This is a genomic window from Microbacterium sp. MYb66, from assembly GCF_002979435.1.
Lineage (GTDB): Bacteria > Actinomycetota > Actinomycetes > Actinomycetales > Microbacteriaceae > Microbacterium.
In genome coordinates, this window is record NZ_PCOV01000004.1 from 1 (window position 1) to 55267 (window position 55267).

The 55267-nt window shown below is 70.2% G+C and carries 56 protein-coding genes and 1 pseudogene (1 of these 57 cut by a window edge); 29 read left to right on the forward strand and 28 right to left on the reverse strand.

Annotated features, from left to right (window positions below):
- The 5 genes from CQ045_RS09945 to CQ045_RS09965 all read left to right on the forward strand — a co-directional run.
- The coding region (locus tag CQ045_RS09945; protein WP_258131025.1) for a gamma-glutamyl-gamma-aminobutyrate hydrolase family protein at nucleotides 1-778 on the forward strand (778 nt) is incomplete at its 5' end.
- Between the two features lie 23 nt (nucleotides 779-801).
- Nucleotides 802-1566, forward strand: coding sequence for an SDR family NAD(P)-dependent oxidoreductase (locus CQ045_RS09950; RefSeq protein ID WP_105723263.1), 765 nt, complete (start codon nucleotides 802-804; stop codon nucleotides 1564-1566).
- Nucleotides 1563-2936, forward strand: coding sequence for a glutamine synthetase family protein (locus tag CQ045_RS09955; protein WP_146115228.1), 1374 nt, complete (start codon nucleotides 1563-1565; stop codon nucleotides 2934-2936). The genes CQ045_RS09950 and CQ045_RS09955 overlap by 4 nt, the downstream gene beginning before the upstream one ends.
- A gap of 1 nt (nucleotide 2937) precedes the next feature.
- On the forward strand, nucleotides 2938-4380 hold the full coding sequence (locus CQ045_RS09960; RefSeq protein WP_105723267.1) for an aldehyde dehydrogenase: 1443 nt from the start codon (nucleotides 2938-2940) through the stop codon (nucleotides 4378-4380).
- Between the two features lie 14 nt (nucleotides 4381-4394).
- Nucleotides 4395-5117 (forward strand): FadR/GntR family transcriptional regulator, encoded by a 723-nt coding sequence (locus CQ045_RS09965; RefSeq protein ID WP_105723269.1) that lies wholly within the window; start codon nucleotides 4395-4397, stop codon nucleotides 5115-5117.
- A gap of 21 nt (nucleotides 5118-5138) precedes the next feature.
- On the opposite strand, the gene CQ045_RS09970 is transcribed toward CQ045_RS09965, so the two are convergent.
- A complete protein-coding gene (locus CQ045_RS09970; protein WP_105723271.1) occupies nucleotides 5139-6206 on the reverse strand; it encodes a low specificity L-threonine aldolase in 1068 nt (355 codons plus the stop codon).
- 83 nt (nucleotides 6207-6289) lie between these two features.
- Between CQ045_RS09970 and CQ045_RS09975 the strand changes: the two genes are divergently transcribed.
- Nucleotides 6290-7759, forward strand: coding sequence for an MFS transporter (locus tag CQ045_RS09975; protein ID WP_105723746.1), 1470 nt, complete (start codon nucleotides 6290-6292; stop codon nucleotides 7757-7759).
- 12 nt (nucleotides 7760-7771) lie between these two features.
- On the opposite strand, the gene CQ045_RS09980 is transcribed toward CQ045_RS09975, so the two are convergent.
- Together CQ045_RS09980 and CQ045_RS09985 are read right to left on the reverse strand one after the other, a co-directional pair.
- The gene (locus CQ045_RS09980) at nucleotides 7772-8428 is read right to left on the reverse strand and encodes an SDR family NAD(P)-dependent oxidoreductase (protein ID WP_105723273.1); all 657 of its coding nucleotides are present in this window, start codon (nucleotides 8426-8428) and stop codon (nucleotides 7772-7774) included.
- A gap of 109 nt (nucleotides 8429-8537) precedes the next feature.
- The gene (locus CQ045_RS09985; protein WP_105723275.1) at nucleotides 8538-9977 is read right to left on the reverse strand and encodes a DUF6421 family protein; all 1440 of its coding nucleotides are present in this window, start codon (nucleotides 9975-9977) and stop codon (nucleotides 8538-8540) included.
- Between the two features lie 72 nt (nucleotides 9978-10049).
- Between CQ045_RS09985 and CQ045_RS09990 the strand changes: the two genes are divergently transcribed.
- The 3 genes from CQ045_RS09990 (at nucleotide 10050) to CQ045_RS10000 (ending at nucleotide 11946) form a co-directional block, all read left to right on the forward strand.
- The gene (locus tag CQ045_RS09990) at nucleotides 10050-10508 is read left to right on the forward strand and encodes an Lrp/AsnC family transcriptional regulator (protein ID WP_105723277.1); all 459 of its coding nucleotides are present in this window, start codon (nucleotides 10050-10052) and stop codon (nucleotides 10506-10508) included.
- Between the two features lie 121 nt (nucleotides 10509-10629).
- Entirely contained in the window at nucleotides 10630-10920 is a 291-nt protein-coding gene (locus tag CQ045_RS09995) for a DUF4287 domain-containing protein (protein ID WP_105723279.1), read from the forward strand.
- A gap of 51 nt (nucleotides 10921-10971) precedes the next feature.
- Nucleotides 10972-11946 (forward strand): 1,4-dihydroxy-2-naphthoate polyprenyltransferase, encoded by a 975-nt coding sequence (locus CQ045_RS10000; protein WP_105723281.1) that lies wholly within the window; start codon nucleotides 10972-10974, stop codon nucleotides 11944-11946.
- 12 nt (nucleotides 11947-11958) lie between these two features.
- Here the strand turns inward: CQ045_RS10000 and CQ045_RS10005 are convergent, their stop codons facing one another.
- Nucleotides 11959-12264, reverse strand: a complete 306-nt coding sequence (locus CQ045_RS10005; RefSeq protein ID WP_105723283.1) for a DUF4229 domain-containing protein — start codon at nucleotides 12262-12264, stop codon at nucleotides 11959-11961.
- Nucleotides 12265-12307: 43 nt separating this feature from the next.
- Nucleotides 12308-13201 (reverse strand): hypothetical protein, encoded by an 894-nt coding sequence (locus CQ045_RS10010; protein WP_105723285.1) that lies wholly within the window; start codon nucleotides 13199-13201, stop codon nucleotides 12308-12310.
- Nucleotides 13202-13449: 248 nt separating this feature from the next.
- Here CQ045_RS10010 and CQ045_RS10015 point away from each other — a divergent pair, with 248 nt between their 5' ends.
- The 5 genes from CQ045_RS10015 to CQ045_RS10035 all read left to right on the forward strand — a co-directional run bounded on the left by CQ045_RS10015 (nucleotide 13450) and on the right by CQ045_RS10035 (nucleotide 19488).
- The gene (locus CQ045_RS10015; RefSeq protein ID WP_258131026.1) at nucleotides 13450-14595 is read left to right on the forward strand and encodes a glycosyltransferase family 2 protein; all 1146 of its coding nucleotides are present in this window, start codon (nucleotides 13450-13452) and stop codon (nucleotides 14593-14595) included.
- The gene (locus CQ045_RS10020) at nucleotides 14592-15950 is read left to right on the forward strand and encodes a polysialyltransferase family glycosyltransferase (protein ID WP_105723287.1); all 1359 of its coding nucleotides are present in this window, start codon (nucleotides 14592-14594) and stop codon (nucleotides 15948-15950) included. Before CQ045_RS10015 ends, CQ045_RS10020 begins: the two co-directional genes overlap by 4 nt.
- Nucleotides 15951-15976: 26 nt before the next feature.
- Entirely contained in the window at nucleotides 15977-17137 is a 1161-nt protein-coding gene (locus CQ045_RS10025) for an acylneuraminate cytidylyltransferase (RefSeq protein ID WP_258131027.1), read from the forward strand.
- 93 nt (nucleotides 17138-17230) lie between these two features.
- Nucleotides 17231-18103 (forward strand): N-acetylneuraminate synthase family protein, encoded by an 873-nt coding sequence (locus CQ045_RS10030; protein ID WP_105723290.1) that lies wholly within the window; start codon nucleotides 17231-17233, stop codon nucleotides 18101-18103.
- Nucleotides 18100-19488: a DUF6716 putative glycosyltransferase gene (locus CQ045_RS10035; RefSeq protein ID WP_105723293.1), complete on the forward strand. Its 1389-nt coding sequence runs from the start codon at nucleotides 18100-18102 to the stop codon at nucleotides 19486-19488. Before CQ045_RS10030 ends, CQ045_RS10035 begins: the two co-directional genes overlap by 4 nt.
- A gap of 10 nt (nucleotides 19489-19498) precedes the next feature.
- Here the strand turns inward: CQ045_RS10035 and CQ045_RS10040 are convergent, their stop codons facing one another.
- Nucleotides 19499-20104 carry a TetR/AcrR family transcriptional regulator gene (locus CQ045_RS10040; RefSeq protein WP_105723295.1) on the reverse strand — a complete coding sequence of 202 codons (606 nt, stop codon included), beginning with the start codon at nucleotides 20102-20104 and terminating at the stop codon, nucleotides 19499-19501.
- Between the two features lie 102 nt (nucleotides 20105-20206).
- On the opposite strand from CQ045_RS10040, the gene CQ045_RS10045 reads away from it, so the two are divergent.
- Together CQ045_RS10045 and CQ045_RS10050 are read left to right on the forward strand one after the other, a co-directional pair.
- Nucleotides 20207-20917 (forward strand): SDR family oxidoreductase, encoded by a 711-nt coding sequence (locus CQ045_RS10045; protein WP_105723297.1) that lies wholly within the window; start codon nucleotides 20207-20209, stop codon nucleotides 20915-20917.
- 32 nt (nucleotides 20918-20949) lie between these two features.
- Complete coding sequence (locus tag CQ045_RS10050) at nucleotides 20950-21945, forward strand: NADP-dependent oxidoreductase (RefSeq protein ID WP_105723299.1); 996 nt, start codon at nucleotides 20950-20952, stop codon at nucleotides 21943-21945.
- A 66-nt stretch (nucleotides 21946-22011) separates the two neighbouring features.
- Here CQ045_RS10050 and CQ045_RS10055 read toward each other — a convergent pair whose 3' ends face one another.
- The gene (locus tag CQ045_RS10055; protein ID WP_105723301.1) at nucleotides 22012-22791 is read right to left on the reverse strand and encodes an ABC transporter permease; all 780 of its coding nucleotides are present in this window, start codon (nucleotides 22789-22791) and stop codon (nucleotides 22012-22014) included.
- Nucleotides 22788-23834: an ATP-binding cassette domain-containing protein gene (locus CQ045_RS10060; RefSeq protein WP_105723303.1), complete on the reverse strand. Its 1047-nt coding sequence runs from the start codon at nucleotides 23832-23834 to the stop codon at nucleotides 22788-22790. The genes CQ045_RS10055 and CQ045_RS10060 overlap by 4 nt, the downstream gene beginning before the upstream one ends.
- A 63-nt stretch (nucleotides 23835-23897) precedes the next feature.
- On the opposite strand from CQ045_RS10060, the gene CQ045_RS10065 reads away from it, so the two are divergent.
- On the forward strand, nucleotides 23898-24884 hold the full coding sequence (locus tag CQ045_RS10065) for a YafY family protein (RefSeq protein ID WP_105723305.1): 987 nt from the start codon (nucleotides 23898-23900) through the stop codon (nucleotides 24882-24884).
- Nucleotides 24885-24971: 87 nt separating this feature from the next.
- A pseudogene (locus CQ045_RS18845) lies at nucleotides 24972-25047 on the forward strand.
- Between the two features lie 71 nt (nucleotides 25048-25118).
- Here the strand turns inward: CQ045_RS18845 and CQ045_RS10070 are convergent.
- The 8 genes from CQ045_RS10070 to CQ045_RS10105 all read right to left on the reverse strand — a co-directional run bounded on the left by CQ045_RS10070 (nucleotide 25119) and on the right by CQ045_RS10105 (nucleotide 34484).
- Nucleotides 25119-26009: a siderophore-interacting protein gene (locus CQ045_RS10070; RefSeq protein ID WP_105723307.1), complete on the reverse strand. Its 891-nt coding sequence runs from the start codon at nucleotides 26007-26009 to the stop codon at nucleotides 25119-25121.
- Nucleotides 26006-27802: an ABC transporter ATP-binding protein gene (locus CQ045_RS10075; RefSeq protein ID WP_181156532.1), complete on the reverse strand. Its 1797-nt coding sequence runs from the start codon at nucleotides 27800-27802 to the stop codon at nucleotides 26006-26008. Before CQ045_RS10075 ends, CQ045_RS10070 begins: the two co-directional genes overlap by 4 nt.
- Nucleotides 27795-29432, reverse strand: coding sequence for an ABC transporter ATP-binding protein (locus tag CQ045_RS10080; protein ID WP_105723311.1), 1638 nt, complete (start codon nucleotides 29430-29432; stop codon nucleotides 27795-27797). The genes CQ045_RS10075 and CQ045_RS10080 overlap by 8 nt, the downstream gene beginning before the upstream one ends.
- Entirely contained in the window at nucleotides 29429-30217 is a 789-nt protein-coding gene (locus tag CQ045_RS10085; protein WP_105723313.1) for an ABC transporter ATP-binding protein, read from the reverse strand. Before CQ045_RS10085 ends, CQ045_RS10080 begins: the two co-directional genes overlap by 4 nt.
- A gap of 11 nt (nucleotides 30218-30228) precedes the next feature.
- The gene (locus CQ045_RS10090) at nucleotides 30229-31332 is read right to left on the reverse strand and encodes an iron chelate uptake ABC transporter family permease subunit (protein WP_105723315.1); all 1104 of its coding nucleotides are present in this window, start codon (nucleotides 31330-31332) and stop codon (nucleotides 30229-30231) included.
- A complete protein-coding gene (locus CQ045_RS10095; RefSeq protein WP_105723317.1) occupies nucleotides 31329-32414 on the reverse strand; it encodes an iron ABC transporter permease in 1086 nt (361 codons plus the stop codon). The genes CQ045_RS10090 and CQ045_RS10095 overlap by 4 nt, the downstream gene beginning before the upstream one ends.
- The gene (locus CQ045_RS10100) at nucleotides 32411-33472 is read right to left on the reverse strand and encodes an ABC transporter substrate-binding protein (RefSeq protein ID WP_105723319.1); all 1062 of its coding nucleotides are present in this window, start codon (nucleotides 33470-33472) and stop codon (nucleotides 32411-32413) included. Before CQ045_RS10100 ends, CQ045_RS10095 begins: the two co-directional genes overlap by 4 nt.
- 169 nt (nucleotides 33473-33641) lie before the next feature.
- Entirely contained in the window at nucleotides 33642-34484 is an 843-nt protein-coding gene (locus tag CQ045_RS10105; protein WP_105723321.1) for an AraC family transcriptional regulator, read from the reverse strand.
- Between the two features lie 118 nt (nucleotides 34485-34602).
- Between CQ045_RS10105 and arfB the strand changes: the two genes are divergently transcribed.
- Entirely contained in the window at nucleotides 34603-35043 is a 441-nt protein-coding gene (gene arfB, locus CQ045_RS10110) for an alternative ribosome rescue aminoacyl-tRNA hydrolase ArfB (RefSeq protein WP_105723323.1), read from the forward strand.
- A 79-nt stretch (nucleotides 35044-35122) separates the two neighbouring features.
- Nucleotides 35123-35701: a hypothetical protein gene (locus tag CQ045_RS10115; protein WP_146115229.1), complete on the forward strand. Its 579-nt coding sequence runs from the start codon at nucleotides 35123-35125 to the stop codon at nucleotides 35699-35701.
- 42 nt (nucleotides 35702-35743) lie between these two features.
- On the opposite strand, the gene CQ045_RS10120 is transcribed toward CQ045_RS10115, so the two are convergent.
- Entirely contained in the window at nucleotides 35744-36556 is an 813-nt protein-coding gene (locus CQ045_RS10120; RefSeq protein WP_105723750.1) for an SDR family oxidoreductase, read from the reverse strand.
- Nucleotides 36557-36681: 125 nt separating this feature from the next.
- A complete protein-coding gene (locus CQ045_RS10125) occupies nucleotides 36682-37296 on the reverse strand; it encodes a TetR/AcrR family transcriptional regulator (RefSeq protein WP_105723327.1) in 615 nt (204 codons plus the stop codon).
- Between the two features lie 71 nt (nucleotides 37297-37367).
- Between CQ045_RS10125 and tet(42) the strand changes: the two genes are divergently transcribed.
- Nucleotides 37368-38654: a tetracycline efflux MFS transporter Tet(42) gene (tet(42), locus tag CQ045_RS10130; RefSeq protein ID WP_258131028.1), complete on the forward strand. Its 1287-nt coding sequence runs from the start codon at nucleotides 37368-37370 to the stop codon at nucleotides 38652-38654.
- A gap of 43 nt (nucleotides 38655-38697) precedes the next feature.
- On the opposite strand, the gene CQ045_RS10135 is transcribed toward tet(42), so the two are convergent.
- The 7 genes from CQ045_RS10135 to CQ045_RS10165 all read right to left on the reverse strand — a co-directional run bounded on the left by CQ045_RS10135 (nucleotide 38698) and on the right by CQ045_RS10165 (nucleotide 44803).
- The gene (locus tag CQ045_RS10135; protein WP_105723329.1) at nucleotides 38698-39546 is read right to left on the reverse strand and encodes a nucleotidyltransferase domain-containing protein; all 849 of its coding nucleotides are present in this window, start codon (nucleotides 39544-39546) and stop codon (nucleotides 38698-38700) included.
- A gap of 99 nt (nucleotides 39547-39645) precedes the next feature.
- Entirely contained in the window at nucleotides 39646-40194 is a 549-nt protein-coding gene (locus CQ045_RS10140) for a hypothetical protein (RefSeq protein WP_105723331.1), read from the reverse strand.
- The gene (locus CQ045_RS10145) at nucleotides 40191-40442 is read right to left on the reverse strand and encodes a hypothetical protein (protein WP_105723334.1); all 252 of its coding nucleotides are present in this window, start codon (nucleotides 40440-40442) and stop codon (nucleotides 40191-40193) included. Before CQ045_RS10145 ends, CQ045_RS10140 begins: the two co-directional genes overlap by 4 nt.
- A 59-nt stretch (nucleotides 40443-40501) precedes the next feature.
- Nucleotides 40502-42580 carry a bifunctional lysylphosphatidylglycerol flippase/synthetase MprF gene (locus CQ045_RS10150; protein ID WP_105723754.1) on the reverse strand — a complete coding sequence of 693 codons (2079 nt, stop codon included), beginning with the start codon at nucleotides 42578-42580 and terminating at the stop codon, nucleotides 40502-40504.
- A 162-nt stretch (nucleotides 42581-42742) separates the two neighbouring features.
- Nucleotides 42743-43549: a tyrosine-protein phosphatase gene (locus CQ045_RS10155; RefSeq protein ID WP_105723336.1), complete on the reverse strand. Its 807-nt coding sequence runs from the start codon at nucleotides 43547-43549 to the stop codon at nucleotides 42743-42745.
- A 106-nt stretch (nucleotides 43550-43655) separates the two neighbouring features.
- A complete protein-coding gene (locus CQ045_RS10160; protein ID WP_105723338.1) occupies nucleotides 43656-44306 on the reverse strand; it encodes a thioredoxin domain-containing protein in 651 nt (216 codons plus the stop codon).
- A gap of 68 nt (nucleotides 44307-44374) precedes the next feature.
- Nucleotides 44375-44803, reverse strand: a complete 429-nt coding sequence (locus CQ045_RS10165) for a hypothetical protein (protein ID WP_146115230.1) — start codon at nucleotides 44801-44803, stop codon at nucleotides 44375-44377.
- Between the two features lie 75 nt (nucleotides 44804-44878).
- Here CQ045_RS10165 and CQ045_RS10170 point away from each other — a divergent pair, with 75 nt between their 5' ends.
- Genes CQ045_RS10170 through CQ045_RS10180 form a run of 3 tightly spaced genes read left to right on the forward strand, consistent with a single transcriptional unit; the run spans nucleotide 44879 to nucleotide 47752 of the window.
- A complete protein-coding gene (locus CQ045_RS10170; protein WP_105723342.1) occupies nucleotides 44879-45229 on the forward strand; it encodes a PLD nuclease N-terminal domain-containing protein in 351 nt (116 codons plus the stop codon).
- Nucleotides 45226-46893 carry a 2-succinyl-5-enolpyruvyl-6-hydroxy-3-cyclohexene-1-carboxylic-acid synthase gene (gene menD, locus CQ045_RS10175; protein WP_105723344.1) on the forward strand — a complete coding sequence of 556 codons (1668 nt, stop codon included), beginning with the start codon at nucleotides 45226-45228 and terminating at the stop codon, nucleotides 46891-46893. Before CQ045_RS10170 ends, menD begins: the two co-directional genes overlap by 4 nt.
- Before the next feature lie 16 nt (nucleotides 46894-46909).
- Nucleotides 46910-47752 carry a PPK2 family polyphosphate kinase gene (locus CQ045_RS10180; protein ID WP_105723346.1) on the forward strand — a complete coding sequence of 281 codons (843 nt, stop codon included), beginning with the start codon at nucleotides 46910-46912 and terminating at the stop codon, nucleotides 47750-47752.
- Nucleotides 47753-47777: 25 nt separating this feature from the next.
- Here CQ045_RS10180 and CQ045_RS10185 read toward each other — a convergent pair whose 3' ends face one another.
- Nucleotides 47778-49031 (reverse strand): isochorismate synthase MenF, encoded by a 1254-nt coding sequence (locus CQ045_RS10185; protein ID WP_105723348.1) that lies wholly within the window; start codon nucleotides 49029-49031, stop codon nucleotides 47778-47780.
- A gap of 56 nt (nucleotides 49032-49087) precedes the next feature.
- Here CQ045_RS10185 and CQ045_RS10190 point away from each other — a divergent pair, with 56 nt between their 5' ends.
- The 5 genes from CQ045_RS10190 (at nucleotide 49088) to CQ045_RS10210 (ending at nucleotide 53989) form a co-directional block, all read left to right on the forward strand.
- Nucleotides 49088-49651 (forward strand): DUF402 domain-containing protein, encoded by a 564-nt coding sequence (locus tag CQ045_RS10190; protein ID WP_105723350.1) that lies wholly within the window; start codon nucleotides 49088-49090, stop codon nucleotides 49649-49651.
- Entirely contained in the window at nucleotides 49648-50367 is a 720-nt protein-coding gene (locus tag CQ045_RS10195; RefSeq protein WP_105723352.1) for a class I SAM-dependent methyltransferase, read from the forward strand. Before CQ045_RS10190 ends, CQ045_RS10195 begins: the two co-directional genes overlap by 4 nt.
- Nucleotides 50368-50413: 46 nt before the next feature.
- Complete coding sequence (locus CQ045_RS10200) at nucleotides 50414-51475, forward strand: polyprenyl synthetase family protein (protein ID WP_105723354.1); 1062 nt, start codon at nucleotides 50414-50416, stop codon at nucleotides 51473-51475.
- Nucleotides 51476-51536: 61 nt separating this feature from the next.
- On the forward strand, nucleotides 51537-52910 hold the full coding sequence (locus tag CQ045_RS10205) for an FAD-dependent oxidoreductase (protein ID WP_105723356.1): 1374 nt from the start codon (nucleotides 51537-51539) through the stop codon (nucleotides 52908-52910).
- Nucleotides 52911-52981: 71 nt separating this feature from the next.
- On the forward strand, nucleotides 52982-53989 hold the full coding sequence (locus CQ045_RS10210) for an alpha/beta hydrolase (RefSeq protein WP_105723358.1): 1008 nt from the start codon (nucleotides 52982-52984) through the stop codon (nucleotides 53987-53989).
- Nucleotides 53990-53995: 6 nt separating this feature from the next.
- Here the strand turns inward: CQ045_RS10210 and CQ045_RS10215 are convergent, their stop codons facing one another.
- On the reverse strand, nucleotides 53996-54628 hold the full coding sequence (locus CQ045_RS10215) for a GntR family transcriptional regulator (protein ID WP_105723756.1): 633 nt from the start codon (nucleotides 54626-54628) through the stop codon (nucleotides 53996-53998).
- A 246-nt stretch (nucleotides 54629-54874) separates the two neighbouring features.
- Nucleotides 54875-55267, reverse strand: partial view of a YajQ family cyclic di-GMP-binding protein gene (locus CQ045_RS10220; protein WP_105723360.1) — the 3' portion only. It continues 96 nt past the right edge of the window; 393 of the gene's 489 nt are visible here — the last part of the coding sequence; its start codon lies beyond the right edge, outside the window; the stop codon is at nucleotides 54875-54877.

The following is a 55267-nucleotide window of genomic DNA, read 5'->3' on the forward strand; positions in this document are numbered from 1 at the left end:
AAGGATGGACATCATCAGCACCCCCGCCCTGCCCCGACCCCTGATCGGCATCTCCGGACGACGCCTGCGCGGCGCCGCGATCGGCGCACCGCACGGCTTCGCCGACGCGCCGCTCGAGGCCTACCTCAGCGAGTACTCGACCTCCGTGCTCCGTGCCGGCGGACTGCCGGTGCACCTGCCGATGGATGCCGTTCCGGCCGAGCTGGCCGAGCGCCTCGATGGTGTCGTGATCGTGGGCGGCGACGACGTCGACCCGCGCCTCTACGGGCAGACACCGGGACCGTTCACCCCTCTGATCGACCCGCAGCGCGACGCGTTCGAGGCCGGCCTGATCGAGGCCGCGATCACCGGCGGCATCCCGCTGCTCGGAGTCTGCCGCGGCGCACAGCTCCTCAACGTCGTCCGCGGCGGCACGCTCCACTCGCACCTGCCGCCCGGCGAGGGGGAGTCGCACGGCTCCTACGCCTATCCGCGCGCTCACCGCGTGCACGAGGTGCGCACGGCGCCGGGCAGTGTCGCGCAGGCGCTCTACGGCGAGACGACCCGCGTCAACTCGTTCCACCATCAGGCGGTCGATGTGCCGGGCCGCGGGATCGTCGTGACCGGGTGGGCGCCGGACGGCGTCGTCGAGGCCATCGAGCTCGAAGGCCTCCCGGTGGTCGGGGTGCAGTGGCATCCCGAGACCTTCGAGGCCGACCCGATCTTCGGCTGGCTGGTCGACCAGGCCGCCGCCCGCGCGACGCTCGACGTCGCGTCCGCAACGCAGAACGTCGCCTAGGCGTCACCGAACAAGGAGAAGAAATGCGACACGCAGACAAGAACGCCTTCCTCACGGGCGCAGGGTCCGGCATCGGGCGGGAGACCGCGCTCCGGCTCGCGAGCGAAGGAGCCCGCATCCTCGTGACCGACGTCTCCGCCGAAGGTGCGGCCGAGACCGTCCGCCTCATCGAGGAGGCCGGCGGCACCGCGCTCGCGGCCGTGGTGGACGTGCGCTCGCGGGAGCAGATCCGCGCGGCGGTCGATGTCGCCCGTGAGGCGTGGGGCTCGCTGCACCTCCTGGTGAACAACGCCGGGGTCGTCACGGAGCACTCGTTCGAGACCCTCACCGAGGAGGCCTGGGACTTCGTGTTCGACATCAACCTCAAGGGACAGTTCCTCGTCGCGCAGGAGGTCGCCCCGCTCATCGCCGAGTCCGGCGGCGGGGCGATCGTGAACCTGTCGACCGTCGAGGCCCTGGTCGTCGTGACGAGCACCGGCACCGCGCAGCCGCACTACAACGCGAGCAAGGGCGGCGTGCCCATGCTCACGAAGGCCCTCGCAGTCGAGCTCGCGGCGAAGAACATCCGCGTCAACTGCGTCGCCCCCGGACCCATCGCGACGGACTTCTTCGACTACGAGAGCGTCACGAGCCCCGAGGCGCTGGAGTTCATGAAGCAGCGCCTCCTGGTGCCGCGGGTGGGCGTGCCCGCCGACATCGCCTCCGCGGTCTCCTGGCTGCTCAGCGACGAGGCGTCGTGGATCGACGGCATCCAGCTCCCCGTCGACGGAGGGTGGCTGACGCGATGATCGACGACGTGCGTCTGGCTCCGGACGAGCTGGAGGCGGCCGGCATCCGCACCGTGATCGTGGCGACTCCCGACCTGCAGGGCCGACTCGTGGGCCGCCGCATCCCGGTCGAGGGCTTCGGCCGCGTCGTGGCGAACGGCGTCGACATCTGCACCTGCGCCTGGGCGTGGGACATCGATCAGGGGCTCGAGCTGATCGATGCGAACAAGTTCGCGCTGTGCGGCATGCACAACGGCGTCCCCGACGTCACGCTGATCCCCGACCTCGAGACGCTCCGCCCCGCGGCCTGGCTCGAGGGAGTGGCGATCTGCCTCGCCGACCCGGTCGACGTGCACACGCACGAGCCGATGCCGCTCTCGCCCCGCGTGCTGCTGAAGCAGGAGCTCGCCCGCATCCGGGAGCTCGGACTCACCCCGCTCGCGGGGACGGAGCTGGAGTTCTACCTGTTCCGCAACGACCCCAGGGAGCTGCGCCGCTCGGGATTCCGCGACCTCGACCCGACGACCCTCACGCCGTCCGACTTCATGATCCACGAGGGCAACCTCTACGAGCCCTTCTTCCAGAAGCTGCGCGCCGACCTCCGCGCCAGCGGCATCCTCGTCGAGGCCGCACAGAGCGAATGGGGTCTCGGGCAGTGGGAGATGACGTTCGAGTACGGCGACCCGCTGGAGATGGCCGACCGGCACGCGCTCTACAAGCTGGCGGTGCGCGACACCGCCGCCCGCGCCGGCATGTCGGCGACGTTCATGGCACGGCCGCTCAACGACCAGCCCGGTTCGTCCTGCCACGTGCACGTCTCGTTCGTGGACGACGAGGGCACGGCGGTGTTCTGGGACGAGTCGGCTTCGGATCGCCTCAGCGGACGGATGCGGTCGGCGATCGCCGGCGCCCTCGAACACGCTCCCGCGCTGATGGCCTGGTACGCGCCGACCGTCAACTCCTACCGACGCAGCAACTCGTCCGATGTGGCGGGGAGCGGGCAGACCTGGGGCTTCGACAACCGCACCACGACGGTGCGCGTGGTGGGGCACTCGCCGCAGGCGCTCCGCTTCGAGTTCCGCCTGCCCGGCGCCGACACGAACCCGTACTTCACCCTCACCGGAGTCCTCGCGTCGGCACGCGACGGCATGGAGAAGGAGACCGTGCTCGGCGATGCCGTGGTCGGGAGCGCCTACGACCTCCCCGCCGACGGCGCCATGCCCGCGGATCCCCGGCAGGCGAGCATCCTGTTCGGGGAGAGCCCGCTCGTGCAGGAGCTGCTCGCCCCCGAGCTCATCTCGCATCAGCAGGTGCTGCTCGACCACGAGTGGACCACGTTCATGGCCCGCGTGACGGACTGGGACCTGCACCGCTACTTCGATCGGATCTGACATGACGTACCCCGCCCTGCGCACCTGGATCGGCGGCGTCGCCGAGGACAGCCCCGAGAGCGACGGCACCTGGCTGCACGACCCGAACACGGGGGCGGCCCTGGTCGCCTCCGCATCGAGCTCGCTCGACCAGGTCGGCCGTGCCGTGACCGCCGCGCAGGAGGCGCACGACGACGCGCGCTGGCGCGGCCTCGCCCCCGAGCGCCGGGCCGAGAAACTGGCCGCCCTCGCCGACTGGCTCGACGAGCGGGCCGAGGAGGTCGCCCGCCTCGACGCGCTCAACAGCGGCGTGCCGATCTCGGTCACCCGGCTCTTCGGCGGGGCGAACGGCGCGACGCTGAGGGATGCCGCACGGCGCGCGGTCGCGGTCGGCGACTCGCGTGCGCTCGCCGCCGAGCACGGACCCGTGCGACTGCACCGCGTGCCCTGGGGCCCCACCGCGCTGATCCTGCCGTGGAACGCCCCGTCGGCCATGGCCGTCAAGAAGACGGCGTTCGCGCTCGCCGCGGGTGCCGCCGTCGTGCTCAAGCCCTCCTCGTTCTCGCCGTGGAGCGCCCAGCTGCTGCTGGAGGGCGTGCACGCGGTCGGCATCCCGGACGGGGTGGTGGGTCTCGTGCAGGGCAGCGGCGGCGTCGGACGCACTCTCGTCGCCGACGAGCGCATCGCCGCGATCTCGATGACCGGTTCCACCCCGACCGGGCGCGCGATCGCCGCGACGGCTGCTCCGCGCTTCGCGAGACTGCAGCTGGAGCTGGGCTCGAACAACGCCGCGATCGTCCGACCGGACGCCGACCTCCCCGCGGCCGCGAAGGCCCTGGCCGACGGCGTGCTGAAGCTGTCGGGGCAGTGGTGCGAGGCGCCGCGCCGGGTGCTCGTCGACCGTGCGCGCCGTGATGAGCTCGCCCGTCTGCTGATCGCCGAGTTCGGCCGCCGGACCATCGGGTCGAGCCTCGACGAGGCGACCGAGGTGGGTCCGGTCGCGTTCGCCGGCCGCCGCGACGAGCTCGCCGAGCAGCGGGAGCGGCTGGCGCAGGCCGGTGCCGAGCTGCTGCGCGTCACGCAAGTGCCCGCACAGGGCTGGTTCTTCGAGCCGACGGTGGCGGTCCTCGACGGGCCGGGCCTCGCGGACGAGGTCTTCGGACCCCTGCTGCTCGTGGGCGGTTATGCCGACGAGGACGAGGCGGTGGCCCTCGCGAACACCGGGCAGGTCGGGCTCGCCGGCTACGTGTTCGGCGCAGACGAGGAGGCCGCGGCCGCACTCGGCACACGGCTCGTCGCCGGCGAGGTCAAGGTCAACGGCACGAGCGTCCTCGACATGTCGCCGGAGTCGGCGCAGAGCTTCTTCGGCGCGAGCGGGCTGGGCGGGCACGGAGACGACGATGTGCTTGACTTCTTCGTGGGGAAGCAGATCGTGGGCTCCGACCGCCCGGGTCTGCCCCTCTGATCGGAGGAGTACGGATGAGCGAGCGTGACGACGCGCCGCACGACTTCTCCCGTGCCGTGCTGCAGCCCGTCTCCGGCTACCAGGCGGTCGCCGGGTTCCTGCGGCGCGAGATGGCGCTCGGCCGCATCCGCCCCGGTGACCGGCTTCCGCCGGAGCGCCGACTCGCCGAGCAGCTCGGCGTCTCGCGCGAGACCCTGCGGCAGGCGCTGCGCATCCTCGAGGGGAGCGGGCAGATCGTGATCTCGCGTGGTGCGTCCGGCGGGGCGATCGTGCAGGATGCCGCCCTCGACCCGCGGCTCATCCGCGAGGAGGTGCGCACGCGCTCGGCCGAGATCGGCGAGCTCACCGAGTTCCGCTCGATCGTCGAGTCCGGTGGGGCGGCGTTGGCCGCGACCCGTCGCAGCGACGCCGACCTGGAGGCGATGACGCTGGCGCAGCGCGACCTCGCCGCCGCCGTCACGAAGGCCGAGTCGCGCATCGCCGACACCGATTTCCACATCGCGCTCGCCGAGGCATCCGGCAACTCGTTCGTCCGCGACGCCGTCGAAGAGGCGAGGGTGCGCATGTTCGAGCCCGTCGACCTGATGAGCTTCGACTTCGTGAAGGAGTCGAGCTGGCACGCGCACGAGCAGATCCTCGATGCGGTGCGTCGTGGCGACGCCGAGGCCGCGGATGCCGCGATGCGCGCGCACCTGCGCACGACGCGCGAGGAGTTCACCCGCGTCGTCGAGTCCTGACGCGCGGGCGGCGTCCGGACGTCAGCCGCGGGTGAGGCGGGAGAGCTCGGCGACGAACGCGTCGACGTCGGCCTCCTCGGTGTCGAAGCCGCACATCCAGCGCACCTCCTTGCGCGCGGCGTCCCAGTCGTAGAACCGGAACGAATCGCGGAGCTGGTCGGCGACTCCGTCGGGCAGCGTGGCGAAGACGCCGTTGGACTGGGTGGGCTGCGTGAAGCCGACGCCCCGGATCGACCCGTCGGCGATACCGGCCTCGATCTCGGAGCGCAGACGCGCCGCCATCGCGTTCGCGTGCTTCGCGTTGCGCAGCCACAGGTCGCCCTCGAGCAGCGCGATCAGCTGCGCCGAGACGAAGCGCATCTTCGAGGAGAGCTGCATGTTGAACTTGCGCGAGTACTTCAGGCCGTCGGCCGCGTCGGGGTTCAACACGACGATGGCCTCACCGAGCATCGCACCGTTCTTGGTGCCGCCGTAGGTCAGCACGTCGACGCCGGCGTCGCGGGTGAACGCGCGCAGCGGCAGGTCGAGGGCTGCGGCGGCGTTCGACAGCCGCGCTCCGTCGAGGTGCAGCTTCATGCCGCGCTCGTGCACGTGGTCGGCGATCGTGCGGATCTCGTCGGCCGTGTACAGCGTGCCGAGCTCGGTCGACTGCGTGATCGAGACCACCAGCGGCTGCGCGCGGTGCTCGTCGCCCCAGCCCCAGGCCTCGCGGTCGATGAGCTCGGTGGTGAGCTTGCCGTCGTCGGTGGGGACGGTGAGCAGCTTGAAGCCGCCGATCTTCTCGGGTGCCGCAGCCTCGTCGACGTTGATGTGGGCGGTGGATGCCGCGATCACCGCGCCCCAGCGTGGCAGCATCGACTGCAGGCCGGTCACGTTCGCTCCGGTGCCGTTGAACACCGGGAAGGCTTCGACGCCCTCACCGAAGTGCGCCTGGAAGACCTCCTGCAGCCGGACGGTGTACGCGTCCTCGCCGTAGGCGCTCTGGTGGCCGCCGTTCGCCGCGGCGATGGCCTCGAGGACCTCGGGGTGGATGCCGGAGTAGTTGTCACTGGCGAAGCCCCGGATCGCGGGGTCATGCTGGATGCTCACCGACCCAGCCTAATCGTCCGATCCGGGTGCGCCGGCGGGGGAGGGGCTTCCAGATGTCGGATGCCGGTCCTACCCTCGACTTCATGGAGCGCACCGCAGCCAAGAGGGCTTTCGGCAACGTCCTCGTCAACACGCTCATCGCGAACGTGACGACGAGCTTCCTCTGGTTCGCCCTCACGTTCTGGGTGTACATCGAGACGCAGTCGGTGCTGGCCACGGGCATCATCGGCGGGGCCTACATGCTGTTCGTCGCGTTCTTCGCGATGGCGTTCGGCACGATCGTCGACCGCAATCGCAAGCACACGGTCATGGTGATCTCGAGCGTCATCTCGGCGGTCGCGTTCCTCGTCGCCGGGGTCTTGTATCTCTGGCAGCCCGAGGCGGCGCTGCTCGATCTCGGCGGCCCCTGGTTCTGGCTGTTCTCCGGCGTCATCCTGTTCGGCGGCGTGATCGAGCAGCTGCGCAACATCGCGCTCTCCACCACGGTCACCCTGCTCATCCCCGAAGAGAAGCGGGCCAACGCCAACGGGCTCGTCGGCACGGTGCAGGGCATCGCCTTCCTCGTCACGAGCGTGTTCTCGGGGCTGTCCATCGGCTTCCTCGGCATGGGGTGGACCCTCGCGATCGCCATCGCCGCCATGGCGCTCACCTTCGTGCACCTCCTCTTCGTGCGCATCCCCGAGGGGACTCCGGAACCCGACCCGAACGCCTCCAGCGCACTCGACTTCCGCGGCAGCGTGCAGGCGATCCGGCTGGCGCCCGGCCTGTTCGCCCTCATCATCTTCTCCACGTTCAACAACCTCATCGGCGGCGTCTACATGGCACTCATGGACCCGTACGGCCTGACCCTCTTCGACGCGCAGACCTGGGGGTTCGCGCTCGCGTTCGCCTCGACGGGCTTCCTGGTGGGCGGCGGTCTGGTGGCGAAGTTCGGCCTCGGGCCCAAGCCCATGCGCACGATGCTGCTCGTGGTCATCGCCATGGGCCTGCTCGGCTCCGTGTTCATGCTGCGCGAGTGGTGGCCGCTCTACGTGATCGGCATGTGGGCGTACATGGCTCTGGTGCCGCCGGTCGAGGCGGCGGAGCAGACCGTGATCCAGAAGGTCGTGCCGTTCGAGCGACAGGGCCGCGTGTTCGGCGTCGCCGCGGCCATGGAGGCGGCTGCGGCTCCGATCACCGCGTTCCTGATCGCCCCGATCGCCGAGTTCCTGATCATCCCGTTCATGAACACCCGCGAGGGTCAGCAGCAGTGGGGCTGGCTGCTCGGCGAAGGCGAAGCCCGCGGCATCGCACTGATCTGCCTGTTCGCGGGCCTGATCATGGTGGTCGCCGCCACGCTGGCATTCTTCACACGTTCCTACCGCAAGCTCACCGAGCTCTACGCCGAGGCGCCGGAGCAGGAGATCGACCACGGCGACGCCGACGGGGAGAACGGCGGCGATGCCGGTGCAGCAGCCGCGGCGGAGGCGGGCGCGCGAGAGGAACGGGCGGGCGAGCGCCGTCATGCCGATGCCCCGCCCATCGTGCCGGGAATGCCGCCCGAATCGCGGTGACCGCGACCCGGGTCAGCCCAGGTCGACGATCCGGTCGTTGAGGTCGATCGCATCCTCGTCCCAGAGCGCGACGACGCGGGCGGCCAGGACCTCGGGATCGAGCGCCTTGGCTCGGAACACGACGGATGCCGCACGCAGCGACTCCCCGGCATCCCGCGCGGCCTTGGCGTAGCCCTGGGCGACCGCCCGGGTCCATGCCTCGCTCGCGGCCTTCACCGCGGCGTAGTTCGCCCCGCCGGCGAGCGGCCGAGCGACCGCCGTCGACGACACGATCGCGAAGCGGCCGGCCGCCGATGCGCGCAGTTCCGCGTCGAACGCCCGGCTCGTCGCGCGCACGGCCTCGAGCGCGGGAAGCAGTGCCGCGAAGTCGTCATCCGACTGCCCCGCGAGCCCACCGCCACCGCGCCAGCCGCCGACCAGCGGGATCACGGCGTCGACGGTGCCATGTGAGGTGCGCAGCCGGTCGGCGAGGTCGCGCATCACCGCGAACTCGGTCGCATCCGCCTCGACCGTCTCCACGCCGGGAACGCTGCTGCGGAGCGTCGCGAGACGGGATGCCGAGCGCCCGGTGACGACGACGCGGTGACCCGCCTCGACGAGCGTCCGCGAGAGCACCTCGCCGGTTGCTCCACTGCCGCCGGCTAGAACGATCACGCGTGCCTGGACCATCGCCGAGCCACCCCTCTCTGTGCGAGCCACCCCTCTATGAACGTACGCAAAGGGGTGGCTCGATCGTACGGGGCCGGCTCGACGAGGGGAGACCCGCCGCGCATGGTCATCAGTCGTCGGTGCCCCGGATGCCGACGGTCGACTCGATGACCGGCTTCATCTTCTTGCCGAGGGTCTCGAAGAACATCGACAGCGGGAACTCGTCGTCCATCACGGCGTCCGTGTAGCCCTTCGGGGCCCCGGCGAGGATCTCGTCCGACAGGCCGCGGGCCCACTGCGAGGCCGGGTGCGGGGTGAGCGTGCCGCGGACGAGCTCGTAGGCGGCGAGCCAGTGCGCGACCTTCGGGCGGTCGATCGAGTGCCAGTACAGGTCGTCGATCGCGTCGCCCAGCGCCACCACGGCATCCGGCACGGCGTCCCAGTCGAAGGCCAGGGCGGTGTCGGTCCAGTGCAGCACGCCGCGCTGGTGCAGCCAGGCGAACAGCAGCTGTCCGCCGACGGCGTCGTAGTTGCGCGTGCGGGTGCCCGTGATGGAGAAGCGGAAGATGCGGTCGAAGATCACCGCGTACTGCACGAGGTGCGCGTAGTCGTGCATCTCCTGCTCGGTCTCGGTGAGCTCCTCACCGGCGGCGATGCGCGCCGCGAGCGAACGCTCGATCTTCACGGACTCGCGGAACGCCGTCATGTCGCAGCGCATCTCCTCCAGCGAGTAGAGGAAGAACGGCATCCGCTGCTTGATCATGAACGGATCGAACGGCAGATCGCCGCGCATGTGGGTGCGGTCGTGGATGATGTCCCACATCACGAAGGTCTTCTCGGCCACCTGCTGGTCGTCGAGCATCGCGGCCGCGCGCTCCGGCAGGTCGAGGTTGGTGATCTCGGCAGCGGCACGGGTGACCCGACGGTAGCGGGCGGCCTCGCGGTCCTGGAAGATCGCGCCCCACGTGAAGGTCGGGATCTCGCGCATCGCGACGGTCTCGGGGAACAGCACGGCCGAGTTGGTGTCGTAACCGGGGGTGAAGTCCACCAGACGCAGCGAGACGAACAGCTTGTTGCCGTAGTCGCCGGCTTCGAGGGCTGCGATGAACTCCGGCCAGATCGTCTCGACGATCAGCGCCTCGACCAGGCGGTCGCTCGACCCGTTCTGCGTGTACATCGGGAACACGACCAGGTGGCGGATCCCGTCGACGCGGGTCTGCTGCGGCTGGAAGGCCATCAGCGAGTCGAGGAAGTCCGGCACGCCGAAGTCTTCGGACGCCCAGCGGTCGAAGTCGACCACGGAAGCGGCGAGGTAGTCGGCGTCGTGCGGGAAGGCGGGGGCGAGAGCGCGGATCGCGGCGGTGATGGCACCGACGAGCTCGCGGGCCGCGGCGTGGTGCGCGGCGTCCGGGATCGAGCCGTCCTTGATCTGCATCTCGCGGATCGCGATCGCGGCGTCCTTGAGCTGCGCCCAGGCGGCGGACTGCTCGGCGGTCGACGCGTCCTCGACGACCTCGGGTTCGCCGACGATGGCCTGAACAGCGGAACTGTTGGCGGAAAGAAGGGACATCGGGACCTCCGATCGGAGTTGTTGACGGAAAGATTCCTGCATAAACGGAATCCTGACGATAATCTTACAGCTATGGATGACTCTGTCGACCGCGCGATCCTGACCGCGATCTCCCGTGACGGCCGCGCCACGCTCTCTCAGCTGTCGGACGCCGTGGGCCTGTCGGTCTCGGCGGTGCAGTCGCGCCTGCGCAGGCTGGAGACGAGGGGAGTGATCACCGGATACCAGGCGATCCTCGACCCCGAGCAGGTGGGCACCCCGCTCTCGGCGTTCATCGAGATCACCCCGCTCGATCCCGCCCAGCCGGACAACGCCCCCGAACTCCTCGAGCACCTCGACGCCATCGAGGCCTGTCACTCCATCGCCGGCGACGCCAGCTACATGCTGTTCGTCCGCGTCCCGTCCCCGCGTGCACTGGAGGAGCTCGTCCGCGATGTCCGCCTCGCGGCCAACGTCAGCACCCGCACCACCGTCGTGCTGCAGACCTACTACGAACACCGGCCGATCATCCCGGTGGGTTCGACCGAGTAGGGCCGTCGGGAACATCGAGGAAGACCCTCTCCCGCTTCGTCGGCGCCCGGTGCTACTTTCGAACCACATCCGGCCCCTCGTCCGCACCATCCCCTCGACGAGGACTGAGCACAGGAGCACCATGTCCTTCCAGGCATACCTCGACAACATCGAGACCAAGACGGGCCTCACCCCGCGGCAGTTCATCGACCTCGCCACCGAGAAGGGATTCGACCGGACGACCAAGGCGGCGCCCATCGTCGCGTGGCTCAAAGACGACTACCAGCTGGGGCAGGGGCATGCGATGGCCCTCGTGCACGTGATCACGAAGGGACCGCAGATCAGCGACAAGCATGTGGGCAAGGGTGGAGCGCACGGCGACCCGTCCGACACGCTCTGGCTCGACGGCAAGGACAGCAATCCGAACGCCTGATGCGTCGTCGCGCTGAGGTCGGGCATCGGCCCGGCCAGTAGGATTCCCTGCGTGGCAGCATCCTCCCAGCGCAAGAAGAAGAATCGGACCGCGAAGCACGCCCCGGCCCGCACCAGCGGCAACCCGGCGAAGCGTCCGGTCGTGGAAGCGGGGCCGGTGACGGCCTCCGATTGGATCGGGGCCGCGCGCCTGCGCACCCTTCCTCTCGCGATCGCACCGGTCGTGATCGGCACCGGGGCAGCACGCAGCACCGGGCCCGAGTTCCACTGGGTCATCGCCCTCGCCTGCCTGGCCGTCGCCGTGCTGCTGCAGATCGGCGTGAACTTCACGAACGACTACAGCGACGGCGTCCGCGGCACCGACGCGCATCGGGTCGGACCCGCGCGTCTCACGGCATCCGGACGGGTGAAGCCGCGCACCGTCCTGATCATCGGCCTGGTCTTCTTCGCGCTCGCCGCGCTCGTCGGCCTCGCGATCGTGGTGCGCACCGAGCAGTGGTGGATGCTGGCCGTCGGCGCCGCGTGCATCGTCGCCGCCTGGTTCTACACCGGGGGCAAGCGGCCGTACGGCTACTACGGCCTCGGCGAGGTCTTCGTGTTCGTGTTCTTCGGGCTCGTCGCGACGCTCGGAACCACCTGGGTGCAGATCTTCGACCTGCCGCAGCAGGCGTGGCTCGGGGCCATCGCCGCCGGCCTGTTCGCGTGCGCCGTGCTGCTCGCCAACAACCTCCGCGACATCGATCAGGACCGCGAGGTCGGCAAGCGGACCCTGACCGTGCTGATCGGCCGCCGCGCCACGCAGGTGCTGTTCACGCTCTTCGTGCTCGCGCCGTTCGGCATCGCCGCGTTCCTCGCGCTGCTGTTCCCGATCGCGTGGATCGCCATGCTCGCGCTGCTCGCCGGGCTCCCGGCGATCGTGATCGTCTGGGCCTACCGCCAGCCGAAGGAGCTGGTCACGGCCCTCGCGCTCACCTCGCTGACGTCGCTGCTGTACGCCGGCGCGCTCTTCTGGGCGTTCGTCGGCTGAGACCGCGCGGGGTCAGGCCTTCGGTTCCCCGTCGACCGACTCGTTCGCCTCGTCGATCGCCTGGTCCTCGGCATCCGCATCGGCTTCTCCGCCGGAGGCGCGGCTCTCGCGACGCTCATGCAGTCGCGTGGAGGCATCGGTCAGGGGTGCGCGCAGGAACAGCATCGAGATGCTGACGCCGATGAGCGCAGCGAAGATCGCGGCGAGCCACCAGAACTCCCGGAAGATCGGGAAGAAGAACCAGAGGATGGCGAGCGGGACGAGGAACGCCAGCAGCCGCAGCACGGTGTAGACGAGGAAAGGCGCGGGCTTCTTCACTCCACCAGTCTACGTTCGCCGCGCGGCGGGCTCTGCGCCTCCGTCATCGGATGCCGAGGCGCGCGAACGGGATGCCGCGGACCACGCGCCGCCACGGATGCTCCCCGAGCGACCAGAGCAGGCGGGCGTCGAAGTCGAGCGCGAGGTCTTCGCAACCGACCGGGAGGGGGACCCGATCACGCTCGAGCGAGTCGCGGGAGCCGCTCCACAGGGTGCCGGGACGCAGGTGGTCGGACTGCGACACGAAGTAGCGATCGCCCGCGCGCACCGCTCCCTGCATGTGCGTGATGCCGGGGGAGAAGCGGTCCTCCTCCACGAATCCGCCATCGGGGCCATCGGGGATCGCGAACTCGCCGATCCGTCCGGTGCCGTCGGTGCGATGCTCCCCGATGAGCACGCGTCGCAGCGGGGCGCCGTCGTGGTCGTACACCCGACCCAGATACGAGCAGCGCAGCGCGACCGGATGCACGCGGGTGCGGACCGCGACGAGCGCGGTCGAGCGTCCGCCGCGACGGCGCGACCCCGCGAGCCGGTGGGCGAGTGCGCCGCGGACCTCGCGGATGTCGGAGAGGTCGAACTCCCAGATTCCGCGACCGGTCGCCGCGACGAACAGCCGATCGTCGAACCAGGCGAGGCCGCCGGCGTGGATCGGGGCAGGCTGCAGTTCGCCCTCGTCGTCCACGATCGCGAGGAGGATGTCCAGGTGACGCGAGCGCTCCAGGTCGACGAACGCCACGCGCGAGGCGAGGTGCACCCCGGAGAGCTCCTGCCGGAACCAGCTCACGGCGAGAGTGCGTCGCCCCTGCCACTCGCCGAGATCCACGCCCTGCGGGTACCACCGGCGGGTCCAGGTCCGTGCGCTGAGCCACCGCAGGTCGACGGTGTCGCGCCGCCGCTGGCGCACGGGGCGCCAGGTGGATCCGAAAGGCCAGAGCATGCTCCCCATCGTCGTCGATCCCGGGCGACGGTGCGAACCGGCGTCGTCGTCGGAGACACGAGTTGTCGACAGGGGTTCAGCGGAAGACATTCCAGCACGTATAATGTTACTGACGACGGCGCGCTCGTCTGTGGGGGACGAGCTCGACGAAACAGAACGTCTCGAGTCGGCTGATGGGGGTCAGCGGGCGACGAGGCGGGCGGGGTCGCATCCGTGCGGCGTCGTCCCCGAACGTCTGACGTTCGGCAGTGCGCGAGCACTGGGAGGTGCGGCTCCGGTCGGGTGCGGGGCCGCACCTCCGCGCTCGCAGTGCCGACGGCACCGGGCGCGGACACCCGGCGTTCACCTCCGCGTCGCCGTCCGGCAACGGATGCCTGACACCATTCCCGGACACCGCCAGCCCCGGGAGTCTCGTGCGCACACCTCTCGTCACCGTCATCCTGCCTGCCAAGGACGCCGGCGAGTACATCGGGACGACGCTCGAGACGCTCACCCGGCAGTTCGAGGATGCCGCGGAGCTGAAGCTCGTCGCGATCGACGACGGCTCCCGCGACGACACCGGTGCCCTGATGCGGCAGTACGCGCAGCGGTTCCCGCATTCCGAGGTGCTGCGGAACCCGTCGGCGCGCGGCCTGGCGAGCGCGCGCAACCAGGGGCTCGCGCACGTCGAGGGCGACGCCTTCTGCTTCCTCGACGGCGACGACTGGATGCAGCCGAGGAGGCTCGCGGTGCTGGTGTCGCGGCTGCGGGAGCTCGACGCCGACTTCCTGCGCACCGACCACGTCACGGTCGCCGGCATGCAGCGGACGCTCGTGCGCGCGCCCTACCCGTGGCGCGACCGCGTGGTGTCGCCCCGCGAGGCGATCCTCCCCGCGCACGAGTCGACCATGGTCGACTATCCGTTCGCGTGGGCCGGAGTGTTCCACCGCCGCGTCCTCGACCGGGGGCTGGCCGGATTCCCGGAGGGGCTGTTCACGGCAGAGGACCGTCCGTGGATCTGGCGACTGCACCTGCAGGCCCGCTCGTTCGCGGTCGTCGATGCCCCCGCACTGCTCTATCGACGCGGGGTCGCCACCTCGCTCACGCAGGCACGGGATCGACGGCAGCTCGACTTCGCCCGCGCCATGAACGAGGTCATCGCCGTGGTCGAGCAGGATCCGGAGGCGGAACGCTTCCTCCCCAAGGCGGTCTGGACCGCGCTCGCACTCAGCTCCCATCACCTGGTGCGCGCGCGCCGGATGAGTCCTCCGCTGCGCGCGGAGATGCGCACCGGCATCCGCGACATGCTCCGACGGCTCCCCGCCGACCAGGTGCCGGCGGTGGTGGAGCGCTTCGACGGGCCGCGGCGCCGGGTGCTCGCGCGCATCCTCCGCGAGGCGGGACGAGGAGCATGACCCAGCTCTTCGCGCTGCACAGCGCTTACGGACTCGCCACGGCCGTCGCGGCGATCGATGCCGGACTCGTCGGAAGCGGCTCTCGCGACGGGGGCGCGGAACGGATCCTGGTGCCGTTCACCTCGTCGCGGGTGCCGGAGACCGCGGTCGGCATCGCGGACGACCCCGTGCTCGGGTCGCTGCGGGACCGCTTCGACCGTGTCGAACCCCTCGAAGATCTGCTCGGCCCGCGGCATCCGAGCTCGTGGGCACCGGCGGATGCCGACCTTCCGATGCTGCAGCGACTGCTCGTCCGGGCATGGCGACTCGACCCGCACGGCCTGGAGCTGTTCGTGCAGAGCCCGCAGGTGGCGCCCGCCCGCACGCTGATGGAGGTGTTCCCGCAGGCGCGGATCACGATCGTCGGCGACGGGCTCATGACCTACTCGCCGATGCGGGTGCGGATGCCGTACCCGGTCGCCGCCCGCATCGAGCGCGTCGTGCACGCCGACGTCGTCCCCGGCGTGCGACCTCTCGTCGGCGGGGCCGATGCCGAGATCGTCCCGGTCCCGTCGGGCTCGTTCGCGGCGGCGCTGCGGGAGACGGATGCCGGTGGCCCCGAGTCCGTTCGCGACGGGGCGTCGACCGTGCTCGTGCTCGGTCAGTATCTGTCGGCACTCGGGCTGATGACGGCGGCGCAGGAGATCGACCTGCAGCGGCAGCTGATCGACCGTGCGGCGCGGTGGTCACCACAGCGCATCGTGTTCAAACCGCATCCCGCGGCGCCCCCGCTGGTGACCGCCGCGGTCCGCGCACAGGCGACCGCGCAGGGCATCGACTTCGTCGAGTATCGCGGCCCCCTCGCGGCGGAGCTGCTCGCGGAGCGGCTGGACGCGCTGGCGGTCGTGGCAGGGTTCTCGACCGCGCTGCCGACGGTGCAGACCCTCTTCGGGCGGGCGATCGGCTCGGCGGGAAACGATGCCGTGCTGGCGACGCTGGCCCCGTTCGAGAACAGCAATCGGATCCCGGTCGCCCTGGTCGACGCGCTCACCCGCGAGGACTCGCCCTACATCGAACCTGCGCGACTGCAGCTGCTGGTCGACGCCGTCGGCTATGCGATGCAGCCCGAGATCGTCGGACACCTCCGCGGTCGCGCCGAGGAGCTGCTCGACGGTCTCGACCCGGAAGAGCGCGACCGCTACTTCGCGCCGCGGCGGTTGGCGGAGCTGCGGCTGCCCGGAGCGCCGAGCGAGAGCGCGCTGCGCCGGATGCTGCGCCCGGCCGGAGGAGTGGGCAGGATCGAGGAATGGCGTCTCACCGCCCTCGGTGCGCGACGACGAGCGGGGCGGGCCTGGCGGGCGATCCGCGGACGATGATGACGACGACGACGAGGATGCGGAACATGGACGAGCGGATGCCCCTCACAGTGGCGATCATTCCGGCGCGCGGCGGATCGAAGCAGGTGCCGCGCAAGAACCTGCAGCGGGTCGGCGGGGTGCCGCTGATCGAGCGTGCGGTCCGCGCGGCGGCGACGGCATCCGGCATCGATCTGGTCGTGGTCTCCACCGACGACGACGAGATCGCGGCGGTGGCGACGGCGGCGGGCGCTCGCATCGTGCGCCGACCCGCCGAGCTCTCCGGCGACACCGCGACCTCGGAGAGCGCGATCCTGCATGCACTCGACGACCTCGAGGCGAACGGCGACAGGGTCGGGGTCGTGGCGTTCGTGCAGGCGACATCACCTTTCATCCCGAGCGACGCGCTCGCCGCTGCCGTGTCGGAGGTGCAGGCCGATCGCGCCGACAGCGTGTTCTCGGCCCACGAGACCTACGGGTTCCTGTGGCGCGAGGGCGAGGACGGCACCGCTGTCGCGATCAACCACGATGCCGCGCACCGCCCCCGGCGTCAGGACCGCGAACCGCATCACCTCGAGACCGGGGCCTTCTACGTGTTCCGGGCCGCGGGCTTCCGTGAGAGCAGGCATCGCTTCTTCGGTCGGACCCGGATCGCGCGGGTGCCGGAGTGGACGGCGATCGAGATCGACGATGCGGATCAACTCCGGGTCGCCCGCGCGCTCGCGACCCTGCACGAGGCCCCGGGGCCCATCCCGGTGCGCGCGGTCGTGACCGACTTCGACGGGGTGCACACCGACGACACCGCCATCATCGACGCCGACGGCGGGGAGCGCGTGCGGGTCAGTCGAGAGGACGGCATGGGCGTGGCTCTGCTGCGCCGGGCCGGTGTACCGCTGCTGATCCTCTCGACCGAAGTCAATCCGGTCGTCCGCGCTCGTGCCGACAAACTCCGCGTACCGGTCCTGCACGGGATCGACGACAAGGAGACGGCGCTGCGGAACTGGGCGCAGGAGAACGACGTGCCCCTCGCCGACATCGCCTACCTCGGCAACGACGTGAACGACCTGCCGGCGCTGCGCATCGTGGGCTGGCCGGTCGCGGTGGCGAACGCGCATCCGCTGGTCATCGAAGAGGCCAGGGTCGTGCTGAGCCGCCGAGGCGGAGAAGGCGCGGTGCGGGAGCTGGTCGAACGGGTGTTGTCGAGCTGACCGACGCCGGTAACCCGGTGGTCTCCCGGTGTTCATCCTCGGCCCGTAGTCAGGAGGGAGGGGTTGCACCAGCGCTCGACGACCGGAGGAATCATGACTGTCAGCATCGGCTCACGAGTGATCGGCGGCGGGCGTCCTGCCTACGTCATCGCCGAGATCGGCCTGAACCACAACGGCGATGTGGACATCGCCAAGCGCCTGATCGACGTCGCCGCCCGTGCCGGTGCGGACGCCGTGAAGTTCCAGAAGCGCACGCCCGAGATCTCCACGCCCGAGCACATGCGCGACGTCCCGCGCGAGACGCCCTGGGGCCTGATGAGCTACCTCGATTACCGCCGCCGCGTCGAGTTCGGGCGCGACGAGTACGTCGAGATCGGCGACCACGCCACGATGCAGGGTCTGGACTGGTTCGCCTCGCCGTGGGACGTGCCGAGCGTCGACTTCCTCGAAGACCTCAACGTGGTGGCGCACAAGGTCGCCTCCGCGAGCCTCACCGACACCGAGCTGCTGGTGCGTCTGCGCGAGACCGGCAAGCCCGTCATCCTCTCCACCGGGATGTCGACCATCGAGCAGATCGACCGGGCTCTCGACACGCTCGGCACCGATCGCGTGGTCCTCATGCACGCGACCTCGACCTATCCGCTGGAGCCGGAGGAGGCCAACCTCCGCGTGATCGCCACCCTGCGTGACCGCTACCCCGGTGTGCCCGTCGGCTACTCCGGGCACGAGCGCGGCCTCCAGATCTCGCTCGCGGCCGTGGCCATCGGAGCAGTGGCCGTCGAACGCCACATCACGTTGGACCGCACGATGTGGGGCTCCGACCACGCGGCCTCGCTCGAGCCGACCGGCCTCGAGCACCTGGTGCGCGACATCCGGGTGATCGAGCGTGCGACCGGCGACGGCGTCAAGCGCGTGTTCGACAGCGAGCGCGCGCCGATGGCGAAGCTGCGCCGCGTCTCGGCATGACGGGAGCCGCCGGCATCCGCGTCGTCGCCATCGCGGACGCCGACTCCTTCGTGAAGTGGGCGGCCTCGCTGGTCGGGTCGGTAGCGGGACTGCGTCCGCACCTGCTTGTGGTGCAGACCCCGCTCACGGCCAGTGTCGCGCAGCAGCGCACCGCGCTCGCCGGAACGACGCTCGGTCCCGACGACGTGACCCGCATCGGGTTCGCGGAGACGGCCGCCTGGCTGGCGGGGCAGCGCCCGGACGTGGTCCTGCTCGCAGGGCGGGGACCGTTCGTGCGGCTCATGGGACGGGTGATCGACTCCCTGGAGCATCGGCCGGTCACCGTCTCCGGGCTGCCGGGCATGGCGATCCCCGCACAGCGCGGCGCGCTCGACTACCGTCGGCACACCGATCTGCTGGTCGTGCACTCCCACCGCGAGGTGCGGGCGTTCGAGGAGCTCGGGCGACGCATCGGCGCGCAGATGCCCACGGCTCTCGCGACCCTGCCGTTCGCACGACGGCGCCAGCGGATGCTGCGGCCCGAGCGGTCGACCGTCGATGCAGTGGCGCGGGGGCGCGGCGGTGTCGCCGTCGCCGAGCGTCCGGCGGAGACAGCGCCGGTGCGACCGCCGGCGACCGACATCGTCTTCGCTGCGCAGGCGCTCGTACCCGTCGGGCGGGAGGAGCGCGCGGAGATCGCGGCCATGCTGCTGCGGGCGGCGGAGACCGAGCCCGCGCGCCGTGTGGTGGTGAAGCTGCGGTCGCGGCCGGGCGAGTCGGAGACGCACCTCGAGCGTGAGCCGTACCGGGGGCTGCTGCCGAGCCGGCTTCCGCAGAACCTCGTGTTCTCGTACGACTCGATGTCCACCGCTCTGGAGACCGCGGCCGGTCTGGTCACCGTGAGCTCCACCGCGGCGATCGAAGCCACCGCGATGGGGATCCCGGTGATCGCGCTCGACTCCTTCGGGGTCAGCAAGAGCCTGCTGAACACGGTGTTCGTGGGGAGCGGTCTGCTCGGCGGTCGCAGTGAGGTCGTGGCCGGGCGCTTCCGGCATCCGCATCCCGACTGGCTGCGCGACAACTACTTCCACCCCGAAGCCGAGTCGACGTGGTGGGAGCGGGTGGAGCAGCTCGTGGCTCTTCGGCGTTCCGGGGCGCTGCCGGCGCGGCGCGTTCCCGCGGCTCGGGGTGGGGTGCTGCACGAGGCCTGGCATCGGGCGAGTGTGCTCGGGTCCGAGGATCACACGGCGCCGGGGAGAGTGGCGCTCGCGGTGGGCTCTCCGACGACGCGCGCACTCGCCGCCCTTCGTCGACGCCGGCAGCCCGCGGACGGCGGCACCTGGTCCGACGCCTCGACCGACTACACGATCGAGCCGAACCCGTTCGACGACTCGCTCCGGCGCTGAGCCGCCGGACTCACTCTCCGAGGAGAGCGCCGAGCTGTCGGTCGATGTCGTCGACGAGTTCGTCGACGCTCAGGTCGACGTTCGTGCTCGCTGTCAGGGTGAGGAACATGATCGCGGAAACGATGCGGGCGAGGGCGGCGGCACGTTCCTCGCTCGTCTTCGGGTCGCGGCGGAGGATCGACGCCACGGCGTCCTCGGTCTCGCCCACGATGCGAAGCGCCTCGGCATGGTGTGCGTCGGTGGGTTCGGCGAACACCATCTCGCGCAGGTAGGTGCGTCCGTTCTCGACCTGAACGCGGTTGCATTCGACGATCGGCCGCAGCAGCGCGACGATCGCCGCGCGCGCATCGGGAGTCGCTTCGGCCGCAGCGATGCCCTTCTCGAGAGCGACGGCGTAGTGCGCGTTCTGCACGAGCAGCAGCAGCTCGCCCTTCGTCTTGGCGTAGAGGAACAGGGTGCCGGTGCCGACATCGGCTCGCTCGGCGATCTGCTGGGTGGTGACCTCGTCGATGCCGTGCGCAGCGAAGAGCTCTGCCGCGGCCGCAGCGATCCGCTCGAGCTTCTGCTGCTTGTTGCGCTCGCGACGACCGAGCGCGTTCGAGGCCGAGATCGACATGTTCATCCTTCGGGAATAGAAACTGATTACGCTCAGTTATGACGAGAGTCGCTTATGCGCACGCTCAACTATCCCTCATCATCGCAAAGAAGAGAGCAGTCCATGCCTTCACTCCACGGAGCCGTCGTCCTCGTCACCGGAGCGAACGGAGGCATCGGCGCGCAGTTCGTCGCGCAGGCGCTCGCGCGCGGCGCCGCCAAGGTCTACGCCAGCGCCCGCATGCCGCGCACCTGGGACGACGAACGCGTGGTCCCGCTCGCCCTGGACGTGACGGATGCGGAGTCGATCCGCGCCGCCGTCGAAGCCGCGCCCGACGTCACGGTGCTCATCAACAACGCCGGCGCCTCGGTGCCGACCGCGGGGATCCTCACGCACTCGGACGACGACATCCGCCGGAACGTCGAGACGAACTTCCTCGGCCCGCTCTTCCTCACGCGCGCCTACGCCCCGCTTCTCGCCGGGCGGCCGGGGGCTGCGGTCATCGACATCCATTCCGCTCTCTCCTGGTTCGCCGTGGCCGGCATCTACAGCGCGACGAAGGCGGCGCTGTGGTCGGCGACGAACTCGCTCCGCCTCGAGCTCGCTCCCGCGGGAGTGCACGTCGTGGGTGTGCACGTCGGCTATGTCGACACCGCAATGGCCGAGCACGTCTCGGACCCGAAGACCGATCCGGCCGACCTCGTCCGCGCCGTGCTGGATGCGACGGAGCGCGACGAGTACGAAGTGCTCGCGGATGAGATCTCTGTGCAGGTCAAGGCAGGGCTCAGCGCTCCGCTGGAAGTCGTCTACCCGCAGCTGCGGGCGAACGCCTGAGACCCGCGGGACCATCGGAGGAGTCGAACACCATGCGTGCATTCGTCGTCGCGAAGTACAAGCAGCCGCTCGAGGAGCGGGAGGTCGCCGAACCCGAGGTCGGTGATCGAGACGTCCTGGTCCGCGTCGAGGCCGCGGGTCTCAATCAGCTCGACGAGAAGATCCGGCAGGGGGAGTTCGCGCAGATCCTGCCCTATGACCTGCCCCTGGTCCTCGGCAACGATGTGGCGGGGACGGTGATCCGCGTCGGTCGCCTCGTCGACGGATTCCGCCCCGGCGACCGCGTGTACGCCCGGCCGGACGCGGCCCGCATCGGGACGTTCGCCGAGCGGATCGCCGTCGCCGAGACGGACCTCGCCCCCGCGCCCGCCGGTCTCTCGATGGCCGAGGCCGGCTCGCTCCCGTTGGTGGCACTCACGGCCTGGCAGGCGCTGGTCGAGCGTGGAAGGGTCACGGCGGGGCAGAAGGTGCTCATCCATGCGGGTGCTGGCGGCGTCGGGTCGATCGCGATCCAGCTCGCCGCGCACCTCGGGGCCAGGGTCGCCACGACGGCCAGCGCGGCGAATGCCGACTTCGTGCGGGGTCTCGGCGCCGACATCGTGATCGACTACCGCCGACAGGACTTCGCCGAGGAGCTGTCCGGCTACGACTTCGTGCTGGACGGCCTCGGCGGCGAGAACCTCGAGAAGTCGCTGCGGGTGCTCAAGCCCGGTGGGCTCGTGGTCGGAATCTCGGGCCCGCCCGACCCGGCGTTCGCGCGGGAGCAGGGGCTGAGTGCTTTCGTGCGGCTGGCCATCGCGGGTCTCAGCCGCAGGGTGCGAGCTCAGGCGAAGAAGCTCGGCGTGCGGTACGAGTTCCTCTTCATGCGCGCGGACGGCGAGCAGCTGCGCCAGATCACGGCACTCATCGACAGCGGCGCGATCCGTCCGGTCGTCGCGAAGACGTACCCGTTCGACCGTCTGCCCGAGGCTCTCGCCGACCTCGCCGCCGGGGCGAGCCGCGGCAAGATCGTGGTGACGAGCGACTGAGCCCTGACGCCGGAGATGCGCCGCGGCGTCTGCGAACTCGCAGGCCGCGGCGCACCGTCGGTCGGGTCAGTTGCTCCGGCGGATGGCCCTGACTCCCACGATCAGCCCGACCGCTGCGACGGCGAGAGCCGAGACCCAGCCCCACAGCACGGTCATGTCGCCGAGGTCTCCGGCGAAGAGCGCGCGCTCGGCCTGCACAACCCAGTTGACCGGGTTGACCGAGGCGACGGCCCGCATCCACTCGGGCGCGTCGTCCAGCGGCAGCAGCATGCCGGAGAGGATCAGCAGCGGGAAGATCAGCGACTGCTGCACGCCCCAGAACAGCCATTCCCGGTCCTTCGTCGCCAGCGCGAGGGAGTACGACAGCGAGCCCAGGCCCACCCCGAACACGGCCAGCAGCGCCAGCCCGATGAGCAGACCGGGGATGTCGGCGGCGAAGCCGAACGGCCAGGCGATCAGGACGATCACGAGCGCCTGCACGACGATCGGCGCGATCTCCTTGAGCGCACGCCCGACCAGCAGTGAGGAACGGGCGAGAGGGGCGACCAGGGTGCGCTCGTGCGAGCCCGTCATCATCTCGTACTGCAGGTTCGAGCCGGTGGCCCCGGTGCCGAACAGCACGATCATCACGAGCACGCCGGGCACGAACCAGGCCAGGGTCTCGCCGGCGGGACGGCCGGAATCGCCGATCAGCAGGGGAGCGAACAGCCCGAGGAAGACGAGCGGCTGCAGCAGGCTGAAGATCAGCGTGAACGGATCCCGGACCACGGGCTTGAGCTCGCGCATCAGCACGTTCCGGGTGTCGCGCGCGAGGTTGGGGCGCACGAGCGTGTCGGTGGTGGTCATGAGAGGACTCCTGTCGTGCTGTTCTGACGGGCGGTGTCGGCGGATTCGGAATCGGATGCCTCGCCCGCAGCATCCGCCCCTTCTCCGGCCTCGCGCAGAGTGCGGCCGGTGAGGGCGAGGAAGACGTCGTCCAGCGTGGGCGGGACGCCGGTCGCGCGGCGGACGAGGATGCCGGCGGCGTCGAGCTCGCGCACGATCACCGGCAGCAGCCGGTCGCCGTCGGGCACCGCGAGCGAGATCGCCGCGTCGTCGAGGGTGACCTCGGCCGCGCTCAGACGCGACACCACTTCCCGGGCACTCGCTGCCTCGGCCGCACCCGCGAATCCGAAGGTGAGCACGTCGCCGGCCAGAGTCGCCTTGAGGGAGGCCGCGTCGTCGTCGGCGATGATGCGGCCCTTGTCCATGACCATCACGCGCTCGGCGTATCGGTCGGCCTCTTCCAGGTAGTGCGTGGTGAGGAAGACCGTCGTGCCGTGCTGCGTCCGCAGGTCGAGGATGTGCTCCCAGAGGTTCGCTCGGCTCTGCGGGTCGAGTCCGGTGGAGGGCTCGTCGAGGAAGATCAGCGGCGGCGCGTGCATGAGCCCGAGTGCGATGTCGAGGCGGCGCTTCTGGCCGCCGCTGAGCTGCTGCACGCTGCGGGTCGCGAACGAGGTGAGATCGAGCGACTCGATGAGCTCGTCCGCCCGGCGTGCGCTGTCCCGCCGCGTCATCCCGTAGAAGGCGCCTTGGCTCAGCAGCTCGTCGCGCACCCGCTGCGAGAAGCTGCCGCTCGTGAGCTGACCGACATAGCCGATCCGGGCGCGCACCCCGGCGGCATCCGTGCGGATGTCGTGGCCGACGACTCGCGCGCTTCCCGAGGTGGGCGGGATCAGTGTGGTCAGCATCCGCAGGGTCGTCGACTTTCCGGCACCGTTCGGGCCGAGGAAGGCGACGAGCTCGCCGCGCACGGCGGTGAAGGAGACGTCGGTCACGGCATGGACCGGCGTCTTCTTGACGGTGAAGACCTTGGTCAGGCCTTCGGTCTCGATGAGGGATTCGTTCATGGGAGTGAGCGTAGAAACCCATGCGGACAGATCCTGTCCGCATCATCTGGCAATCTGAGACGCATGACCGACACCACCTCGCGTGCACTCGCTCTGCTCAACCTGCTGCAGACGCATCGGCACTGGCCGGGGACCGAGCTCGCAACCCGGCTGGGAGTGACGGAGCGCACCGTGCGCCGCGATGTCGACCGGCTGCGGGAGCTCGGCTATCGGGTGGAGTCCTCACCCGGCGCGGCCGGCGGCTACCGACTGGAGGCAGGGAGCGCGGTGCCACCGCTGCTGCTCAACGACGATGAGGCCGTGACGATGGCGATCGGGTTGCGGGTCGCCGCCACCCAGCAGCTCGTCGGCGGACCCGAGGTCACGCTCACCGCGCTGGCCAAACTCGAGCAGGTGCTGCCTTCGGCGCTGCGCCAGCGGGTGAACGCGCTCGCCGCATCGGTGCAGGCGCCCCTGATCGGGGAGGGGCCCGTGGTCTCCCCGGCGGTGATCGGCGAGATCGCCCTCGCGATACGCGACCGCGAGCGGCTCCGGCTTCGCTATGTCGACGGGGAGGGGCAGGAGAGCGTCCGCCGGGTCGAGCCGCACGCCCTCGCACCGGCCGGTCGCAAGTGGTTCCTGCTGTGCTGGGACCTCGACCGCGAGGACTGGCGCACGTTCCGAGTCGACCGCGTCGTCTCGGTCGAGCACACGCGCGTGCTCTTCACCCGCCGCGAGATCACCGAGGACGAGATCGAGGAGCGGGTGCTCATCGCCTCGTCGTGGTCGCCGCAGAAGGTCGAGGCGGCGGCCGTGATGGAACTCCCGCTCGCCGAGATGCAGGAGCGTTTCGGACCCTGGTCGCAGGGCGCGACGGCGGTGGGCGAGGACCGCACGCGGTGGCCGGTCGGCGGCTCCGACTGGCGCGAGGCCATGTACGGACTGCTCTGGATCCCCGAGGGGGTCGACTACGCGCTGGCGCTGCCGGAGCCGCATCGAGCAGAGCTGCGCGAAGCCGTGAGCCGCCTGCTGCGCGCCCTCGACGCCCCGTCGCCGGATGACATCGGGTGACCGGCATCCGTCATCCTCGGACTCATGGTGTTATCCCAGGGAATGGTCCTGGCGGGAAAGATCACGGCCGGGTAACGTCATTCCCATCGCGGCGATCCGGGCGGTCCCGGGCCTCAGCTCATATCTGACGGCGTTGCGGGTTCGACTCCCGCCGTCGCGTCCACTTTCTCTCACGGCCACTCGGCCGCTGAGCAGCAGCCCGATTCCCCACTCAGCGGTATGCCGAACCGCCCCTTACAACCCCAACTGATCCAGCCGTTCCTCGAAGCGCACCTGCACGTCTTCGGGCTCGTCGTCCGCGGCATCGGCCCAGATCGCGTCGAGCTCCTTCTGCACCGAGTCGGGCAGCGCGGCGAACTTCTCGTCCCACGCGGCGACCGGGGTCCAGTAACCGACGACCTTGAACCGGGTCGCGGGCAGACCGAGCTCTTTGCGCAGGTACTTGCGCACGTCGCGCAGGGCCACTGTCTCGCCGGCCACCCACACGTAGCCCTCGTCGAGCGGGAGTCGGTCGTCGACGATGCCGCGCACGAGCGGACCGAGCGCGCTGGGGCCGTGGCCGTTGCCGCCGACCACCCAGGTGACCTCGACGTCGGGGCCGACCTGGAGCGGCACGCGGTCAGCCTCGCCCGGCACCTCGAGCACGACCCGGGTGCGCACACCCTCCGGCGCGTCGGCGATGATGCGGGCGACGGCGGGAAGCCCGGTGAGGTCGGCGACGAGCACCTGCCAGGAGATGCCCTCCGGCGGCGAGTACAGACCGGTCGGGGAGTTCAACCCGAGCACGTGCCCCGGCTCCGCGCGCGCGGCCCAGGGACCTGCGACACCCGCCTCGTGGACGACGAAGTCGATGTCGAGCTCGCCGGCATCCGGGCGCACACCGCTGATCGTGTACGTGCGCATCGGCGCTTCCGGCGCGCCTTCCGGCGTCTCCCACCAGTCGCCTGCGGGCACGGGCAGCGACACATCCTTCGGGTCCTCCCCGTGCGGGAAGAACACCCGCACGTACTCATCGCCGATGCCGGTGCTGAGTAAGTCGGCGACGCCCTCGCCGCCGAGCGTGACGCGGACCAGGGTCGGCGTGAGGGTGGTGGTGCTGCTGACGATGCCGCGGTGGATGCTCACGGAGTCTCCGTCTCTTCGGTAGGGGTCTGGTCGGCGGTGGCTTGGCGAGGGGATGTGGTCCTGGTCTGCGCGAGCCAGGAGTCGCGGTAGGGGCCGGCGGTCGCGAGGAGTTCCTCGTGCGTGCCGCGCTGCGTCGCCCGGCCGTCGGCGAACACGACGATCTGCTCGGCGGAGACGGCCTGCTGCAGCCGGTGAGCGATGAGCAGTGCGGTGCGTCCCTTCCGCAGGGCGGCGATCGCCTCCTCCACCGCGTCGCGGTGATGGAGTCCCACATCGGCGGTGGCCTCGTCGAGGATCACGATGTCGGGGTCGGCCAGGAACGCCCGGGCGACGGCCAGCTGCTGGATGCGTCCCTCGTCCAGGGGGACGACGGGATCCGCAGGAGAGCCGTCGCGCTCGGCCGTCATGGCATCGACCGCCCAGGCGGCTCCGACGGCGTGCAGTGCCGCGACCATGTCCTCGTCGCTCGCGTCGGGCGCGACGAGCCGCAGGTTGTCGGCGATCGTGCCCCGGAACTGGTGCAGCTCCTGCGACAGGTAGTACGGGGCGTCCGCGTCCGACGCGAGGTGCACACGGCCCGAGGTGGGCGGGTGATGGCCGGCGATCACGCGCGCGAGCGTGCTCTTGCCCGAACCGGACGTGCCCACCAGAGCCGCGGTCGTGCCGGGATCGACCCGCAGCGTCACACCGTCGATGCCGCGGCCGGTGGTCGGGTAGTGGAACGTCACGTCCTGCACCTCGATCCCGGCGGATGCCCGGGGCGCGGCATCCGGCTCCTGCACGACGGCGGGCGCGGGCGCGAGGTCGATGACGCCGACGAGCCGCGCGAGACCGATGGCCGCGCGCTGGATGTCGTTGAGACCGAAGATCAGCTGCCCGACCGGGCCGAACAGGCGGTGGAAGAGCAGCGCGGCCGTGGTCACCGCGCCCACTGTGATCGCCCCCGAGGACTGCAGGAGGAACCCGGCGCCGAGGATCGCGGCCAGACCGACGAGCTCGCCGCCGTTGATCCACCGGAACAGCCGATTCGTCACCCGCACGCCTTCGATCTGCATCCGGATCGACGCCTCGGCGCGCTCGCGGACGCGCTCGAGTGCGGGCTCCTGCTCGTTGAACGCGGTGAGCGTCTCGATGCCCTCGACCGCGTCGAGCACGGCCTGACTGCGGGCGGCCTCGCGCACTCGGACCTCGCGGAACACCACGCGCGACTTCCGCAGGAATGCGCGTGTGCCCAGCAGGTAGAACGGCGCGGAGGCGAGGCCCGCGAGCGCGAGCCACGGGTCGAGAGCGGTGAGCGCGACGACCGACACCCCGATCGCGAAGCCCGCGGAGAGCAGGGTCGGGGCGACGTTCCCTCCGGCTTCGGCCACCGCATCCACATCTCCGGTGACGCGCGAGAGCAGGTCGGCGCTCTCCCCGTCGTCGACCTCGCTGACCGGCAGCCGCATCGCCGAAGCGAACACGTCTTCGCGCAGGGTGGCGAGCATGTCCTGCACGAGACCCGTGAGTACGCGCACCGCCCACAGCATCATCACGGCCGCACCGATCGCACCGAGGCCTGCTCCCGCCACCCAGCCGGAGATGACCGTGAACCCGGCGTCGGACGACACGGCATCGACGATGCGTCCGAGGCACGCGGGCATCACGATGCCGAGAGCGGATGCCGCGAGGAAGAGCGCAGCGACCGCCGCGGTTCTGGCCGGATGCTGTCGCAGGAGCCCGCCGACGACGGCTCGCACGCGGACGCTGGAGGCGATCGGCAGCAGCGGAGTGGTCGAGGTCGCATCAGTCATGCGCAGCATCCGTTCCGAGGGAGGGGAGCTCGATGATCCGGTCGCACGCACCGAGCAGCACGGGGGAGGTGGTGATCACGATCACGGTCTCGTCGTGCGCGGCGAGAGCACGGGCGATGTGCGCCTCGGTGAGGGCGTCGACGGCCGAGGTCGGCTCGTCGAGCACCAGCACGTCGGCATCCGCGTGCAGGGCGCGGGCGATGCCGATGCGCTGCCGCTGCCCGCCCGAGAGACGTCGTCCGGCCTCGCCGACCTGCGATTCCCAGCCGCCGACCTGCACCACGGTGTCGTGCAGCGCCGCCATCTCGACGAGCGCCGGCTGGGCGGGCTCGTCCACTCCGTGACCGCGCACGGCCTCGCGCAGGCTCCCGCTCACGATCGTCTGGCCGTGCGGCGGTGCGACGACCCGGCGACGGTACTCCACCGGATCCAGGTCGGTCAGGTCTTGGAACGCGCCGTCGACGGCGAGCGACACGAGGCCGCGTTCCGGGCGCGAGCGCAGTCCCAGAAGGCGCGAGAGAGCGCGGGCCGTGTCGCTGTCGGCGGGACGGATGCCGAGCAGCTCCCGCTCGCGCACCTCCACGCGCGGGGATCCCGGGTCGGCACGGAAAGCCAGCACGACATCGCCGGCAGGTTCCGCGGGGACAGGACTCGCGGCCGGTGCATCGAGGAGGTCGTCGGCGTCGATCACCTCGGCGAGCCGCTTGGCGGAGGCGAGCTTGTGGATCCAGTTCGAGGGGAACGAGCCGGCGTAGGCGAGGTAGCCGCTGATGAACTGCGCGAGCCCGAGCACGGTCACCAGTTCGCCGATGCTGATGCGGCCCTCCGCGGCGAACCATGCCGACATGCCGGCGAGGGCGGTCGTCGCGACCGCGGCCAGTGTGCCGCTCACCGCCTCGTACGAGGCGAGCGATCGACCGGCCGCTGTCGCCGCGCGGCGGGAGGTGTCGCTGGCCGCGACGTAGCGGCGCACGGCCTCCTCGCGGGCGCCGATCCCCACGAGCACTCGGAAGCCGCTCATGAAGTCGGCCGCGACCGCGCCGGCCTCGGTCGCCGCGTGCTGCTCGGCGAAGCCGCGGCGTTCGAGCGGGCGCGAGACGACCTGCATCACGAACATCATCACGACGGTCGACCCGAACACCACGATCGTCGCGACGGGCGAGATCACCAGCATCGCGAGTCCGGCCCCGATGATCGCGGCGATCGTGGAGCACTGCTGCGCGACCGACCAGGCGACTCCGGCCACGCGGTAGGTGTCGGAGGTGACGAAGGTGAGCGCCTCACCCGGGGTCACCGCGCGGCGGGAGAGCCGGGGGCGCAGCATCCGGGACAGCGTGAGATGCCGCAGCGCCTGCTCGCCGTATCCGTAGATCGACACCATGAGCCGGGAGGCCGACTGGTAGCTCGCGGTCAGCACCAGGAACGTGCCGACCAGCACACCGAGCCAGATCGCGAGTGCTGCGGGGTCGGCGGGAAGCACCGCCCTGTCGATCGTCGCGCCGATGATGACCGGGATCGTCGCCTCGGCGAGGGCGTGCACGATGAGAAGCGCAGTCGCCCCGGCGAGGGCGACCCCGCGCCCTTCCGACTTCAGTGCGATCCGGAACAGCCGCTTCGGAGTGGACGTCACGGCGTCCGCCGACCGAGCGGGAGCACCAGCGGCGTTCCCGAGACGGGATCGGTGATCACACGACACGGCAGGTCGTAGACGGTCTGCACGAGCTCGGCCGTGATGATCTCACGGGGGTCGCCCTGCGCCACGATGGCCCCGTCGCGCATCGCCACGAGATGGGTCGCGTAGCGGGCGGCGTGATTGAGATCGTGCAGCACGGCGACCAGTGTGGTGCCGTCGCGATGCAGGTCGGCGAACAGCTCCATCAGGTCGATCTGGTGGGCGATGTCGAGGAAGGTCGTCGGCTCGTCCAGCAGCAGGTGCTTCGTCTGCTGGGCCAGGGCCATCGCGACCCAGACGCGCTGCCGCTGCCCTCCGGAGAGCTCGTCGACGAGACGCCGCGAGAGGTCGGTGACCCCCGTCGCCGCCATCGCCTCGGAGACCGCCCGCTCGTCGGCGCTGCTCCAGGTGCGCATGGCGCTCTGGTGCGGGAACCGACCGCGGCCCACCAGGTCGGCGACCGTGATGCCGTCGGGAGCGATGGACGACTGCGGCAGCAGCCCCAGTTTGCGGGCGGCCTCCTTCGGCTTGAGCGAGCGCAGCTCGTCGCCGTCGAGGAGCACGGCGCCGGTCGTCGGACGCAGCAGACGGGCGAACCCGCGCAGTAGAGTCGATTTTCCGCACGCGTTGGGCCCGATGATGATCGTGAACGAGCCGTCCGGGACCTCGAGGGACAGGTCGGAGATGATGGGGGTCTCTCCGTAGCCCAGCGTGATGTCGCGGGCCAGCAGCGAAGCGGTCATGGGTGTTCCTTTCAGGTGCGGCGCGCGTACTGGGCGGCCAGCAGCCAGGCGAGGTAGATGCCGCCGACCGAGACCGTCACCACGCCGACCGGCACGGCGACGAGCTGGGCGACGGCGTCCGACACCACGACGAGGGCGGCGCCGGTCAGCATCACGGGCACCGTGCCCATCGGTGTGTTCGAGCGGGTGAGTCGCTGCGAGATCTGCGGGGCCGCGAGGGCGATGAACGAGATGGGGCCGGCGGCGGCGGTGACGAGTGCGACCAGGGCCACGCCGAACACCATGGCCGCGAGCCGGGTGCGCCCCGGACTGATGCCGAGGGCGGTGGCTGCATCGTCGCCCATCTCCAGAACCGGCAATGTGCGGGCGAGGGGGAGGGAGAGCACGGTCACGATCGCGAACACGATCGACGCGGGGATGAGCTGGTCGAAGCCGAGCGAGGCGAGCGAGCCCGCACCCCAGGTCGCGGCCATCATCGCCTTCTCGACGCTGACCGAGATCAGGATCCACGAGGTGAGGGATCCGAGCCCGGCCGAGACGCCGATGCCGACGATGATCAGGCGGAACGACGACATCGTGTTCTTGCTGGCGAGCACGTAGACGAGCAGGGCGGTGAGCAGGCCGCCGACGAGCGCGCCCGCCGCCTTGAACATGTAGGTGTTCAGCTCGAGCACGACCATCACGAGCGTGACGCCGAACTGGGCGCCGATCCCGAATCCGATGATGTCGGGGGAGCCGAGCGGGTTGCGGGTGAGCGACTGGAAGATGCCGCCGGCGAGGGCGAGGGCCGCCCCGCACAGCACCGCGAACAGCACCCGCGGGAGGCGCCATTCGAAGACCACCTGGCGGATGTCGGGATCGGATGCCGGGTCGACGATCGCCCGGATGACCGAGGGGAAGTCCACCTCGTAGGCGCCGAGCGTCATCGAGGCGAGGCCGGCCCCGATGATCACGACGACGAGGGCGAGGCTGACGACCACGGAGCGCACGGGGATGAGGGCGGCGATGCGCGCGGTCTCGATCCGGATCAGGCGGCGTCCGTGATCGACCGGTGCGAACTCGGCGCGGACGGCGCCGATGTCGGGCAGGGCCACGGGCTTCTCGTCGATGCTCACAGTCCGCTCACCCGCTTGCGGCGCACGAGGATGATCAGGATGGGCGCTCCCAGGAGGGCGGTCACGATCCCCACGCGGAGTTCTCCGCTGGGCAGCACGATGCGGCCGAGGATGTCGGCGAACAGCAGGAACGAGGGACCGATGATCATCGAGTAGGTCAGCACCCATCGCTGATCCGGTCCGGTGAACCAGCGGACGATGTGCGGGATCATGAGCCCGACGAAGGCGATGGGACCGGCGGCGGCGACGCTGGTTCCGGCCAGCAGGGTGACGGCGATGATGACCAGCACGCGGGTCACGCGCACGCGCGCTCCGAGAGCCTGGGCCAGATCGTCGCCCAGGGCGAGGGCGTTCAGCGAGCGTGCGCAGAAGAGGCCGATCAGCAGGCCGAGCGCGATCAGGGGTGCGGCCCAGGCGAGCTGATCGAGGGTGCGTCCGCCGATGGAGCCGACTCCCCAGAAGCGCATGACCTGAAGGGTGCCGAGGTCGCGAAGCACGATCGCGGTGGTGAATCCGGTGAAGGCCGCGCCGAGCGCGACTCCGGCGAGGGTGAGCTTCATGGGCGTCGCGCCCGAGGCCCCGAACGAGCCGAGGAAGTAGACGAGCATGGTCAGGACGAAGGCTCCGCCGAGGGCGAAGGGCACGTAGGCGCCCGGGGTCGTGAGCCCGAGCACGCCGACCGCGAAGGTGACGGCGAAGGAGGCGCCGGCGTTGACGCCGAGGATGCCGGGGTCGGCGAGCGGGTTGCGGGTGAATGCCTGGATCAGCCCGCCGCACACGGCAAGGGCGGCACCCACGACGATGCCGAGCAGCGTGCGCGGCACGCGCAGCTCGACGACCATCAGGTGGAGAGGATTCTCATCGTCGTAGGCGAAGAGGGAGTGGAGCACCGTGACGGGGTCGATCGCGCGGTTGCCGACGGCGAGCGAGGCGAGGACGGCGACCACCAGCACCGCCACCGAGACGATCAGTCCCAGAACGAGCGTCCCGTTGCGGTGCGGGGAGTCGCCTGCACGACTCCCCGCACCCGTGTTCGAGACGTCCGTGTCGTCTTGCGTCGCCAGGGACACCTCGCGGGTCACTTCCCGGCGATGGTCGGCTCGCCCTGCAGCGCCGCTGCGAGGTCGTCGACGTACTTCGGGAGGATGTACTTCAGCGAGAGCACGGTCGGTGCGCTGATCGCGGACGCCTCGGCGTCGTCGGCGTAGATCACGTAGGAGCCGTTGGCGATGGGCTCCCAGCGGGAGACGACCTTGTTCTCGACGGTGTACTCGCCCTCGTCGACGCTGCCGCCCCAGGCTGCGAACAGGTCGGCCTGCACGTCGTAGAGCTTCTCGAGGCTGACGCCGGTGTACCAGTTGTCGCCCTCGGCGCTCGCGAGGAAGCTGTCCATCGCCGAGGTCGAGGTGAAGCCGAGTGCTTCCGTGATGCGCACGCGGGGGTCGTACTCCAGGTAGACGCCGAGGTCGGTACCGCCCTCGTTCAGGGTCAGACCCCAGACGAAGGTCTTGTCCTGGAACTCGGGGTGCTCGCCCGAGAGGGCGGTGATCTGCTCCTCGGTCTCGGCGATCAGCTCCTCGGCTTTGGCGTCCTCCGACAGAGCCTTGCCGACCGTGCGTGTCATACCCTCCCAGGTGCCGGGGTTCCAGGGGCCCTCGATGTAGGGGACGGTCGGGGCGATCTCGCTCAGACGCTCGTACTCGATGTCGGTGACGCCCGAGTAGAGGCTCAGGATCAGATCGGGCTTGAGCTCCTTGATCGCCTCGTAGTTCGGACCGTCCTCGACGAAGGGGATGATCTCGGGAGTCTCGCCGTACTCCTCGGTGACGAACTCTTCGAACCAGGGCTGGTAGCCGCTTTCGTCGGCGCCCCAGACCTCTTCGATGCCGACGGGGTTGGTGCCGAGGGCGGCGACGATGTCGGGCGTCATCCAGCCGAGGGCGACCACGCGCTGAGGCTTCTCGGGGATCACGGTCTTGCCGTGACCGTGCTCGATGACCACGCCGTCGGCTGACGTGGGTGCGGATTCGGCGGCTTCACCGGATGCCGTGCACCCCGCCAGGGTGAGGGCGGCGGCGATGGCCGCGGCGACGAGGGCAGAGCCTCGGCGGATCTTCGGGCGCGCGAGAGCGTGCGACATGGTTCTCCTTCGGGAAGGGGGGAGGGGCGTGCCGCATCGACGCGGCGTGAAGTTAGGTAAGCATGCCCTAACAGAACGATGCTAGAACGCGGATGCCGCACCCAGTGTTGCGGGAGCGACGACTTGTGTCGCTGAACCGACAATCGCGGTCGGATTCACCGCGGTGCGGTCACCGCCAGTAGAGCTGGTGGGCCGCGTCGGCCTGCACGCGCGCCACGTGCTGACGGGGCGTGATCCCGAACCGTTCCTTGAACGCCGCGGAGAAGGCGCTCGTCGTGGCGTACCCGCAGCGGTGCGCCGCCGCCCCGATCGGGGTGCCGTCGACGATCAGCCGCGCGCCGAGAGTCATCCGCACGCCGGTGCGCCACCGACCGAAGCTCATGCCGACGTCGTTCTGGAAGATCCGCAGCACCGTCCGCTCGTGGAGTCCGTGGGCGGCGAACAGGTCGATCGCGCTGCGGGGGTCGCCGGGGTCGGCGAGCACGGCGCGCACGAGCGGTGCGACCCGTTCGTCGGCGGGCATCGGCACCTCGCCCCATTCGCTCGCGGCCTCCGGCACCGGCTGCTGCAGCATCTCGATCAGCACCGACTGGATGCGCACGCGCAGGTCGGTCGGCATGTCGTTGATGCCGAGGTGGAGGAGCATCTCCTGCACGGCCCGCGGCACCAGCACCCGGGTGATGTCGTCGATCGGCGAAGTCAATGCGGAGTCGGGGATGTACGTGTAGCACCCGGTCGAGTCGGGCTCGTGGTGGGCGGTGTGCGGGGTGTTCGCGGGGATCCACACGCCCTGGCCGGGAGCCAGTCGCCACCGTGCGTCCTGCAGGTGCACCCAGACCGTGCCGCGGTAGCACCAGGCCAGCATCGGATCGGCGTGGCTGTGCGGCGGCGAGAGCGGGCGGGATCCGGTGTCCTCGGCGGTGACGACACCGGTGCCCATCAGGTAGGGCTCGTTCACGGTCGACGGATACGAAGGGCTCGCCGCCCAGTCGTCCTGCCGGTATGAGTTCATCGGTGCTCCGCATGACGGCCGCGGGCATCGCTGTGGCGTGGATGCCGCCGAACCCACCGCACCCCGCAATGCTAGCCCGGGTGAGGCGCTGCGCCTCCTGAGGCCGGATGATGGAGACATGCCTTCCGCCCATCGCCCCGGCCTGCGGGTCTCGTCAGGTCTGACGATCCCCGAGTCCGAACTGTCGTGGCGCTTCTCGCGGTCTTCGGGTCCGGGCGGACAGGGCGTCAACACCGCCGACTCCCGTGTCGAGCTCGTCTGGGATGCGGCGAACTCGGTGGCGCTCTCGCCGCATCAGCGCGAGCGGCTGCTCGATCGGCTGGCAGGCCGTCTGGTCGACGGCGTGCTGACGATCGCGGCGTCCGAGCACCGCGCACAGTTGCGCAACCGGGACGCGGCGCGGGACCGGCTCGTCGCGCTGGTGGCGGAGGCGCTGCGGCCCCCGGCCCCACCACGGCGGCCGACCAAGCCGAGCCGCGGGTCGAAGGAGCGTCGGCTCAAGGCCAAGCAGCGTCGCACCGACGTCAAGAGTCTGCGCCGCCGGCCTCCCGCGGACTGAAGGGACTCCGCGCTCCGGTGGCCATCGTCGATGCGCGATCGTGATCCCGGCGCGCGACCGACCTCCCTATGCTCAGGGCATGGTCGATCAGGTCGGGTGGGTTCCCGAGTCGCACTATCGCCGAGCGGTCGGGCTGCTCCGCGGGTGGGTGACCGCTCTGGCGATCCTCGTGCTGATCGGGGTGCTGATCCTCGGCGCACTCCTGTTCCGATGGATGTTCGAGGTCAAGCCCTTCCCGGTCGTCGTGTCGTCGCCGTCGGACTGCCGTCTGGGCGGCGACGCGCAGAGCCCGAAGCTGTACGTCGCCGTCGATGTGGGCATGATCGCGAGTGGCTCGCTGGCATCGGCATCCTCCGTCGGGCCCTCGGAATGGGATGTCGAGGCCGCGGGCCTCGTTCCCTCGGTCGCCGGCTTCTCGTCGCTGACCGATGAGGCGCTGTCGCGTCTCATCGAGCGCGCTGATCAAGACCGTTTCAGCCTCACGGAGAAAGCCCCGACCGGAGTCGTCCTCGCGATGCTCGACACCGACGGCGAGAGCAGCGGGCACCTGGACGGGCTCCGGGTGGAATGGGTACTGGGAGAACCGGTTCACGAACAGGACCTCCCGCTCGGCATCGAGTTCACCCCGACGAGCTGCACCGTGACGACCACCCGGTGAATCGTGTGCCGCGGTCGGCGCCACCGCACCCGGCATAGGCCGTCAGGCCGTGCGCCAGTCGTCGCTCGAGATGCTCGCACCCGCCTGCGGGCCCATCTGCAGCATGCCGCCGTCGACGACGAGCGAGGTGCCGGAGATGTAGGCCGCCTCCGGAGAGGCGAGGAACGCGATGAGGGCGGCGACCTCTCGGGCATCTCCCGGCCGCCCGAGAGGAATGCCCGGCCGATGCTCAGTGCGCGGGTCGGTGTCGGTCTGGCCGGTCATCGGCGTCGCGATCTCGCCGGGTGCCACGCTCACCGCGGTGATGCCGTGGGCGCCGAGCTCGAGTGCGAGATTCTTCATGAGGCCGCTCAAGCCGTGCTTCGCGGCGTCATAGGCGCTGGAGCCGACCATCGGCTGGTGCGCGTGCACGCTCGTCACCGAGATCAATCGGCCGCCGCGCTCGCCGGCGACCATCGCCCGAGCCGCGCGCTGGAGGCAGATGAACGCGCCCGTGAGGTCGGTGAGCAGCACGCGGTTCCAGTCCTCGAGCGAGAGGTCGACGAATGGTGTGCTCACGCCGGCTCCGGCGTTGTTCACGAAGACGTCGATGCCGCCCAACTCCGCGATCAGCCCGTCGATCACGTCGCCGCAGCCGGAGACGTCGGTCACGTCGAGTTGTGCGACGACCGCGCGTGCGCCGTGAGTGCGCACCTCTTCCGCCGTCGCCTCGGCGCCGGCCCGGTCGGAATGCCAGGTCACGCCGACGTCGATCCCCGCCGCGCCGAGTGCCACGGCGGTGGCGCGACCGATCCCCGAGTCCGCCCCCGTCACGATGGCGTGCCGGGGCTTCCTGTCGTGCTGAGCGTCGAACATCTCCGCCTCCTCGTCGTCGTCAGGTCGAGGGTAGGCGCAGCGGTCGTGCCGAGGGATCGGGTTGACGGCACGGATCAGCGACGCTACGGCGATGCCCTCATCGATGTTGTCGGACCTGAAGTCGATCAAGTCGGGGAATCGGCGAACTTCGCCTCGATGGGAGCCCATCCGCTGTCGAGCAGTCGGAATCCCGCGTCCAGGAGACCGAGGGGGTCGTCGCTGTCGTTCACGAGCAGCTGCATCTGCAGGACGAACCGGGAGTAGACGCGGATCTCGGCGACGGGCTCGGCGAGCCCGAGTTCGTCGGCGATGGCTTCGGCGAGAGCATCTTCGTGTCGAAGCCACATCTTCGCCGCATAGTCGCGCAGTGCCGGGGTCTCGTTGAGGAATCGCAGGAACACCCGGGTGACGTCGTTCCCGTGCTCATCGACGTTCGCGCGGAGTTCGGCGGCGTAGAAGTCGTGGATCGCGCGGTTGATCGTGGTTCCGGGCGGCCGGTCTCGGACGGTGGAGACGAGGCGGTCGCGCTGCTCGTCGTCTTCATCGAAGACGAGCGCCTCCTTCTGCGGGAAGTGCGCGAAGACGGTGGTCGGGGAGACATCGGCGGCGTCGGCGACCTCGCGGATGCTCACGTTGTCGAAGCCGCGCTCGAGGAACATCATCGTCGCGACGTCGGAGATCGCCTTGCGGGTCGCGGCCTTCTTCCGTTCGCGGCGGCCGATCGGCTCTGGGTTCGTCATGCTCGACAGCTTATCGTGGACCGGATCGGAAACTGGCTTGACACCAAAAGTGGTATGAGTACACTTTCGGTATGACTTCACCCAACACCCTCACGCGTCGGGAACAGAACCGCGCCTGGATCATGCTCATCGTGCTGACGATGCTGACCGTCATCGGGATGACGGTCGTCCTCCCCGTCCTTCCCTTCGTGGTGCTGCAGTACGTCTCGCACGAGAGCGACCTCGCGATCTGGGTGGGCGTGCTCGAGGCGATCAACGGACTCTGCGCCTTCCTGGCCGCGCCGTTCCTCGGACGCCTCTCCGATCGCTTCGGCCGTCGACCGGTCATCATCGTCGCCGCGTTCGGAGCGGCTTTCTCGATGGCGCTGTTCGGCATCGGCGGCGCGATCTGGGTCCTCGTCCTCGCCCGCGTCATCCAGGGCCTGACGGCCGGAGACCTGCCCGCCCTCTTCGCCTACCTCGCCGACATCACCCCGCCCGAGCAGCGTGCCAAGCGCTTCGGCATCCTCGGCGCGCTCTCCGGCATCGGCACCATGATCGGTCCGGGGATCGGCGGTCTGCTCGCCGCCGTGAGCCTCCAGCTCCCCGTCTTCCTCACTGCCGCCGTCGCCCTCACGATCGCGATACTCAGCATCTTCCTGCTCCCCGAGAGCCTCAAGCCCGGCAACAGGATCACCACGATCAAACTCCGCGACGTGCAGCCGTTCGCCGTCTTCAAGGAGGCGTTCGGCCGCAAGGAGCTGCGCGGACTGATGATCGGCTTCGGACTGCTCGCCCTGCCGTTCGGGTTCTTCGTGAACAACTTCAGCGTTCTGGCGCTCGACTCGATCCAATGGGGTCCGACCCAGATCGGCCTCCTCACCGCGGCGGTCGGCATCATCGACATCCTCATCCAGGGCGTGCTGCTCGGCTTCCTGCTTCCGCGGATCGGTGAGCGCGGAGTGATCGTGAGCGGCATCGTCGCGCAGATGCTCGGCCTCGCGGCCCTCGCCGTCGTGGCGTCGATCTTCGCTCAGCCGTGGGTGTTCATCGTGGGTGCGCTGATGCTCGCCGCAGGGCAGGGCGCCTCGCAGGCCGCCATGGACGGCGCGATGTCGAACGCCGTCGGCGACGATGAGCAGGGCTGGCTCGGCGGTGCGACCCAGTCGCTGAATGCGGCCATGGGCACGGTCGCTCCGCTCATCGCGGGCGGGCTCTACGCCCTCGTCAGCCCGGCCGCGCCTTACTGGCTGGGTGTCGCGATCATGATCGTCGCCGTGATCGTCGTCAGCCGCGCCCACATCGCGAACACCGCCAAGCGCCCTGGCGGCGACACGTCGGGTGACGCCGCGGTCGAGCTCGCGGATGCGGTGGGCTGAGGGACGACCCGGGCTGAGACGCGTCGCCGACCCGCGACTCGTCTCAGCCGGACTGCGGTGCGTTCTCCCGTGTGCCGGGACGCGGGAGTTCGCGCAGGCGCTCGATCGTGGCGTGCAGCTCCGCCGGCGAGGTGCCGAGACTCCCGAGAGCCCTGGCGGCCGCCGCGCTGAACCCGCCGGTGGCGATCGGCAGTCGAGCGACGTTCGTGACGAGCCCCTTCTCGTTCGTGACCCAGTTGCCGGCGGCGGCGTGCCACGCGTGGGCGGTGAGCATGGTCGTCGTGGTCCCGCACAGCGACACGTAGGCGACGTCACCGGACTTCGCGCCCTTCAGTGCGGCGTTCAGCAGGAAGTCGACCTGCCAGAGGTTCGCGAGGAACGCGTCGCGCAGAGCCTGCGGGTAGGGGGTCACGCTGCGGGCGAGAGCGCTGAGGACCCCCTCCGGGTCGCGGAGCGGCACGCTCGTCGCGACCTCACCGGCATAGGCGACGTCGAGGAAGCCGAGCGGGTGCCCCGGCTGGGCGTGGAAGGCGAACTCGCCCCGCGCCGCTCGGGCGCACTGCTCCGCCACCCGGTCCGCGTCGCGGAAGATCAGGTCGACCGGTACCCCGTCGACGATCAGCCAGGCGCCGCCGTCGACCCATGGCCCCCATCCGCCCCGCTCGGCGACCTCGACGGAGGCGCCCGTCCAGCCGCTCGCGACGCGTGCGATGCCGACACGGTCGACATCCGCATCCACGTAGAGACCCAGGTCGATGTCGGAGTCCGGCCGATGCGTGCCCCGTGCCCGGCTGCCTCCGAGCGCGACGGCTCGCACGCCGCGCACGTCGGTGAGTTCATCGGCCATGGAGCGGAGGCGGTCTTCGTCGAGCACGACACCGATGGTACTCACGCGTGGTCCGGTGCTATCCGCGCTCGGGCGTTATCCGAGAATCCGGATGGCGTTGCGCTATCCGGAAAACGTAATAGGCCGACCCGTCTCTGGCGCGGGTCAATCGGTGGCGGGCGCCGCAGACGAGGTGACCGGGACCCCGGTATCGCGAACGAGATAGACCCAGGGGAAAGCCCTGCACCCGATCTCCCATCCCTCGGCGCGCTCGGATGCTCGCAGCGCATGCCACACGCTCCGCCGATGTTCCCAGCGGGTGTCGCTGCGGCGCATGCGATGCGCCGAGGATTCAGCGCCGATCGTGTGCCACCCTTCCAAGCCCGCGAGGTCCAGTTCGGCCATCTCGTCGAACACGCTCACCGGGCCGAGCCAGCGCTCGTCCTCATCCAGGTCTGCTGCTGCGCTCGGGTGGCCGAATCGCTGTTGCGCTGCCTGGCGGGACATGTTCAGTTCGGCGCCGATGGTCGCCCAGCTGGCGCCGGCAGCACGGGCGGCGTCGACGGCTCGCTGCAGGATTGCGCGCACCTCGTCGTCTGCGCGGGCGCTTGCGGCTATCAGCGCGATGTGGTCTTCCAAGGCGAGGGCTGGCTTGTCGGCGGCGCCGGCTTCGTCGAGAACGGCATGCCCGATGGCATCGCCGAGAGTGCTCACTCGATGGTTCCTCGACTCGGGAGCCACTGGGGGCGATCCCGACGGCGGAAACCGTTGCCGAATCCCCAGAAATAGGTCCCGACGAGCATTCCGCCGACCGCTGCGCCTTGAATGAGCCCGCCGCCGAATCCGTCCAGATCGAACCCGATGGACAAGATGAGCGTCAGCGCCCCTGCCGCGAGGAGCGCGAGCCCGATTCGTTGGGCGAGTCGGATGGAGAGCGGTGCGGGTTGCGGAGAGTCGACCATGACGTCAACTTACAGTTGACACTCGGATCTGTCAACCTCTCATTGACGCACTTCGGTCGTCAGTCCTTCCCGCCGCCACGGACGAGTTCGAGCCCGGCGCCGGCGAACTGCCGCAGCGTGGCGTCCGGGAGGAACGCTCGCGTGAGCGCCCCACCGATGCGCGTGAGGTCGCTCTCGTCGCGGAACAGGAGGTACATGGTCTCGTAGCGCGGGTGGAACTTCTGCTTGAAGCGGTGCAGCGAACCGAAGCCGTAGACCGGTTCCAAGGCATCCGCGAGGCGGTCGCTCAGCGCGGCGATCACGCCGGCATCCGGCGGATAGTCGTGGGCGAGGGGAGCGCCGGAGAGCGACATGATCTCGGCGCCCTCGTCGGAGAACTGCTTGGCGGAGGAGCCGATCAGGTACTCCATCACCGGGCCGAACCCGCCGTCGCGGCGGCGCATCAGATCGAGCGTCCACCCGCGGATCGCGCCGTCGCCGCCGTAGACCGGGAGCCACGAGAGGAAGCCGTCGATGTCGCCGTTCGGAGCCACGGCCAACGCGAGTCGCACCTCGGGGTCCTCGGCCTCGTCGAGAGTGCCGAGGGTGAAGCGCATCTCGGGCAGATCCTTGTCGCCGACCCAGGCCTCGGAGATCGCACGCAGCTGCTGCTGCACGCCCCACGACTCGGCCTTCAGGTGGGTCATCCGGAAGGTCATGTCGTCGCGGCCGGCCCTGTTGAGCGAGGTGCGCACCGAGTTCCACCGCTTGCCCGTGAACTCCAGCCCCGGCAGGTCGACGATCGTGTCGTCGGCCACGACGATGCTCCGCCAGGTCGAGGGCACCGCGGCCCGCGTGTCCTCGTCGGCACTGAAGAAGCACGGCACGAGACCCGCCTGCTCGGCGGTGCGGATGAACTCCGTCACGGCCTCGGCGCGAGCATCCGCCGGCCCGATCGGATCGGCGAGCGCCAAGGCCACGCCGTTGCGGCGCTGGTACGCGACGATGCCGCCGGTCACGCGGGCATAGCTGTTGCCGTCCCAGGTCGTCATCCAGGAGAGCGTCCCCCCGCCATGGGTGCGCAGCTCCTGCTTCATGTCGTCCGCGGTGGGCGACGGCTGGATGCCGAGCTTCGTCTTGCGCTTGGCCCCGAACGCCCGGCGCACCCAGATGAGGTAGACGACCATGACCAGCCAGAGGAACCCGTTCGCCAGGGCGAGCTCGGTCTCGCCGTCCCAGCGGAAGTCGACCTGGGCCTGGCTGAAGACGGTGATGAGGGTCAGCACGAGTGCGGCGACCAGGATGTTGAAGAGTCCGAGCAGCAGTGCGATCACCCAGGTCCAGCGTCGGCCGCGGCGCAGGCCGTTCACGAGCACGAGGATCACGACGACGTCGATCGCGAGGTCGATGAACCCACCCGATGCGGGCTCGGTCGGACCGAACGGCCCGTCGGTGGGCACGAGGGTCGTGATGATCTCGACCGCGCCGAGCACCATGATCGCCATCACCGCGATCAGCCGCTGCTCGCGGACCGTGGTGTGACGTACCCGCAGGGTGCGGTCGACGACCAGGATGAGGAGCACGGCGAGCAGGTGCTCCAGGTCGGCGAGCTTGCCCCAGAACAGCATCGCGATGAACACGAAGCCGAGCAGGATGAGCCAGCCGCGCACCCGCCACGGCGGCCGGAACAGTCCGACGGCCGCGGCGATGCAGGCCATGGTGCCGCCGGATGCTCCGACGTCGAGCGCCTGCGCCTGGGCGGTGGCCCATGCCCAGGGGAACTGCGAGAGCAGCAGGAGCAGCAGCGCGGTGGCGAAGATCGCGAACAGCTGACCGATCCAGTAGTACGCGAGCGCTACGCGGGAACCGCGGCGGAACTCCAGGTAGGCCATGCCCCAGAAGCCGGCGATCGTGAACAGGTAGACCCACGGCTGGTTCACGAAGAACGTGCCGGTCAGCGGGGTCCACCACTTGCCGTCGACGAGGTTCGGCAGGCCGTACGCCACGTCGGGGAAGAGCTTCGTGTCCTCGAACGGCGCCCAGAGGCCGTTCCAAACGACCCCGACGACGAGGATCATGAGCACCATGGTCAGCGTCGCGGGGATCCGCCGGACGACGGCGATGGCGGGATGCGGGGAGGGGGGTCGCTCCTCTGTCATGCGCTCAGCGTAGCGATGGCGCTCACGCGCCGGGAGTGCTCCGGCGCGGAACATAGTGACTCCACGCCTGACGGAAGCGCGCGCTCATACCCACATTGTGCACCTCGCGATGTCGGGGTGTCAGGGGTCTTCCCTGTGTCGCACTCGCCGTGCGGCCGACCCCTATTCGCCGCGGAGCACCCGGCGCAGGTCGGCGATCTCCGCATCGGTCATGCCGCCGCTGCGGAGGTAGCCGGCGACGTCGCCGTGGTTCGTGTCGATCCAGTCCAGCGCCGTCTCGATGGCCGAGGCGGGCGATTCCGTCGCCAGCGTCTTGAGGCCTGGCGTGAGGGGCACCCCGAGGGAGGTGATGAGTCCGGTGAGCGCTTCCGCGAAACCGAGCGCGAGGTTCTTCTCGGTCTGCGTGTAGTCCTCGACGATCACCTCGCGCGGCACCTCCGCGATCGACAGCAGGATCGCCGCCGCGAGTCCGGTCCGGTCCTTGCCGGCGGTGCAGTGGAACAGCACGCCGGGGTGCGCGGTGCGCGAGGTGTCGAGCACCGTTCGCGCCACCGTCGCGAACTGTGCGGCGCTGGCCTCCAGGATCGCGATGTAGAGGTCCTCCAACGTCGGTACCCGCTTCAGGACCTCGGCGACCTGGGTCACAGACAGGCCGGCGCCACCGGCGGCGGGCAGCAGCTGCTTCACCATCTCGTCCATGGCGCCGCCCTGCATGGGCAGCGCCAGCAGCGTCACGCTGCCGTCGTCGGGCAGACGATCCGCGGCGCGGGAGCGCTCGCCGTCGGTCCGCAAGTCGATCACGGTGCCGATGCCGAGGTCGGTCAGCGCCTGCAGACCCTCGTCGGTGAGCGAGGCGAGGGCATCCGACCGGAAGAGGAGACCGGACGCGAGTGCCCCGCCTCCCGAAGTCGGGAGCCCCGCAAGCTCACGTGCGTTGTGCGTCCCCTGCAGAAGCGAAGTCAATTCCATCGTCGTCCGGGCCCTCTCCCTGAATTTTGTCTCAGCGTATCGGGACCGCAGGAGGACGGGACCGTCCACGCCGGATGCCGTGGGTGGACGCTCCCGCCGCCGAGCCTCAGCCGTTCACGGCCTTCTCGATCGCCTCTTCGAGGTCGTCCCACTCCTGCAGCACGACCTGCTCGCCGTCGATGAAGAACGTCGGAGTGCTCGTCACCTCGAGCCGCTCGCCGTCGCTCTTGTCCGCCTGAACGCGCTCCGCGGTCGCGGGGTCGGCGATCGCGGCGTCGTACTCGGCCATGTCGAGGCCGAGCTCCTCGGCGAACGCACGGAACACCTCGGGCGTCTCCTCGGAGCGCTCGCCCCACTGCGCCTGAGTCTCGAACAGCCGGTGGTACATGTCCTCGAACCGGCCCTGCCGCGCCGCGGCCTCAGCAGCGAGAGCGGCCTGTGCGGAGTTGATGTGCCCGGGCAGTGGGAAGTAGCGGACGACGTAGGTGATCTCGCCCTCGTACTTCTCCCGGAGGTCCTCGACGACGGGATAGAACGCTCCGCACGCCTCGCACTCGAAGTCGAGGAACTCGACCACGGTCACGGCACCCTCGCCTCCGTCGTCGAGCACGTGGGAGTCGGTACGGACGGTCTGCTGCTCCCCGCCCTCGGGTGGTGCGGTCGGCTGCTGCTGACTGATGGCGAAGACGACGCCGGCGATCAGCAGGACGATGGCGACGGCGATGGCGACCAGGGTCGCTTTGACAGGGTTCTTCATGGGGTCTCCAGACACACGGGTACGACGGGAAGGATGCCGCGGGGGCGGCTCGATGCGCGCGTCGCGGGTCAGGTGCGGGAGATCGAGAGCTGCGTGAGGGTGAGCGCGGGGACGACCATGCTCGGCCCTGCGCGGGGCGGCGACGTCAGGAGCGCTGCGCGAGTGGTGAGTGCCCGTGCGCCGTGTCCGGCGAGCCGGCGGAAGAGCAGGGTGAGCGCGACGCAGCAGAGGGCGGCGATCACGCAGATGCCGGCGTCGGAGGAGAGCACGTCGATCGCGGTCGCGCCGTCGGTGTCGGATGCCGCAGGGGAGGCTCCGGCCGGATGCGAGACACCGGAGGCGAGGCAGAGCGTGGAGTGCAGGTCGGCCGTGCCGTGCGAGGCCGACCACGCACCGACCACGAGCAGCAGCGCGAGGCCGACGGCCGTGATCACACGGGCGATCAGGATCCGCTCGGTCCGCGCTCGCGGCATCCGATCCGACGGTGAGGGCAGCATTTCCCGCGCAGTCTAGCAACGGGGCCTCTGCCCTCGCCGGGGCCGGGGTGCCGCCGACACGCCTACACTGGAGGGGTGGCGAGACTACTGATCATCGGCGGCTTCCTCGCCGCCGTGTTCTGGGTGTTCAGCATCGTCGACTGCGCTGTGCAGCCGGCGACGCGGCACCGGGGCGTGTCCAAGACCGCCTGGATCTTCATCGTGGTGCTCCTTCCCGTGATCGGCGGCATCCTCTGGTTCGTGATCGGTCGGCGCCGCGCCAACGATCCCGGCGTCCGTCCTGTGGTCGCGCCCGACGACGACCCCGCCTTCCTGCGCAGCATCAGCAAGACCGAGCAGGATGCGCGCATCCGCCGCCTCGAAGAGGAGCTCGCCCGCCTGGATGAGGAGACCGACGAGCCTCCCGCCACGGATCCGCGCCCGTGACCTCGTCGCCGGCGACCGACGCTGCGGCGACCCTGATCGCCGAACTCGTCGCCCACGGCCTGCGCGACATCGTGCTCTCCCCGGGCTCGCGCTCGCAGGCCCTCGCGCTCGCCGCAGTGCGCTTCGCGGACGACGGACATGTGCGCGTGCATGTGCGCATCGACGAGCGGGTGGCGGGCTTCACCGCCCTCGGTATCGCTCGGGAGACCGGCGTGCCCGCCGCCGTCGTGTGCACCTCGGGGACCGCCGTCGCCAACCTGCTGCCCGCGACCATGGAGGCTTTCCACTCCGGAGTCCCGCTGCTGCTGCTCACGGCCGACCGCCCGCCCGAACTGCGCGGTGTCGGCGCGAATCAGGCGACGCTCCAGGACGGTCTCTTCGATCCCTGGGTGCGTGACCAGCTCGACGCACCGGTGCCGGGAGAGGGCGACTGGGCAGGTCTCGCGGAGCGCGCGGTCTCCGCCGCGATGGGGGCGAGCGATGTCGCGCACGGCATTCCCGGCGTCGCAGGACCCGTGCACCTGAACCTCCCTTCGAGGGAGCCGCTCTCGGGATCGCTTCCCGCGATCGACGTCGCTCCCGGCGAGGCTCCCCGTCCGCCGGCGGAGGAGCCCCTGGTCCTCGACCGGGGCCCGCTGACCGTCGTGGTCGCGGGAGCGGATGCCGGCGCCGACGCCGAGGAGATCGCCCATGCCGGTGGCTGGCCCCTGATCGCTGAGATCGTGAGCGGCGCCCGGTTCGGACGACAGGTCGTGCACGGCTATCGTCGGCTGCTGTCGCGCGACGAGCTCGGCGGGCGCATCGAACGGGTCGTCGTCCTCGGGCATCCCACGCTCAGTCGAGAGGTCGCAGCTCTCCTCTCCCGTCCGGATGTCGACGTCATCGCCCTGCATCGCGGCGGAGAGCAGCTGAACCTCAACCACCGCACGCGCGGTGTCGGGGCGGTCGCCGTCGCTCCCGGTGTCGTCGATCGTGAGTGGCTCGGCGCCTGGTTGCAGGCCTCCGCCGCGGAGACCGTCGACCTGAGCGAGCACGCGCCCGATCCGGAAGGACTCGCGTCCACCGACTTCGCGGCACGCAGGGAGGCTGTGAAGGCCGAGCTCGACGCGGTCCGCCGCCCGCTCGACCGCGAGCTGCTGGCCGACGCCGTGTGGCGCGCCACCTGGCCGCACGACCGACTGGTCTTCGGATCCTCGCGGCTGGTCCGGGTGGCCGATCAGGTGCTCGGCGGCAAGAAGGTGCCGGTGCACGCCAACCGCGGACTCGCCGGAATCGACGGCACGATCGCGACGGCGACCGGCATCGCCCTCGCCAGTCAGGCCGCCGGCGCTCCCGGTGTGACCCGGGTGCTGCTGGGCGACCTCGCGTTCCTGCACGATGTCGGGGCGCTGCTGCTCCCGCCCGACGAGACCGAGCCGCGGCTGCAGGTCATCGTCGGCAACGACGGCGGCGGCACCATCTTCGACTCTCTGGAGGTCGCGGCATCCGCGCGTCCCGGCGATCTCGACCGTGCCTTCTACACGCCCCACACCGTGCGCCTCGAACATCTCGCGCTCGCCTACGGCTGGGAGTATCAGCGGGTCACGACGCGTACCGCGCTCGACCAGGCGCTCACCTCTCCGCGCGGCGGACGTCAGATCATCGAGGTGCCGCTGGCGCGTTGACTGGCAGGATGTGCGTATGAACGCGCACACCTGGACGCAGACGCTGCGAGTCGACGCGGGGTTCCGCCTCGCCGACCTCGACCCGGACACCAAGCCCGGCTATGTCGGAGGGAAGTCCCACGGCGCGCGAGACCTCGCCGCGGGTCTCGAGAAGCTGAACGACCTGCAGGAGCGGCTGTTCGCCGAGAGTCGCGTCGGGGTGGCGAAGGATTCGGTGCTGCTGGTGCTGCAGGCGATGGACTCCGCGGGCAAGGGCGGCATCGTCCGGCACGTGGTCGGCGGAGTCGATCCCCAGGGCGTCGCGCTCGCCGCGTTCAAGGCCCCGACCGCCGAAGAGCGTGAGCACGACTTCCTGTGGCGCGTCGAGAAGCGTCTGCCCGAGCCCGGCTACATCGGGGTGTTCGACCGCTCCCACTACGAGGACGTGCTGATCGGACGGGTCCGCGAGCTCGCCGCGCCTGCCGAGATCGAGCGCCGTTATGACGCGATCAACGAGTTCGAGGCCCGGGTCGCGGCATCGGGCACCCGCATCATCAAGGTGATGCTGCACATCTCGCCCGACGAGCAGAAGTCGCGTCTCATGGAGCGTCTGGAGCGCCCGGACAAGTACTGGAAGTACAACCCCGGCGATGTGGACGAGCGGATGCTCTGGCCGCAGTACATGGAGGCGTACCAGATCGTCTTCGACCGCACCTCGACCGAGGCCGCGCCGTGGCATGTGATCCCGGCGAACGCGAAGTGGTACGCGCGGCTCGCGGTGCAGGAGCTGCTGCTCGCCGCACTGGAGGACATCGATCCGCAATGGCCGGGGGCCGACTTCGACATCGAGGCCGAGAAGAAGCGCCTCGCCGCCAGCTGAGTGACAGGATCCCCGCCGCGGGGCCTCAGGCCAGCGCGTCGACCAGCGGGCGGAACTTCACGCGCGTCTCGAGCAGCTCGCTCTCCGGGTCTGAGCCCGAGACGATCCCGGCTCCGGCGTACGCGGTGACCGCGATCACGTCGTCCGCGGGGACGAACTGGGCGCAGCGCAGCGCGATCGCCCATTCCCCGTTGCCCGCGACATCGACCCAGCCCACCGGTCCCGCATAACGTCCGCGGTCGAAAGGCTCGAGGTCGCGGATCGCGGCGATGGCCGCAGAAGTCGGGGTGCCGGCGACGGCGGCGGTCGGATGCAGCACCCTGACCAGGTCGAGTGCCGATTCGCCGTCCGCGAGTTCGCCCTCGACATCGGTCGCGAGGTGGAACAGGTTCGGCAGCTTCAACAGGAAGGGCTGCTCGCTCGCGGCCATCGCACGCGTGTGCGAGCGCAGCGCGGCCAGCACGCTCTGCACGGCGTACTGGTGCTCGTCGAGGTCCTTCGTGCTGGAGGCGAGATGGGCGGATGCCGCGGTGTCGGCGTCCGCGTCGGCTCCTCGCCCGATCGTGCCGGCGAGCACCCGCGCCGTGACGGTCCCGTTGTGCACGGTGACCAGGGTCTCCGGGCTCGCGCCGATCAGACCGTCGACCGCGAACGCCCAGGTGTCGGGGTATCCGGTCGACAGGGCGCGCACGAGGCGACGCAGATCCGAGCCGGCCGGGATGCTGCCGGTCAGGTCGCGTGCGAGGACGACCTTGCTCAGTTCGCCGTCGGCGATGAGGTCGAGGGCGCCGCGCACCGAGTCCACGTAGCCCTGCGGGCTCTGCGCGCCCGGGCCGACGGTGCCCGCCCAGTGCGGTCCGTACGGCTCGGGGGCGAGTTCTTCGAAGCCCGAGGGAGCGGTGGCGAGGCGGATGCGGGTGCGCCAGAAGCGGTCGCCGTGGCGCCCGAGCACCTGCGTCGGCACGATGAGGACGCTGTCCGCGGCGGATTCCTCGTCGAAGACCAGCGCGCCGAATGCGACGAGCCCGCTGCCGGGGAGGGCCACGGGGTCGTCGATCTCGGCTTCGGCGGTGAGCTCGCGCCACGACCTCGCCAGCGCCGTGGTGCGCGACTCGGTTCCCCCGGCGGGCGGACGCAGCTCCATCAGCGCCTCGCCGACCGCGACGATCCCGTCTCCGCGTCGCAGCCAGGCGAGCGGTCGGGCGGGATCCGTGTAGGCCAGGAGATCTTCGATCGGATCGATCTCTCGGGTCTCCACGATCAGGAGGGGCGTGTGCACGTGTCCAGCCTATGCCGCGCGGCGGACGCGCGATCCCGGCGTCGTAGGGTGGGCTGATGAGCACCGACCGCCCCGCACCCGGTACCGAGATGGTCTTCCAGTGGCGCAAGTGGAACGGTTCGCCGCACTGGCGACACGAGTGCGTCTACCTCGGTGCCGACGAGTGGGGAGACTGGCTGGGGCAGCCGGTCGGATGGCACAGCGTGCGGCCGGGAGCCGAGTTTCACGCGGGCGGACCCAACGTCACGCTCATCCCCGCCGGCGGCGATCACGCCGTGACCGTGAACCGTCGGCATTCCAAGGGCATGCGGATCTACATCGACCTCGGGTGGGATATCCGGTGGTCGGACGACCCGCTCCTCGCGACCGGCATCGACATGGACCTCGACGTGGTGCGGGTGGCGGGCGAGCGCGGGACCTGGGTCGATGACCGTGACGAGTGGGCCGAGCACAGCGCCCGCTACGGCTATCCCGCCGACGTCATGACCCACCTCGAGGCCCTCGCGCTCGACCTCGAGGAGCGGGTGCGCGCCGAGGTCGCTCCCTTCGACGACGCGACCGCCGATCCGTGGCTCGACCGCCTCGAAGCCCTGGGGCTCGCGCCTAGACTGGACCCGTGACCCCGAACGATGTGAACCGCGCCGACCTCGGCAAGGACCCCGCCCGCGTGAGCGGCATGTTCGACCAGGTCGCCGCAGGCTATGACCGCACCAACACGGCGATGACCGTCGGCAACGACGTCCTGTGGCGCGCGGCGACGACCCGCGCGGTCGCGCCGAAGCCGGGGGAGCGGATCCTCGATCTCGGAGCCGGCACCGCCTCCTCATCGGCGTCTCTCGCCCGCAGCGGAGCCGAGGTGATCGCGGCCGACTTCTCGCCGGGGATGCTCGCCGAGGGTGAACGACGGCACGGTGCCATGCGCAACCTGTCGTTCGTCCAGGCGGATGCCACCGATCTGCCGTTCCCGGATGCCGAGTTCGACGCGGTCACGATGTCGTACGCGCTGCGCAACGTGAACGATCCGAAGAAGGCGCTGCGCGAGCTGTACCGGGTGACCAAGCCCGGGGGGCGTCTCGTGATCAACGAGTTCTCGACGCCGCCGGGCAAGCTGTTCCGCGGTGCGTACCGCTTCTACAACGCCCAGGTGCTGCCGCGGGTCGCTCGCGTCGCCGGTACCAACGGCGCCGCCTACGACTACCTGAACGAGTCGATCCGCGAGTGGCCCGACCAGAAGCGGCTCTCCGCGTGGATCCGCGAAGCGGGCTGGGTCGATGTCGCCTACCGCAATCTCTCGTTCGGCATCGTCGCCCTGCACAGAGCGCGCAAGCCGGAGTGATCCTCCCGGGCGAAACCGCGCCACCCGACGAAGGTAGGCTGGGACCGTGACTTCGAGCCCCATCGCCCCGGGTTCGCGACTGGCGAGCCGTCTCGGCTTCAGCGATCGCGTCTTCATCGGCCCCGCCGCCCGTCGCGTCGCGCGCGCCATCGAAGACGGCCTCGAGCTCGTCGAGACAGGGCTCGCCGAAGACGTCCGCGTCGCCGATCCCCTCGCCGACGCCGCCAGCCGCTATCTCTACGAAGCCGGCGGCAAGCGCATCCGCCCGGTCCTCACGCTCCTCGCCGCCCAGCTCGGCGACGGCAACACCTCCGAGGTGATCGATGTCGCCAAGGCGCTCGAGATCACCCACCTGGGCTCGCTGTATCACGATGACGTCATGGACGGGGCCGACCGCCGCCGCGGCGTCCCCGCCGCGCACGCGGTGTGGGGGAACAACATCGCGATCCTCACCGGCGACATCCTCTTCTCCCGCGCCAGTCAGCTCATGTCGCGGCTGGGCGAACGCGCCATCCGGCTCCAGGCCGACACCTTCGAGCGTCTCGTGCTCGGTCAGATGCACGAGACCCTGGGGCCGCAGGAGGGCGACGACCCGATCGCGTTCTACATCCAGGTTCTCGCCGACAAGACCGGTTCGCTGATCGCCGCGGCCACCCAGGGCGGCGTGATCTTCTCGAACGCTCCCGCGGAGTACGAGGAGCCGCTGCGGATCTACGGCGAGAAGATCGGCGTCGCGTTCCAGCTGCTCGACGACGTCATCGACCTCTCGGCGAAGCCGGAGGAGACCGGGAAGGTGCCGGGCACCGACCTGCGCGCCGGCGTCCCGACCATGCCCTACCTGCTGCTGAAGGCCGAAGGCGACGAGGCCTCGGTCGATCTCGCCGCCCGCATCGACGACGGCGTCGCCCTCATCGCCGACGGCTCCGACCCCGCGATCCTCGACGGGCCGCTGGACGAGCTGCGCGACCACGCCGTGACCCAGAAGACGCTGGAACTCGCGCATGCCTGGACGCGGGATGCGGTCGACGCCCTCGAGCCGCTCCCTCGCGGCACCGTGCGCGAAGCACTGACCCGATTCGCAGAGACCCTCGCCGAACGCTCCAGCTGAATCTGCGCGGGCGGCCCGTCGGGTCGCGCGCCGGCTGCGACGGCATACGAAAGGACCTCCCATGACCAAGCTCAGACTGGCCATCGTCGGTGCGGGCCCCGCCGGCATCTACGCCGCGGACATCCTGCTGAAGGCGGAGCGCAAGTTCGACGTCTCGATCGACCTCTTCGAGCAGCTTCCGGCGCCCTACGGCCTCGTGCGCTACGGCGTCGCGCCCGACCATCCCCGCATCAAGGGCATCATCACGGCTCTCCGCGATGTGCTCGACCGGGGCGACATCCGTCTGTTCGGCAACGTGCGCTTCGGCGAGGACATCACCCTCGACGACCTCAAGAAGCACTACAACGCGGTGATCTTCGCGACCGGCGCGATCCGGGACACGTCGATGGAGATCCCCGGGATCGACGCCGTCGCCTCCTACGGCGCCGCCGACTACGTCAGCTGGTTCGACGGACACCCCGACGTGCCTCGCGAATGGCCGCTGGATGCGGCGTCCGTCGGTGTGCTGGGCAACGGCAATGTCGCCCTCGACGTCGCGCGCATGCTCGCGAAGCACGCCGAGGATCTGCTCGTGACCGAAGTCCCCGCCAACGTCTACGAGGGTCTGAAGGTCAGCCAGGTCACGGATGTTCACGTCTTCGGCCGCCGCGGACCGGCGCAGGTGAAGTTCACGCCGCTCGAGCTCCGCGAGCTCGGCGAGCTGCGCGACGTCGACATGGTCGTCTACGACGAGGACTTCGACTACGACGAGGCCTCGAAGGATGCCGTCGCCAGCAACAAGCAGGTCATGGTCATCGACCGCATCCTGCAGTCCTGGCGCAAGCGCGACTCCGTGAACAACGCCGGCGGCACCGCATCCCGACGCCTGCACCTGCACTTCTGGGCGAAGCCGGTCGAGGTGCGCAAGGACGAGAACGGTCGCGTCGCGGCGCTCGTGTACGAGCGCACGCAGCCCGACGGCCAGGGCGGTGCCGTGGGCACCGGAGAGATGCGCGAGGTGCCGATTCAGGCGCTCTACCGTGCGATCGGATACTTCGGCTCGCCTCTTCCCGGCGTGCCCTTCGACAAGAAGCACGGCGTGATCCCGAACCGCGAGGGGCAGGTGCTCGCGAAGGACTCCAACCAGCGCGTCCCCGGCATCTACGCGACCGGGTGGATCAAGCGCGGACCCGTGGGCCTCATCGGGCACACGAAGTCCGATGCGATGGAGACCGTGCGGCACATCATCAACGACCAGGGGTCCTGGTGGCAGCCCGAAGATCCTGCGGAGGAGTCGATCCCGGCTCTGCTGCAGGAGCGCGGCGTGCGCTGGACCGACCTCGACGGCTGGCACCGGCTCGACGAGCACGAGATCGCACTCGGGGCGCCCGACGAGCGAGCGCGTGTCAAGGTCGTGCCGCGCGACGAGATGGTCCGGGTCTCCCGCGGCGAGTAGCACCGTCGCCGCCGGAGCTCCCGCTCCTGGTCGCGCGCTCGGCTACCCTGGCGACGACGGGGGAGGAATGCATGGCCGATTGGATCCCTGATGTGCTCGGCGACGAGTTCGAGCAGCGCACGCTCGAACTCGGAGTCGACGACCAAGGCCCGGTCGTCGCGACCCTGGTCCGTGCGCTCCCGGCACGCCCGGACTGGTGGGAGCGGGCGCGCGGGCGACGGCCGCTCCTCGACGGCGTCGACGTGCTCTACGTGCACGGCTGGTCCGACTACTTCTTCCAGAAGCGGCTCGCGCGCTTCTGGACCTCCCGCGGCGCCCGCTTCTTCGCACTCGACCTGCGCAAGTACGGTCGCAGCCTCCGCGACGGGCAGACGCCGGGCTACATCGCCGACCTCGCCACCTATGACGAGGACATCGCGGCGGCACTGGATGCGATGGGGCGCGGGGAGGGCGGCACTGAATCCGCCCGTCGTCTGGTGCTCCTGGGGCATTCCACCGGGGGGCTCACGCTGAGTCTGTGGGCCTCACGCCATCCGGGTGCCGCGGATGCGGTGGTCCTGAACAGCCCTTGGCTGGAGTTCCAGTTCGCGCCGGCGAGGGCGGCGATCGCGCCCATGGTCGAGCTGCAGGCGCGGATCCGGCCGATGGAGGTCGCACCGCAGGTGGACCTCGGGTTCTACACGCGTGCCCAGCAGGAGGTCGCCGACCCGGATGATCCGATGGACGTGAATCCCGTCTGGCGCCCGGCGCAGACCATGGCGGTCTACGCGGGGTGGCTGCATGCGATCCTCTCCGGACACAAGGCCGTGGCGGCAGGGCTGTCGATCACGGCGCCCGTGTGCGTGCTGCTCTCCGCCCGGTTCGTGCCGCCGACGCGGTGGTCGGAAGATCTCACGTCCGCGGATTCCGTCCTCGTCGTCGACGACATCGCCCGCGCCGCCCTCCATCTCGGATCCACCGTCACGGTGGAGCGCATCGACGGTGCGCTGCACGACGTCTTCCTCTCCCGCCACGCGGCGAGGGAGGACGCCTATGCGCGGCTCGACCGCTGGGTCACGGGGTGGCGTGCGGCGGTCTGATCCCGTTCACACGTAGTACATCGCCCGGGTGAGGCGTTCCGCCTCGTCGCCGTCGCGATCGCGGACGGCCGCGCGGAAGTCCTGGTATACGCCCTGCATCCGCTCGCGGTCCGCCTGCGGGACGGCCCAACCGCGCAGATTGCGCAGGACGACCATGCTCGCGTCGTCGATCAGCGCCTGGTGCTGCGCGTTGCCGGTGCGGGCGCCGAGGTAGGAGAACACCGCCCAGCGGGCGTCGGAGGTCTTCACGCTGTCCTCGATCGCGGCCGACATCTTCGCGATGAGCCCGATGACGTGCGCGCGCTGTGCGGAGGTGATCCGCGGGACGGCAAGTCGCGCAGCGATCCCGGCCTGGTGTCCGGCGAACTCGAGGGACTGGGCGACCGTCTCCGCGCTCACCTCGGTGACTTCCGTGTATCGGCTCGGGTACATCGTCACCATGCCCAGGCGCTCCAGCCGCTGCAGCGCCTCGCGCACCGGCGTGCGCGACACGTGCAGCTCTTCCGCGACGTCGACGTCGCGGATGCGATCGCCGGCGACCAGCGTACGCTCGACGATCTGCTTGCCGATGTGGTGGAAGACCTCCTCCGCCAGGAGCTGCTTGCTCTCGCCGATGCTCGTCGATCCGACAGTGCTCATGGACCTCTGCCCCCGTTCGTCGTTCGCCCCGAGTCCGCCACGATCTGGCCCGGGCAGGGCGGCGACATCGTGAAGTCGGGGGATGCCGATGGCCTTCACCGGCGTTCGCTTCGTCGATCGAATCGAACGGTCTCCAGTCTTGGTTCCCGGAGCCGAATATCGGTATGCGAGGGGGAGATCTACGCAGAGAGGGAGGCGGATGCCGTGGCATCCGCCTCCCTCTCTGCGCGGGAATACTGAAGTGCGCTACCGGTAGTTGATGAATTGCAGGTCGAGGTCGAGGTCTGCGCCCTTCAGCAGGGCGATCACCGCCTGGAGGTCGTCGCGGCTCTTGGACTGCACGCGCAGCTCGTCGCCCTGGATCTGGCTCTTCACGCCCTTGGGCCCCTCGTCGCGGATGAGCTTGCCGATCTTCTTCGCGTTCTCCGAGGAGATGCCGTCCTTCAGCGTCGAGACGATGCGGAACTCCTTGCCGCTGGCGAAGGGGTCGCCCGACTCGAGGCTCTTCAGGGAGATGCCGCGCTTGATGAGCTTGGACTGGAACACGTCGAGGACGGCCTTGGCCCGCTCCTCGGTGTTCGCGATGATGAGGATGCTCTCGCCGCTCCACGCGATCGACGCACCGGTGCCCTTGAAGTC

Bases quoted from the DNA above. Each gene is read 5' to 3' on its own strand.
- CQ045_RS09980 (WP_105723273.1), bottom strand. From the start codon at position 8,428: ATGGTCCAGGCACGCGTGATCGTTCTAGCCGGCGGCAGTGGAGCAACC.
- CQ045_RS10065 (WP_105723305.1), top strand. From the start codon at position 23,898: ATGACCGACACCACCTCGCGTGCACTCGCTCTGCTCAACCTGCTGCAG.
- CQ045_RS10150 (WP_105723754.1), bottom strand. From the start codon at position 42,580: ATGACAGAGGAGCGACCCCCCTCCCCGCATCCCGCCATCGCCGTCGTC.
- CQ045_RS10115 (WP_146115229.1), top strand. From the start codon at position 35,123: ATGGTCGATCAGGTCGGGTGGGTTCCCGAGTCGCACTATCGCCGAGCG.
- CQ045_RS10105 (WP_105723321.1), bottom strand. From the start codon at position 34,484: ATGAACTCATACCGGCAGGACGACTGGGCGGCGAGCCCTTCGTATCCG.
- CQ045_RS09955 (WP_146115228.1), top strand. From the start codon at position 1,563: ATGATCGACGACGTGCGTCTGGCTCCGGACGAGCTGGAGGCGGCCGGC.
- CQ045_RS09950 (WP_105723263.1), top strand. From the start codon at position 802: ATGCGACACGCAGACAAGAACGCCTTCCTCACGGGCGCAGGGTCCGGC.
- CQ045_RS10205 (WP_105723356.1), top strand. From the start codon at position 51,537: ATGACCAAGCTCAGACTGGCCATCGTCGGTGCGGGCCCCGCCGGCATC.
- CQ045_RS10040 (WP_105723295.1), bottom strand. From the start codon at position 20,104: ATGTCGATCTCGGCCTCGAACGCGCTCGGTCGTCGCGAGCGCAACAAG.
- CQ045_RS10215 (WP_105723756.1), bottom strand. From the start codon at position 54,628: ATGAGCACTGTCGGATCGACGAGCATCGGCGAGAGCAAGCAGCTCCTG.
- CQ045_RS10120 (WP_105723750.1), bottom strand. From the start codon at position 36,556: ATGTTCGACGCTCAGCACGACAGGAAGCCCCGGCACGCCATCGTGACG.
- CQ045_RS10155 (WP_105723336.1), bottom strand. From the start codon at position 43,549: ATGGAATTGACTTCGCTTCTGCAGGGGACGCACAACGCACGTGAGCTT.
- CQ045_RS10020 (WP_105723287.1), top strand. From the start codon at position 14,592: ATGACCCAGCTCTTCGCGCTGCACAGCGCTTACGGACTCGCCACGGCC.
- CQ045_RS10165 (WP_146115230.1), bottom strand. From the start codon at position 44,803: ATGCTGCCCTCACCGTCGGATCGGATGCCGCGAGCGCGGACCGAGCGG.
- CQ045_RS10010 (WP_105723285.1), bottom strand. From the start codon at position 13,201: ATGCTCTGGCCTTTCGGATCCACCTGGCGCCCCGTGCGCCAGCGGCGG.
- CQ045_RS10145 (WP_105723334.1), bottom strand. From the start codon at position 40,442: ATGGTCGACTCTCCGCAACCCGCACCGCTCTCCATCCGACTCGCCCAA.
- CQ045_RS10025 (WP_258131027.1), top strand. From the start codon at position 15,977: ATGGACGAGCGGATGCCCCTCACAGTGGCGATCATTCCGGCGCGCGGC.
- CQ045_RS10085 (WP_105723313.1), bottom strand. From the start codon at position 30,217: ATGACCGCTTCGCTGCTGGCCCGCGACATCACGCTGGGCTACGGAGAG.
- CQ045_RS10060 (WP_105723303.1), bottom strand. From the start codon at position 23,834: ATGAACGAATCCCTCATCGAGACCGAAGGCCTGACCAAGGTCTTCACC.
- arfB (WP_105723323.1), top strand. From the start codon at position 34,603: ATGCCTTCCGCCCATCGCCCCGGCCTGCGGGTCTCGTCAGGTCTGACG.
- CQ045_RS09960 (WP_105723267.1), top strand. From the start codon at position 2,938: ATGACGTACCCCGCCCTGCGCACCTGGATCGGCGGCGTCGCCGAGGAC.
- CQ045_RS10160 (WP_105723338.1), bottom strand. From the start codon at position 44,306: ATGAAGAACCCTGTCAAAGCGACCCTGGTCGCCATCGCCGTCGCCATC.
- CQ045_RS10045 (WP_105723297.1), top strand. From the start codon at position 20,207: ATGCCTTCACTCCACGGAGCCGTCGTCCTCGTCACCGGAGCGAACGGA.
- CQ045_RS09975 (WP_105723746.1), top strand. From the start codon at position 6,290: ATGGAGCGCACCGCAGCCAAGAGGGCTTTCGGCAACGTCCTCGTCAAC.
- CQ045_RS10190 (WP_105723350.1), top strand. From the start codon at position 49,088: ATGAGCACCGACCGCCCCGCACCCGGTACCGAGATGGTCTTCCAGTGG.
- CQ045_RS10035 (WP_105723293.1), top strand. From the start codon at position 18,100: ATGACGGGAGCCGCCGGCATCCGCGTCGTCGCCATCGCGGACGCCGAC.
- CQ045_RS10075 (WP_181156532.1), bottom strand. From the start codon at position 27,802: ATGACTGATGCGACCTCGACCACTCCGCTGCTGCCGATCGCCTCCAGC.
- CQ045_RS09985 (WP_105723275.1), bottom strand. From the start codon at position 9,977: ATGTCCCTTCTTTCCGCCAACAGTTCCGCTGTTCAGGCCATCGTCGGC.
- CQ045_RS10125 (WP_105723327.1), bottom strand. From the start codon at position 37,296: ATGACGAACCCAGAGCCGATCGGCCGCCGCGAACGGAAGAAGGCCGCG.
- CQ045_RS10210 (WP_105723358.1), top strand. From the start codon at position 52,982: ATGGCCGATTGGATCCCTGATGTGCTCGGCGACGAGTTCGAGCAGCGC.
- CQ045_RS09995 (WP_105723279.1), top strand. From the start codon at position 10,630: ATGTCCTTCCAGGCATACCTCGACAACATCGAGACCAAGACGGGCCTC.
- CQ045_RS10180 (WP_105723346.1), top strand. From the start codon at position 46,910: ATGAACGCGCACACCTGGACGCAGACGCTGCGAGTCGACGCGGGGTTC.
- CQ045_RS10055 (WP_105723301.1), bottom strand. From the start codon at position 22,791: ATGACCACCACCGACACGCTCGTGCGCCCCAACCTCGCGCGCGACACC.
- CQ045_RS10030 (WP_105723290.1), top strand. From the start codon at position 17,231: ATGACTGTCAGCATCGGCTCACGAGTGATCGGCGGCGGGCGTCCTGCC.
- CQ045_RS09990 (WP_105723277.1), top strand. From the start codon at position 10,050: ATGGATGACTCTGTCGACCGCGCGATCCTGACCGCGATCTCCCGTGAC.
- CQ045_RS09965 (WP_105723269.1), top strand. From the start codon at position 4,395: ATGAGCGAGCGTGACGACGCGCCGCACGACTTCTCCCGTGCCGTGCTG.
- CQ045_RS10050 (WP_105723299.1), top strand. From the start codon at position 20,950: ATGCGTGCATTCGTCGTCGCGAAGTACAAGCAGCCGCTCGAGGAGCGG.
- CQ045_RS10100 (WP_105723319.1), bottom strand. From the start codon at position 33,472: ATGTCGCACGCTCTCGCGCGCCCGAAGATCCGCCGAGGCTCTGCCCTC.